Here is a 57,671-nt window from a genome sequence, read left to right as displayed (position 1 = left end):
CGGATTGAGATAGGCCGCCGAGGGCAGACCAAAGCCGACGATATTCAGCAGCAATATGCCGAGAATGGCGCAACCACGAATGAAATCCAGCGCGAGATAGCGTTGCATCGAGTGCCCTGACGGTGAGAGGAACACGGGCGACAACGACGCCGCCCGCGCTGCTTAGCTGTGGCGTACCGCGCGCAGAAACTCCTGACGCGTGTTCTGGCTCGATTTGAACAATCCGCCGAGTGAAGTGGTGGTGGTCGCGCTGGTCGCATCTTTGACGCCGCGCGCTTTCACGCAGTAGTGCACCGCATCGATCGACACCGCCACGTTATTGGTGCCCAGCAGGGTTTGCAGCGCCACCAGCACCTGCTGGGTTAAACGCTCCTGCACCTGCGGACGCTGGGCGAAGAACTGTACGATACGGTTAATCTTCGACAGGCCAATCACCTTGTCTTTAGGGATATAGGCCACGGTGGCTTTGCCGTCGATGATCACGAAGTGGTGTTCACAGGTGCTGGTCAGGGTGATATCACGCACGGTGACCATTTCGTCCACCTTCATCTTGTTTTCGATGACGGTGATTTTCGGGAAGTTGGCGTAATCCAGACCTGAAAATATTTCGTCGACATACATCTTGGCGATGCGGTGCGGCGTCTCCATCAGGCTGTCGTCTTCCAGGTCCAGATTCAGCAGCTGCATAATCTGGGTCATGTGGCCGGCGATCTCGCGCTTGCGTGACGCGTCGTCCATGTCGCGCACCGGGGCGCGTAATGGCGTTTCCAGGCCACGCGCCAGCAGTGCTTCGTGAACCAGGGCGGCTTCCTGACTTAAGGTGCTCATCGTACTCTTCTCCGGCAGGTGATGCGCCCGCAGGTCTGCGCCTGCGGGGGAAATTCTGAGCGCGTATTGTGAAACACAACGCGCGCTTAATCCAGCAATCAATCCGATTGGAAATGAAAGCGTTTCAGGTGGGCGATCGCCGCATCACCAGCGCCCCCGCCAGCAGCAAACCGCCTCCGGCCACCCACAGCGCCGGATCGAGCCGGTGCCATAGCAGGCTGGAAATCCAGGACAGCAGCGGCCCACCGAGCTGTCCGATGGCATAACCGGTCGTGAGCAGGCCGGCAAGATAGCGCGCGTGGTGCGGCGCCAGCTCCCGGCTGTACTGCAGCGACAGCTGCACCACGCAGAGAAAGCCGCCGCCAATCAGCAGCGCCGCCAGCAGCAGACCGTTAATGCCCGGCAGTACGATGGCGGCGATCACGCCCAGCGCCTGCGCCCACAGCACCAGCGCCAGCCGCCGATGGCTGCTACCCCAGTGGCGCGTCACGATCCCCAGCACGATGCCGATCACCGCCGCCCCGCCAAACACCGGCCAGACAAACTGCGCAAAAGCGCTATCAGGGAAGCGCGCCGCCGCCATTTGCGACAGGAAGGTGGCGGGCAGAATATAGCCAAAGCCGGCGAGGCTGTAGCTGAGGATCAGGCGCTTCAGATTACGCGTCAGTAGCAGCGGCTCGGCGGCCTGTTGCGGGCGATGCAGCTGTCCGCTGCGCGGCAGGAAGCGCGCAATCGCGGCAATCAGCAGCAGCGCCAGCACACCGTACGCCGCCCAGGCAAACGCCGCGCTCACGCCGCTGGCGTGCAGCAGTACCGCCAGCATACCGCTGATGAAGATGCCGGTGCCGGGACCAGCAAACACCGCTGCCGACAGACCCGGCCGGCCGTGATGCAGCAGTTGCTCATTGCTCCATGCTGCCACCAGCACCATTGCCCAGCCGCTGGCGACGCCGATCAGGAAACGCACCACCGCATGCAGCCACGGCCCGCTGATACAGGCGGACAGCAACGTCAGCGCGACGGCACCCCAGACGCCCAGCTGCAGCCGCCACTCCACGCGCCGCTGCGCGCGCATCGCGTCAAACGATCCGGCCAGATAACCGAGATAGTTCAGCGCCGCGACCAGGCTGGCGCTGGCGAGCGTGAGCTGACCGTCGTGAATCATCAGCGGCACCTGCGGGGTAAACGCAAATCGCCCAATCCCCATTGCAACCACTAAACTTAAAAATGCGCTAAGCGCGACTCGCCACGCCATTCTGACTCCGGATCGATTGGATTATCACTTGTCAGCAGCATGCATGACGTTTAGACTCACGAAAAGTGAATAATATTAACCAAGTTGTTTACGAGAAGAGAATATGGATTTAGTACAGCTCCGCATGTTCTGTTCCGTGGCCGAAACCGGCTCACTGGCGCGCGCCGCCGAAATGCTGCATCGCGTGCCATCTAATCTCACCACGCGACTGCGACAGCTGGAAGAAGAAATCGGCGTCGATCTGTTTATTCGTGAGAAGCAGCGCATTCGTTTGTCGCCGATGGGCCACAATTTCCTCAATTATGCGCAGCGCATTCTGGAGTTGAGCGACGAGGCGCTGAACATGGCGCGCGCCGGTGAACCCGGTGGTAACTTTGCCTTCGGTTCGATGGAGAGCACCGCCGCCACTCGCCTGCCGGGATTGCTGGCCGCCTATCATCAGCGCTTCCCCAACGTCGCGCTGTCGCTGGTGACCGGCACCTCAGGCGATATCATCGATAAAGTGCGCGCCGGCACGCTGGCGGCGGCCCTAGTGGACGGTCCGGCCAGTCATGACGATCTGAATGGCTGCATCGCCTTTCGTGAAGAGATGGTGCTGATCACCAGCCTCGAACACGCGCCGATTCACAGCGCCCGCGATACGCAGGGCGATACGCTATTTGCCTTTGGCAACAGCTGCTCGTACCGCACCCGGCTGGAGTCCTGGTATCGCGACAGCCAGAGCGCACCGCACAGCGTTATGGAGATTCAGTCTTATCACGCCATGGTCGCCTGCGTAGCCGGCGGCGGCGGCGTGGCGATGATTCCCGCCTCGGTGCTGGCGCAGATGCCGGCCCGCGCGCGCGTGCAGCAGCACAGCCTGCCGCCGACCTGGCGCGACACGGCCACCTGGCTGATGTGGCGCCGCGACGCCTTTACGCCCAACGTTGAGGCGCTGAAGTATCTGATTATTGAAATGTTTGATGACCGCCCGCTCAACGATGAACTGCTGCATCCGCTGCAGGCCGCTGAGTAAGCGTTATTTTTTATCCAATCACGACATCACAGGAAGAGGGATTGCATGAACATGATTAAAACCCGCGCGGCCGTGGCCTGGGCTGCTGGCGAACCGCTGAAGATTGAAGAAGTGGATCTGATGCCGCCACAGAAAGGGGAAGTGCTGGTGCGCATCGTTGCCACCGGCGTGTGCCATACCGATGCTTACACCCTGTCCGGTAAAGATCCGGAAGGCGTATTCCCGGCGATCCTCGGTCACGAAGGTGGCGGCGTGGTTGAAGCGGTGGGCGAAGGCGTTACCAGCGTGGCGGTCGGCGATCACGTGATCCCGCTGTACACGCCAGAGTGCGGCAAGTGTAAATTCTGTCTCTCCGGCAAAACCAACCTGTGTCAGGCAATCCGCACCACACAGGGCAAAGGGCTGATGCCCGACGGCACCACCCGCTTCTTTAAAGACGGCAAGCCGATCTTCCATTACATGGGCACCTCGACCTTCTCTGAGTACACCGTTGTACCGGAAATCTCCCTGGCGAAAATCAGCAAAGAAGCGCCGCTGGAAGAAGTGTGCCTGCTCGGCTGTGGCGTGACCACCGGCATGGGCGCGGTGATGAACACCGCCAAAGTGAAAGAAGGCGACACCGTGGCGATTTTCGGCCTCGGCGGTATTGGCCTGTCGGCAATCATTGGGGCGAAAATGGCCAAGGCCGGTCGCATCATCGGTATTGATATCAATACCAGCAAGTTTGACCTGGCGCGCAAACTGGGCGCAACCGACCTGGTTAATCCGAAAGATTTTGCTAAGCCAATTCAGGAGGTTATCGTTGAGATGACCGACGGCGGCGTGGACTTCTCGTTTGAGTGTATCGGTAACGTCAACGTGATGCGTTCCGCGCTGGAGTGCTGCCATAAAGGCTGGGGCGAATCAGTGATTATCGGCGTTGCCGGTGCCGGCGAAGAGATTTCTACCCGGCCGTTCCAGCTGGTTACCGGTCGCGTATGGCGCGGGTCGGCGTTTGGCGGCGTGAAAGGACGTACTCAGCTGCCGGGCATCGTGCAGGATTACCTCGACGGTAAGTTTGCGCTGAATGATTTCATCACCCACACCATGCCGCTGGAAGAGATCAACGAGGCATTTGAGCTGATGCATGAAGGCAAATCGATCCGTTCCGTGGTGCATTTTAATAAATAAGCAGGAGGCGACATGGCATCCACTCTGGAGCTGCTGGAAGAACACCGTATTTTTGGCGGCTGGCAGCAGCGCTGGCGTCATCAGTCCGCCGTGCTCAACTGCCCGATGACGTTCAGCATTTTTCTGCCACCGCCGCGCGACGACGCGCCACCGCCGGTGGTGTGGTTTCTCGCCGGGCTGACCTGCAACGATGAGAACTTCACCACCAAAGCCGGTGCGCAGCGCGTGGCGGCCGAACTCGGTCTGGTGCTGATTATGCCGGACACCAGCCCGCGCGGCGATGCAGTGGCCAATGACAGCGGGTACGATCTGGGCCAGGGTGCCGGGTTTTATCTCAATGCCACGCAGCAACCGTGGGCGGCACATTATCGCATGTTCGATTATCTCAGCGAGGAGCTGCCGGCACTGGTGGCGGATAACTTCAAGCTGAGCGATCGCCAGTCGGTAATGGGGCATTCGATGGGCGGCCACGGCGCGCTGGTGCTGGCGCTGCGCCTCGGCGGGCGCTTTGCGTCGGCGTCCGCGTTTGCACCAATCGTCAACCCGAGCGAAGTGCCGTGGGGACAGAAAGCCTTTGCCGCCTATCTGGGCGACGATCGCCAGACGTGGCGCGAGTGGGATAGCTGCCTGCTGATGCAGAACGCTGAACATCGCCTGCCGGTGCTGATCGATCAGGGCGATAGCGATCAGTTCCTCGCCGATCAGCTACGCCCGGAGCGGCTGGAAGCAGTGGCGCGCGAGCAGAACTTCCCGCTGGAGCTGCGTATCCAGCCGGGTTATGACCACAGCTACTTCTTTATCGCCAGCTTTGTGGAGGACCATCTGCGGTTCCACGCGCAGCATTTACTGGCGTAGTGCACTTCTCTGCCCCTCTGATGCTGAGGGGCAGAACGTGTCTGACGTCAGGCCAGTGATTCCGCCACCAGCCCGTCAATCATTACCTGAGGCATGCCCTGTGAGCAGTGCTCAATGCGGCCGCGCACGCCATACACTTGCGCCAGCGTCTCTGGCGTAATCACCTGCGACGGCACGCCGTCGGCCAGCAGTTGCCCCTGCTTCAGCATCAGCGCGTGATCGGCATGACGCAGCGCGATATTGATGTCATGCACCACCACCACCGTCACCATGTTGCGCAGCTGGGTTTCGCGCCGCACCAAATCCATCACGTGGAACTGATAATTCAAATCCAGCGCGCTGAGCGGTTCATCCAGCAGCAGTAGTTCCGGACGGCGAATCAGCGACTGCGCCAGCCCGACCAGCTGCTTCTGGCCGCCGGACAGCTGATCGAGGTAGCGCATCGCCAGATGGGCAATGCCCAGCTGCTCCAGCAGGTGCATGATTTCCGCTTCACTGGCGGCACTGTGTAATCCGCCGGAGGCACGCTGCGCCACGATGATCGACTCCAGCACGTGCAGATGCACACCGGCTGGCAGCGTCTGCGGCAGATAGACCACGCGCTGCGCGCGCCGGGCAAACGGCTGGCTCATCAGCTCTTCACCGTTGAGCCACAGCTCGCCCTGCCCTTTGCTCAGACCGGCCAGCGCGCGCAGCAGCGTCGATTTGCCGCAGCCGTTGGGCCCCAGCAGCACGGTGATTTTGCCGCGTGGCAGCTGCGTGACATTGAGATCGTCGATGACGTTCCGCTTCGGGTAACCGGCGTAAAAGTGGCTGACGCGTAAGCCCTGCTCCATCACACTGTCCCCCGATGCCGCAGAATAATGCTGAGAAAGAACGGCACGCCCACCAGCGAGGTGACGATGCCGACCGGAATGATAACGCCGGGAATGAGGTTTTTCGAGGCCACCGACGCCAGCGACAGCACCAGCGCGCCGGTCAGCGCACTGGCCGGCAGATAGTAGCGGTGATCTTCACCAAACATCATGCGCGCAATGTGCGGCGCGACCAGGCCGATAAAGCCGATCGGGCCGACGAATGCCACCGCCAGCGCCGAGAGAATGCTGATGCGCAACAGCGTCGCCAGCCGCAGACGCCGCACATCAATGCCGAAGCTCACCGCGCGATCTTCACCAAGGCGCAGCGCCGTGAGTTTCCAGCTGCTGAGCATCGAGAACGGCAGCAGGATGGCAAAGGCGGCGCTCAGCACGCCCAGTTTTTCCCATGAAGCACGCGCCAGACTGCCCATGGTCCAGAACACCAGGCCCTGCAGCGTATCTTCGCTGGCGATGAACTGCATCATCGAAACCAGGGCGTTAAAGGTGAACACCAGCGCGATGCCAAACAGCACCACGCCGGAAGTTGAGACTTTGCTCCAGCGCGTGATGCCATCCAGCATCAGCGCGGCAAACAAGGCGAAGACAAAGGCATTGGCGGAGATCAGCCACTGGTCCGGCACGCCGGGAATACCAATGCCGAGAATGATCGCCAGCGCGGCACCAAACGCCGCTGCCGACGAGACGCCGAGCGTAAACGGACTGGCCAGCGGGTTATTAAGGATGGTCTGCATTTCAGCACCGGCGAGGCCGAGTGAGAAGCCGACCACCACCGCCATCAGCGCATACGGCAGACGGATGTCCCAGACGATCACGCGCGTGCCGGCGTCCACCGCTGCGGGATGGAGCAGCGTTTGCCACAGCGTGTCGAGTGTCAGGCCGGCCGGGCCAAGGGTGAAATCGAGGATAACTGAAGCGAGGATCGCCAGCACCAGCACACCAATCAGCAACAGTCGCTGACGCAGAACCTGACGATAACGGGTCAGGGTATCGGCTTCGGTGCCATGTTCCGCCACCAGCGCGGAGTCCGTACTACGCATTGTTCTACCTGTTTCCTGTCGCCTTATAACGGCTGCCACAATAGAGCAGGTGATAATAATTATCAATGCTGTCTCTGTAACAAAGCCCGAATGGTTTGCGCCAGGTTTGCATAGCGTAATAAATCGCAAAAAAAAAACGCGGCCGGGGCCGCGTTGTCATGCATTACTGCCTGTTTGCCAGCGCAATAAATTGCGCCGCTACAGAGGGTTGCACCGGTTTGTAGCGGCGCGATTCATCGCGCAAAAACGCCTTCAGGCCGCGTTGTCAGGCATTACTGCTTAAAGGAAGGGAATTCCATCTCGCTGTATTTCACGAAGCGGGTGCCGCGCGTCAGCTTATAGCCCAGCCAGATCACCAGGAACAGCGGAATGCCGATATAGGTTGCGGCTACGCCGTACCAGTCGATGCGATCGGCGAGAAATGCCTGATAATTCTGCCCCAGCGTAATGATCAGACACAGCGCGAACGCAAACATCGGACCCAGCGGGAAGAAGCCGGAGCGGTAAGGCAGATCGGCCAGATTCAGCCCCTGTACCACATAGCCGCGGCGGAAGCGATAATGGCTGATAGCAATGCCGAGCCAGGCGATAAAGCCGGTCATCCCTGACGTATTCAGCAGCCACAGGTACACTTCCTGATTGCCAAATTTCGAGGTCAGGAAGCACAGCGCTGCCACCACCGTGGTCGCCAGCAGGGCATTGCGCGGTACGCCGCCTTTCGACAGTTTTGCAAAAATGCGCGGTGCCTTGCCTTCCTGCGCCAGGTTAAACAGCATACGCGTTGAGGCGTACATGCCGGAGTTACCCGCCGACAGCACCGCCGTCAGGATCACCGCGTTCATCACCGCCGCCGCGGACAGCAGACCGGCATTCTGGAACACCAGCGTGAACGGGCTGACGCTGATATCGGTGACATCGTTATGCAGCAGCTGCGGATCGGTATACGGCAGAATCAGGCTGATGATCAGGATCGCAAACACATAGAACAGCAGAATACGCCAGAACACCTGGCGCACCGCGCGCGGGATATTCTTCGCCGGGTCTTCTGATTCACCGGCGGCAATCCCGATCAGTTCGGTGCCCTGGAAGGAGAAGCCGACAATCATCGCCACGCCAATCATCGCCGCAAACCCGCCGGCAAACGGCGCATCTCCCACCGTCCAGTTGTGCCAGCCAGCATTTTCTGCGCCGCGCAGGATGCCGGTAATCATCAGCACACCGACCACAATAAAAATGATAACGGTGGCGACTTTGATCAGTGAGAACCAGTATTCCGCCTCGCCGAAGCCTTTGACCGAAATGTAGTTGAGCAGGAACATCAGACCGAGGAACAGCGCGCTCCAGATCCAGCCTGGCGTGTCCGGGAACCAGTAGTTCATCACCAGCTGTGAGGCGACGAGGTCAACGGCGATGGTCACCGCCCAGTTGTACCAGTAGTTCCAGCCCAGCGCGAAGCCAAAGCCCTCTTCGACATATTTGGCGCCGTAGGTGGCAAAGGAACCGGAGACCGGCATAAACGCCGCCAGTTCGCCGAGGCTGGTCATCAGGAAGTAGACCATCAGGCCGATTAGCGCGTAGGAGAGTAACGCACCGCCAGGACCCGCCTGAGAGATAGTGGCACCCGAGGCGACAAACAGGCCGGTGCCGATGGAACCGCCAATGGCGATCATGGTGAGATGGCGCGCTTTTAATTCACGGCGCAGCCCAGGCTGTTGTGTTGTTTTTGAGTCATTATGCATGTGTAAACGCTATGCTGGATAAAAATAAGGCGCGATTGTAGCAGCAAAGCCTGCACTGTATAGCATTCGCCTCGGGTTATTAGTTACCTTCATAATCGGCCGGGAATTATTAGCCACAACAGAGGGGAGACTGCGGCTATTCCCGGCAATAGGCGAGGAAGCGGCTCAGCGCTTTCGACAGATGTTTCTGCCGGTGATGGATGCGATACAGGGTGCGCGTCAGGCGCGGCAGGGGCACCGGCACTTCCTTCAGCGTGCCCGCCTCCAGCAGATCGGCAATCACCCGGCGCGATAAGCAGCTGATGCCCATGCCGTGGCGCACCGCGTGTTTAATTGCCTCCGAATTGCCTAACTCCATCCCCAGCTGAAACTGCGGCAGGTGCGACAGCAGCAGGTAATCGACAATCTCACGCGTACCGGAACCGCGCTCGCGCAGGATCCACGGCGCAGCGGCCAGCGTCACCAGCGTCGCCGGCTGCTGTAACAGCGGCGCATCCGGCGCGGCGAACACCACCAGTTCATCTTCCAGCCACGGTTCGCTGATGATATCCGGCTCATGGCACGGCCCTTCAATCAGGCCGATATCGACGCGAAAATCAGCCACCGCATTGATGGCGTCCTGGCTGTTGCCAACGCTCAGCTCCAGCGGCAGCGTGGGAAAATCACGGCGATACGCGGCAATCATCCCCGGCAGCAGATAGTTGCCGATGGTGCTACTGGCAAACAGGCGAATCGCTCCGTTGTCCTCTTTAAACAGCTGTTCGATCTCAATCGCCTGCTCCAGCAGCCCGACCGCGCGCGGATAGAGCAGCCGGCCGTGCTCGTTGAGCACCAGCCGTTTACCAACGCGGTCAAACAGCTGTACGCCGAGCTGACTTTCCAGATCGGCCAGGGCCGCGCTGACCGCCGACTGCGACAGCGCCAGCACCTGTGAGGCCTGCGTGGTGGAGCCGCTTTTCAGCACCTCGGTAAACACTTCAATCTGACGCAGCGTAATGTGCATGCGTGCTCCTTACATGGCGTACCGCTTCACCAGATAGATCACCACCGCCAGCCAGATCAGCAGCATCAGAATCAGGCCGCTCCAGCTGACGATCTTTTTGCCGCGCGCCCGCTGCACCTCGGCGCGTTCGGCGCTGCTGATGCGCACGTCGCGCGGCAGCAGACGCAGCAGGATCATCACGCCGAGCGGGATGATAATCGCGTCATCCAGCAGGCCAATAATCGGGATGAAGTCCGGAATCAGATCGATGGGGCTGAGCGCATAAGCGACGATGCCAAACGCCAGCAGCTTAAACCACCACGGCGTACGCGGATCGCGACAGGCAAACCACAGCGTCAGCACGTCCCGTTTGATGAGCTTCGCCCAGCGGCGCAAGCGCATGAACATTGTTGCCCTTCCTTATCACTTATTCCGGTTGATTATAAATATATTATCAATTTCACTTTTAAGCCAGCCCGGCGCACGCTAAAGCCTCACTGAGGAGAAGCGTATTATGGCTGAACTAAGCGTCAACAAAACCCCTTTTCATGTTCATCGCTGGCTGCCGGGACTGCTGCTGACCGCCGCCATCGCCGCAGGTGCCGCGTGGCTGGCCAGTCAGCCGTGGCTGGCGGGCGCGGGATTCGGCGCGCTGACGCTGGCCATCATTATCGGCATCGTGCTGGGTAATAGCCTGTATCCCCGCGTTGCGACCCCGTGCGACAGTGGGGTGCTGCTGGCCAAACAGCGACTGCTGCGACTCGGCATCATTCTTTACGGCTTCCGCATCACCGTGCAGCAGATCGCCGATGTCGGCGTCAGCGGCGTGCTGATTGATGTGCTGGTGCTGAGCTCAACCTTTCTGATCACCTGCCTGATCGGCATTCGTGTTCTGAAAATGGATCGCGAAACCGTGTGGCTGATTGGTGCCGGCAGCAGCATTTGCGGTGCGGCAGCGGTGCTGGCAAGTGAACCGGTGATCAAAGCCGCACCGTCGAAAGTGGCGGTCGCGGTGGCCACCGTGGTGCTGTTTGGCACCGTCGGCATTGTGCTGTACCCGTTTCTCTGGACGCTGCTGCCGCAGGTCAGCGCACAGCACTTTGGCGTCTTTACCGGCTCGACGCTGCACGAAGTGGCGCAGGTGGTGGCGGCTGGCCATGCGATGGGCGCGGAAACGGAGAACACGGCAGTCATCGCCAAGATGCTGCGGGTGATGATGCTGGCACCGTTTCTGCTGATCCTCGGCAGCTGGCTGCAGCGCCAGCGCAGCCACCAGCGTCAGGCACAGCAGCCGATCCGCTTTCCGTGGTTTGCCCTGTTGTTTATTGTGGTGGCGCTGTTTAACTCGCTGCATCTGCTGCCACCGCCGGTGGTAGCGGGACTGAATCAGCTGGCGAATCTGCTGCTGGCGATGGCGATGGCGGCGCTGGGCTTAACCACCCGTTTCGGCGCGCTGAAGCAGGCGGGCGTCAAACCGCTGCTGCTTGGTCTGCTGATGTTTATCTGGCTGATTCTCGGCGGCGGCGCACTGAATGTGCTGGTGCAACATTTCATGGCGTAAGCGCATCCGCTATCATGGGCGTTTTGCATCAGCAATCGCCCATTCAGGAGAGCGGCATGAAATATATCGGCGCACACGTAAGCGCATCCGGCGGCGTAGACCAGGCAGTGATCCGGGCCCATGAAATTGAAGCCACAGCCTTTGCGCTGTTCACTAAAAATCAGCGCCAGTGGAAAGCCGCGCCGCTCTCTGCGCAGGTGATCGACGCTTTTAAAACCGCCTGCGATCAGTACAACTTTAGCGCCGCGCAAATCCTGCCGCACGACAGTTATCTGATTAACCTCGGCCACCCGGTGATGGACGCGCTGGAGAAATCGCGCGAGGCGTTTATCGATGAGATGCAGCGCGCCGAGCAGCTTGGTCTGACGCTGCTCAACTTCCATCCCGGCAGCCACCTGCAGCAGATTGATGAAGATGCCTGCCTGAAGCGCATCGCCGAGTCGATCAACATTGCGCTGGATAAAACCCACAACGTGGTAGCAGTGATTGAGAATACCGCCGGCCAGGGCAGCAACCTCGGTTTCCGCTTTGAACACCTCGCGGCGATTATTGACCACGTCGAGGATAAATCGCGCGTCGGCGTATGCATCGACACCTGCCACGCCTTCGCTGGCGGATATGATTTACGCAGCGAAGCTGCCTGTGAAGCCACCTTTGCCGAGTTTGAGCGCGTGGTAGGCTTCCAGTATCTGCGCGGTATGCACCTCAATGATGCCAAAAGCACGCTCGGCAGCCGCGTGGATCGCCACCACAGCCTCGGCGAGGGCAACATTGGCAAGACCGCGTTTAGCTGGCTGATGAAGGATGCGCGTTTTGACGGTATCCCGATGATTCTCGAAACCATCAATCCGGATATCTGGAAGGATGAAATTGCCTGGCTGAAGGCCGAGCAGCAGGCGTAACGGGTTTCACCGGGGCCTGTCGCCAATTAAAAAGGGAGCCGCGGCTCCCTTTGTTGTTCCTGGCTGCCGTTACGCGGCTTTGGCCAGTTCCTCTTCCGGACGTTTCAGAATCGCATAGCCCAGACCCGCAATCAGCGTACCAATCACAATCGCCAGCAGGTAACCCAGCACCGGGGTAATGGCGCCTGGAATCAGCAGGACGAACAGCCCGCCGTGCGGCGCCATCAGTTTGGCACCCATCGCCATGGAGATCGCACCGGTCACTGCGCCACCCACGATACAGCATGGCAGCACGCGCATCGGATCTCGCGCCGCAAACGGAATGGCACCTTCGGAGATAAAGCACAGGCCGAGTACCAGCGCGGCTTTACCGCCTTCCTGCTGACCTTTATTGAACTTACGACGCGCTACCAGCGTTGCCAGCCCCATCGCCAGCGGTGGCACCATACCGGCCGCCATGATCGCGGCCATCGGCGCGTAGGTTTGCGAACTCAGCAGACCAACACCAAACGCGTAAGCCACTTTGTTCACCGGACCGCCCATGTCGGTACACATCATGCCGCCCAGAATCGCGCCCAGCAGGACCGCGTTAGCAGTTCCCATGTTCGCCAGCCAGCTGGTCAGGCCGCTCATGATGCCAGCAACCGGTTTGCCTACCACGTAAATCATCAGCAGGCCGGTAATCAGACTGGCCACCAGCGGAATGATCAGAATCGGCTTCAGCGCCTCCATACTTTGCGGCAGCTTCACTTTGCTGCTCAGTAGTTTCGCGGCGTAACCGGCGATGAAACCGGCGATGATGCCGCCAAGGAAACCGGCGTTGATGCTGGTGGCGATCATGCCGCCAATCAGACCTGGCGTCAGGCCCGGACGGTCAGCAATCGAGAAGGCGATAAAGCCCGCCAGCACCGGCACCATCAGCGCAAAGGCGCTGCCGCCACCGATCTGCATCAGCGCCGCGGCTAAGGTGCCCTGCTCTTTAAACGCGGTAATCCCAAAGGCGAATGACAGCGCAATGCTCAGACCGCCGGCGACCACCATCGGCAGCATATAAGATACGCCGGTCAGCAGATGCCGATAGGCACCGGCTTTCTCTTTGCTGTCGCTCTGGCTGGCTGCCGCCTGGTTGCCGGAAGGCTGCCAGACTTTGGCTTCCGCCTGCGCTTTATCCAGCTCCTGTGCGGTTTTCTTCAGCGCCAGACTGGTGGAGGTGCGGTACATTGGCTTGCCGGCAAATTTCGCCAGGTCAACGTCGATATCCGCCGCAACGATCACCAGATCGGCCGCAGCTACTTCTTCCGGGGTGATCGGGTTGCCGGCGCCGACTGAGCCGCGGGTTTCCACTTTTACCCACCAGCCGCGCTTGCTGGCTTCCGCTTCAATCGCCTCGGCTGCCATGAAGGTATGCGCCACGCCGGTCGGACAGGCAGTGACGGCCACAATACGTTTCTGCCCGGAGCTCTGCGCCGGTGCACTTGCCGCCGGGGTTGCCGCAGCCGGCTGCCACGGTTGCGCCGCATCTTTAGCCAGCGCCAGCGCCGCCTGCGGATCGCGTAGCGCCTGCTGCACGTCCACGAGGGCAACGGACTTGCCGGCGAGCTGCGCGTTGTCGGTAACCTGCTGGCCAATCACCAGCACCAGTTCGGCGTCCGCGGCGCTGTCGACCAGCGTCAGTCCCGCCTGCCCTGCCGCCGCCTGCAGACGTTCCGAGGCTAAATGGCCTGATGCCAGGCCGAGTGACGAATCTTTTATCAGCAGCGTTTTCATTATCGCTCTCCTGCTGTTAGTTAACGGGTTGTAAGTCGACGCGCGCCATCATCGCGGCCAACTGGGTACGATCGGTCACGCCGACGTTGCTCTGGCTGACGGCCATGGCCGCCACCGCCGTCGCCAGACGCAGCGTGTGTTCACTGGATTCCCGCATCAGCAGGCCATAAATCAGGCCGCCAACCATCGAATCTCCGGCGCCTACGGTGCTGACCACTTCACACGCAGGCGGTTTGGCGATCCATTCGCCAGAGGCATTGACCCACAGCGCGCCTTCCGCACCGAGGGAGATCACCACGTGGGCAATGCCCTGCTCGCGCAGCTGGTGCGCGGCGTCAATCACATCCTGCAGCGTCGGCAGCTTGCGGCCGGCCCAGATCTCCAGCTCGCGGCGATTGGGTTTTACCAGCCACGGAGCCGCTTTCAGACCGGCCACCAGCGCTTCACGGCTGCTGTCAAAAATGATGCATGGGCAGTGGGTGCGCAGATCGCTCATCCATTTGGTGAACGCGTCCGGCGCAACGCCCGCTGGCAGGCTGCCGCTGACGCACACCATATCGAACTGGCCCAGCCAGGTCAGCGAGTCGGCGGTGAAGCGGTCCCAGTCCTGTGGCGTGACGTCAAAGCCCGAGAAGTTAAGGTCGGTGACGTCGCCGTCTTTTTCCGTCAGCTTAACGTTAATGCGGGTACGGCCCTGCACCACCTGAAAACGGTTAGCGATGCCGAGTTCGCTGAACAGCTGCTGAAAGCCGTCCTGATTCTCTTTGCCGAGGAAGCCGCCGACGGTAACGTCGATGCCGAGATCTTTCAGCACTTTGGCGACATTGATGCCTTTACCCGCAGCGTGCAGCCCGGTGGTTTTGACCAGGTTAACTTCGCCACGCTCGATCTCCGGCGTGTAGCCGACCAGATCGTACGCCGGGTTCAGGGTGATAGTGGCAACGCGACGACTCATGCTGCCCCCTCGCCCAGACCGCTATTAATGGCTTCTTCGATAGCGTGCAGTGCCTGCTGCGCATCGTCACCGCTGGCGGTGAAACGCAGACGATGGCCTTTCTTCACGCCCAGCGCGACTACCTTCATCAGGCTGCGCCCGTTAGCCGGCTTACCGCTGCCGTCGAGATTGGTCACGGTGATATCGCTGTTGAACTGCTTGATCACGCTCACCAGCGCGGTGCCCGGACGCGCATGCAGACCGTGCTCGTTGCGGATGGTGAATTCCGCGGTTAAGACGTCCGCGGCTTCATCAACTTCGCTGGTCAGCAGCGCGAGAATGCCCGCCGCGTCCGCCTTCAGCAGGCGTTCAGCCTGCTTGTTCAGCAGCAGATTGCTGAGATAGCCCAGCACCTCAAGCGGGCGCTGATCGGTGGCGGCGACCGTCAGCAGCAGCGCTACCGGTTCGCCCTGATGCGTCAGCGGCGTCGCGCTGCGGCTCACTGCCACCGCGCTGTTGAGGTTGCCGTGCGTGCTGTCGCTCAGCCAGATGCCCTGACCGAGGCTGAGCGGCGCGTGCGAGACAACGTCCGCGACAAAGCTGGCGTCAACGGCACCGGCCGCCTGCAGACGACCAGCGTTCAGCGCCTGCAGCGTCATCAGATCGCTGGCTGCCACGTCAGTGGCGATCAGCGACGTATCGAACTGGAATTCAGCGGCCTGCTTTTCACCCATCAGCAGCGCGCGCAGCTCTTCAGCAGAGGCAGATTTCAGCTGCTCCGCGATGCTGTCATCGCTTAATACGTGGGTCAGCTGGCGCAGCAGCGCGAGGTGCTCGTCAGATTTAGCGGCAATACCGATGGCGACGTACGCCGTCTGGCCATCGCCCCAGTCCACGCCCTGCGGGAACTGATAAACCTGCACGCCGGTTTTCAGCACCAGATCGCGGGTATCGGTGGTGCCGTGCGGAATGGCGATGCCGTTGCCGAGAAAGGTGGTGGTTTGCTGTTCGCGCGCCAGCATGCCGTCGACGTAGCCTTCGGCCACATTTCCGGCTGCGGTAAGCGCAGCGGCAACCTGACGAATGGCCTGTTCTTTATCGGACGCGCTGGCGCCGGTGTGAATGGCCTGAACTTCGAGCTGGAACATATTTCTCCTCGCTTGCTGAAAGTGAATCGTTTCAGCCTGATGGCGAAAAAATACGCTGTGCGACACGGACTTAGCCGGGAGGACAACGCTGAAACGTTTCAGGGAATATGGTACAGCAACCGGTTACAGGCAAGAAAATGCGCAATCGGCGTAGCAGATTTTTGATGCTCCGCACACTTCGCGGCGGATTTAGGATTTTTCACAGCGGGCGCGCTGACGCGTTGCTGTAACGCGGCGCCTGTGACGAGCGTGCTGTTCAGCTCGCGTCAGCTGAAACTCAGGGCGCGGTATCCGCTTCCAGCTGCAGCAGGTAGATCATGGCGTCGGCGCGGCTGTTGCCGCACATCTCCGCCTGTGGCTGTAAACCGGCACACACCGCCGGACGCAGCGGCGAGCCAAAGATTTTGCAGCGCTGCTGTTCGTCAAGCTGAACGCAGCGGGTATTGGCCGGTTTGCCGTCAGGCATACCGGGAATGGGGGAAGAGATGGAGGGGGCTGTGCAGCAGGCACCGCACTGGTCTCGACATAACATCATGCGCTCCTGCAAAGATTAGCGGCCGACAATAGCAGTCTGCACCGCGGAATTCTATGCGCGACCAACAATTTTCACCGGCCTCACTTGCCTGTTTTTCACCGCGCGAGTAAGTTGGCGCGCATCTACCTGGTTATAGCGAGTCAAGCATTATGCCAAAGGCAAACGAAATCAAAAAAGGAATGGCCGTCACCTGGAACGGTAAACTGTTGCTGGTGAAGGATATCGATGTCCAGAGCCCAAGCGCGCGCGGCGCCGCCACGCTGTACAAGATGCGTTTCACCGATGTGCGCACCGGCCTGAAAGTTGAAGAGCGCTTCAAGGGTGACGACATTATTGATGCCATCCAGCTCAGCCGCCGCGCGGTGACCTTCTCATACATCGACGGCGACGAATACGTGTTTATGGATGACGAAGATTACACGCCGTACAGCTTCAAAAAAGATCAGATCGAAGAAGAGCTGCTGTTTATTCCGGAAGGCGGCATTCCCGGTATCCAGGTGCTTACCATGGATGGTCAGGTGCTGGCGCTGGAACTGCCGCAGACGGTAGACATGGAGATCGTTGATACTTCTCCCGGCATCAAAGGGGCATCCGCCAGTGCGCGCACCAAACCGGCGGGCATGAGCACCGGGCTGTCGATTCAGGTGCCGGAGTACCTGAGCAATGGCGATCGCATCCGTATCCATATTGCCGAGCGTCGTTATATGGGACGCGCCGATTAAGCGCACGATTTTCTCCGGGGGCGGTTGATTGTTATAGTATAACAACAGCCTGCGCGCCGGATGCGGTTGTCCGGCGCGGCTATTTTAACGGAGTAAATCATGACGCGCGTGAACCTGATTACCGGTTTTCTCGGTAGCGGTAAAACCACCACCCTGTTACATCTGCTGGCGCACAAACCGGCCAATGAGAAGTGGGCCATTCTGGTCAACGAGTTTGGCGAGATCGGCATTGACGGCGCCCTGCTCGCCGACCGCGGCGCCACGCTGAAAGAGATCCCCGGCGGCTGCATGTGCTGTGTTAACGGCCTGCCGCTGCAGGTCGGGCTGAATATGCTGCTGAAGCAGACTCAGCCGGACCGCCTGATTATCGAACCCACCGGCCTCGGCCATCCCAAACAGTTACTGAATATGCTGCGCGCGGCGGTCTATCAGCCGTGGATTCGCGTGGACGCCACGCTGACGCTGCTCGATCCGCGTCAGTTATCCGATACGCGCGTCACGGAGAATGAAAACTTTCGCGACCAGCTGATCGCCGCAGACATCATCATCGCCAACAAAAGCGACAAGTGGGATGCGGAAGATCGCCAGCGGCTGGCGAGCTGGCAGCAGCAGCATCTGGGCGACCGTCAACTGGTGGAAGCCAGCTGGGGCAACATTGATCCGGCGTTGCTGAGTCAGCCGGCATTGGCGGATCGTGCGGTACCCGATGCCGCGCATCATTATCATTCGTCACGCCCGCAGGGGCTGGCGGCGCTGAAACTGGAAGGCGAAGCGCGCTGGCGTCGTGCGTTAAATGAAGGTCAGGGCTATGCTTCCTGTGGCTGGATTTTCGATGGTGACACGGTGTTCGATACCATTCCGGCTTTAGAGTGGGCGCGGCTTGCGCCGGTGGATCGCGTGAAAGGCGTGCTGCGTACCGCTGACGGTCTGGTCAGCATTAACCGTCAGGGCGAAGACCTGTTCATCGAAACGCGCCCGGTCACGCCGCCGGATAGCCGTATCGAATTGATCCACCATCAGGCCACCGACTGGAACGCCTTGCAGACTGCCCTGTTGAAGATTCGTTTAAATTAGCTGCGGTAGGTTTGCCCGTTATTTTTTTCTTTTTGAGTTACTTTTATGCGCACTACTCGTTTGATCACCATCCTGCTGCTGAATGCGCTGGGTGTGATGCTATTTATGTCGTGGTATCTGCCGCCGGAGCACGGGTTCTGGTTCGCTCTCGACAAAGGCATCTTTTTTGGCTTTAACGACCAGATGGTCGACAATCACGGCTTTGCGCTGCTGGTGGCGATCACCAATTTCCGCGGTTTTGATGCGGTGTCGCTGCTGGCGATGGGCCTGCTCTATCTGTGGTTCTGGCGCCGCGAAACGCCGCAGGGCCGACGTCGTATGCTGGTGATTGGTATCACCATGCTGCTGACGGCGGTGATTCTTAACCAGCTGGGCCACCTGCTGCCGGTTAAGCATGCCAGCCCGACGCTGTTCTTTGATAACGTGCATCGCGTCAGTGAACTGACCGGCATTCCGGCAAAAGATGCGTCCCGAGACAGCTTCCCCGGCGACCACGGCATGATGCTGATTATCTTCGCCTGCTTTATGTGGCGCTATTTCGGCTTCCGCGCCTTCCTGATGGGCCTGCTGATTGTGGTGCTCTTTTCCCTGCCGCGCGTAATGGCAGGCGCACACTGGTTTACCGATATCGCGGTTGGTTCGCTGTCGGTGGTGCTGGTGGGCCTGAGCTGGTGGTTATTAACACCGGCCAGCGACAAACTGGTGAACTGGCTCTATCGTTCGCTGCCCGGAAAATATAAACCCCAGGCGTAATAGTTTAGCGCGGGCGATTATTCACTGTTTTTAAGATCGCCTGCGCTCATTTAATCCTGCAATAAATTATTAGCAAACTAAGCGTTTTCTGATAAAAGAAAAACCTATGCGTCAAATCGTCTGACAATGGCGTTATTCCTGGCCTGTCCAGTCAGAACCCTCTTAAAATCTCCCTTAGCGCCAGAATTAGCCGCTGTTCCTGCCGTTAATTGACGCTTAAATCGCTACCAGTTGTTGATAAAGTAACCGTTGTGTTACAGATTGATTTCACATCAAAAAAACCTATAAAAATTTATATAAAAGCACTCGCCACGCGGTCTGTAATCGGTTAACCTCGACTCCGATTACTACCGTGCAGCATAAAATTCGGTACCTTAAGCAACAAAAATGTGTGCATTAACACATTTTAGTAATTAAGGAATTGTCTTAGAAGGTCGCACTTATTAATCTCAACCCGTTTTGTCACCTGGCTGGCGACATTCTGTCGTAAGGACATCGAAGGAAAACACGTACAATGGTCAAGTCTCAACCAATTCTGAGATACCTCAGGCGGATTATTCCCGCAGTAGCATTAGCAACCCTCTTATCGGCATGTAGCAGTACCCATAACGGTCAGAACGCGAATAACGAGAATCATGAAGTTAACAACCAGAATGGTTTTTTACTTCAGGCGTCTCAGGACGAATTTGAACAAATGGTGCAGAACGTGGACGTTAAGTCCCGCATCATGGAGCAGTACAGTGACTGGAAAGGTGTGCGTTATCGCTTAGGCGGCGACACCAAACGCGGCATTGACTGTTCTGCTTTTGTTCAGCGCACCTTTCGCGAACAGTTTGGTTTAGAGCTGCCGCGTTCCACCTCGGAACAGCAGGACAGCGGTAAAGAGATTTCACGCAGTAAACTGCGTCCGGGTGATTTAGTGCTGTTCCGCGCCGGCTCCACCGGTCGCCATGTCGGCATCTATCTCGGCAACGACAATTTTGTACACGCGTCTACCAGCAGCGGCGTGATGATTTCCAGCCTTAACGACAGTTACTGGAAAAACCGCTACCGCGAAGCGCGTCGGGTACTGGCAAAAAATCCCAGTTAACCCCCTCCCTTCCTGATGTTCTCAGCCAGAGAATCTGAAAACGCTGCCCCGGCAGCGTTTTTTTTTCGTCTGCGGTTGCTTAAGCCAAATCCGTGGCGGAAAAAGTAATTGTGAATCAAAAATATAACGAGACTTTTCGCGCAACCTCGTTATATTCTCATTGCCTTGAACCAGCACAGTTGTATGCGTTTTTATAATAAAAAGGGCAAGATCAGGGGAACCAACTCCATGCCACTGTCGGGGACGTTAAATCGTCATGCCAGCTACTCGCGGCGCATCGCCTGGAGTAGCGTAATTATTGGGGTCGCGTTTTTTATCCTGTTTGTCACCGTCCTGCTCACGCTGACCTGGCAAAAACGCGTCCAGCAACACCAGCAGCTGCTGGCTCACAGCCGTGACGATCTGCAACAGGTGATGTCAACCCTGGTCGAGAGCCTTTATCCACTGCAGCAATACACTCAACTCAGCTGCAACAGCGTCAACCGTGAGCTGACCTCTCGCGCCGCCTTTGCCGGCAACATTCGCGCGATATTACTGGTACGCGACGGCAACGCTTACTGCTCCTCGGCTACCGGCGCATTTCTGCTGGCCGCCAGCGCCATTTCACCCGATTCAGAGCTGGAGCGCGACCGTGACGTCCGCCTGCTGCCCGGCACACCGCTGCAGCCCGCCAAACCAGCGCTGGCGCTGTGGCTGAAAAGTCCGGGAGCGAGCGAAACCGGCATCCTCGCCACCATGAACCTCAGCATGACGCCTTACCAGCTGCTGGCCTCTTACCATCCCGAAATCACGCGCATGGCGCTGGTGGCAGGCGACAGCGCGCTGCTCAGCGGCACCAGCCAGGTGGTGCGCAGCCGCGATTTGCCGCCCGCCCTCACCGACCTGACGCTTGATGACGGCAGCATGCGCTTTGTGCTTTACGGCAGCACGCTGGCCTCACGCGATTACACGCTGGCGTTGCTGACCGGCCTGCTGCTGGCGCTGCTGGTTGCCGCAATCAGCTGGCTGCTGCTGTCGCTGCATCAGCGACCGGGACGTGAAATCCTGCTCGGCATCCGGCGCGGTCAGTTTCACGTTGAGTATCAGCCGCTGGTGACGGCACACAACGGCAAACCCTATGGCGTTGAAGCGCTGCTGCGCTGGACTCACCCGGTTGAAGGCATGATCCCACCCGATGTATTTATCAGCCACGCCGAAGCGCAAAACCTGATTATTCCTCTGACCCAACATCTGTTCAGCCTGGTAGCGCGCGACGCGCGTTTTCTCTGTCAGCAACTGCCGCGCGGCACCCGTCTCAGTCTGAATATGTCACCGCAGCATCTGGCATCGGCCAGTTTTCGCCGCGACGTGCAGGCGTGGATCGCCAGTATGCCCGACGATCATTTTAACTATGTATTTGAAATCACTGAGCGCACCATGGTGCGGGAGAAGAACGCCGGCGAAATCTTCGCCTGGCTGCATGAACACAATTTCAAGATTGCCATCGATGATTTCGGCACTGGCCATAGCGCGCTGATCTACCTGGAAAAATATCCGTTCGATTACCTGAAAATCGATCGCGGCTTTGTGCAGAGTATCGGCACCGAAACCGTAACCTCGCCGGTGCTTGACACCGTGTTGCTGCTGGCAAAGAAACTCAACCTGAAAACCGTGGCGGAAGGGGTGGAAACCGGCGACCAGGCGGCCTGGCTGGTTAACCGGGGCGTCACGCATCTGCAGGGGTATCTGTTTAGCCGCCCGCTGCGCCCGGAAAAGCTGATCAGCTACTACCAGAACCAGGCCAGTTTGGGTTAACGTCACGTACCGCGCATGAAACTGCTACCATACAGTGCGGATTACCACAGGAGAGCGCCCCACTTATGCTGCTTCGTCTTGCCACAGCACTACTGATGTGCAGCGCCATTGCGCCGGTGCACGCGGTCACTATCCATGAAAGCTATGCCTTTGCGAAGCTGGGCGAACCGAAATACGCGGTGAACTTCAGCCATTATGATTACGCCAATCCGGCGGCGCCAAAAGGTGGCAAGATCACCCTCGCCGTGGTGGGCACTTACGACAACTTCAACCGCTATGCGTCGCGCGGCAATCCCGGTATCGGCACTGACACGCTGTACGACGGCCTGTTTACCACCTCAGACGATGAGCCCGGCAGCTACTATCCGCTGATCGCCGAATCAGCACGCTATCCCAGCGATTATCACTGGATGGAGGTGTCAATCAATCCGCACGCGCAGTTTCAGGACGGTACGCCGATCACCGCGCAGGATGTCGCCTTCACCTTCGGCAAATTCATGACCGAAGGCGTGCCGCAGTTTCGCGTGGCGTTTCGTGGCGTGCAGGTGAAAGCGCTGAACCGGCTGACGGTGCGCATTGAGATGCCCAAACCAGATAAAGACCTGGTGCTGAGCTGGATCACGCTGCCGGTGCTGCCGGAAAAATTCTGGCAGAACAAAAAATTCAATGAGCCGCTTGGCTATCCGCCGCTCGCCAGCGGGCCTTACCGCGTCACTTCGTACAAATCCGGCCAGTTCATCCAATATAGCCGGGTGAAGAACTACTGGGCGGCCAATCTGCCGGTGAACCGCGGTCGCTTTAATTTTGATACCCTGCGCTACGACTACTATCTTGATGACAACGTGGCTTTTGAAGCGTTTAAGGCCGGTGCCTATGACCTGCGCGAGGAGAGTTCGGCGAAGAAATGGGCCACACAATATCGTGGGCGCAACTTCACCAGCCACGCCATTGTGAAAGCCACCACGCCGAATGACGTCGCCACCGACACGCGCTGGCTGGCGTTCAATAACGAGAAAGCATTGTTCGCCGACCGCCGCGTGCGCGAGGCGCTGACGCTGGCGTTTGATTTTGAGTGGATGAACAAAGCGCTGTTCTACGGCGCTTACAAGCGGACCGACAGCTACTTCCAGAACACCGCTTACGCCGCCAAAGGCTATCCTGACGCCGATCAGCTGGTCCTGCTCGCGCCCTACAAGGCGCAGCTGCCTGCCGAGGTATTCAACAACGCCTACGCGCCGCCGCACTCTGACGGCAGCGGCTTTGACCGCAACAATCTGCTTCGGGCGATGGCGCTGCTGAAGCAGGCCGGCTGGCAGATCAAAAATCAGCAGTTAGTAAACGTGAAAACCGGCCAGCCGTTTCAGTTTGAACTGTTGCTGCGCAGCGGTTCTCAGAACGACTGGGCGCTGCCGTTCCAGCACAGCCTGGCACGGCTTGGCATTACGATGACGCTGCGTCAGGTGGACAGTTCGCAATATCTGCGCCGGCTGCGCGAAGGCGATTACGACATGATTCCGTCGCTTTATCAGGCGATGCCGTGGCCCTCCACCAGCCTGCAATATGTCTGGCAGTCGGATTACATCAGCTCCTCATGGAACACCGCGCGGGTAAAAGATCCGCTGGTCGACCATTTCGTGCAGCAGATCGTGGCGCATCAGGGCGATGAAAAAGCGCTGCTGCCGCTCGGTCAGGCGCTGGATCGCCTGCTGCTGTGGAACGCCTACATGATTCCGATGTGGTACAACGCCGAACAGCGGCTGGCCTGGTGGGACAAGTTTTCCCATCCGCAGATTAAACCGGCGTTTGCCACCGGGCTGGAAAACTGGTGGTACGATGTGAACAAAGCCGGTCGTTTACCGGCCGATCGACGCTGAGGAGAGCGGTTTGGGTGCTTATTTCCTGCGCAGGCTGTTGCTGATTATTCCCACGCTGTGGGCCATCATCACCCTGAATTTCTTTATCGTACAGATTGCGCCGGGCGGTCCGGTCGATCAGGCGCTGGCCAACATCCAGTTTGGTCATAGCACCGGTCTGCCTGGCAGCGGCGGCAGTGACAGCGGCGCGCGCGGTGCGCTGGTGCGCGACAATCCCGGCGACAGCCAGTATCGCGGCGCGCGCGGGCTGGATCCGGAAGTGGTGGCAGAAATAACTCATCGCTACGGCTTCGATAAGCCACTGCTGCAGCGCTATGGCGAAATGCTGTGGAATTACCTGCGTTTTGACTTTGGCGACAGCCTGTTTCGTAACGCCTCGGTGCTGCAGCTGATTAAAGAGAGCCTGCCGGTGTCGATCAGCCTCGGGTTGTGGAGCACGCTGATCATCTATCTGGTGTCGATTCCGCTGGGCATCAAAAAAGCGGTGCGCAACGGCAGTGCGTTTGATATCTGGAGCAGCATCTTTATTATCATCGGCTACTCTATTCCGGCGTTTTTGTTTGCCATCATGCTGATTGTGCTGTTTGCCGGCGGCAGCTATCTCGACTGGTTTCCGCTCCGCGGCCTCACTTCGCCGCAGTTTGACACGCTGCCGTGGTACAGCAAAATCAGCGATTACCTGTGGCATATCACCCTGCCGGTGCTGGCTACGGTAATTGGCGGCTTTGCCACCCTGACCATGCTGACGAAAAATTCGTTCCTTGATGAGGTGCGCAAACAGTACGTCGTCACGGCGCGCGCCAAGGGTCTGGATGAGAAGCGCATCCTGTACGGCCACGTGTTTCGCAACGCCATGCTGCTGGTGATCGCCGGGTTTCCCGCCAACTTTATCAGTATGTTTTTCACCAGCTCGGTGCTGATTGAGGTGATGTTCTCACTTAACGGCATGGGGCTGCTCGGCTATGATGCCACCATTCAGCGCGACTATCCGGTGATGTTCGGCACGCTGTATATCTTTACGCTGATTGGCCTACTGATGAATATTCTCAGCGATCTGACCTATACGCTGGTCGATCCACGCATTGATTTTGAGGGCCGCTGATGCGTTTATCTCCCGTTAACCAGCAGCGCTGGCAGCGCTTTCGTCACAACCGGCGCGGCTACTGGTCGCTGTGGCTGTTTCTGCTCATCTTTATGCTGTCGCTGGGCGCGGAATTATTAGCCAATGACAAACCGCTGCTGGTGCATTACCAGCAGCGCTGGTACGCACCGCTGCTGTTTAACTACAGCGAGAGTGATTTTGGCGGCCAGTTTGCCACGGCGGCGGATTATCAGGATCCGTGGCTGAAACAACGTATTGACCAGCAGGGCTGGGCGCTATGGGCTCCTATCCGCTTCAGCGACAGCACCATTCATTTCGCCACCGACGTGCCCTTCCCGTCACCACCGTCCGCGCAAAACTGGCTGGGTACCGATGCTAACGGTGGCGATGTACTGGCGCGTCTGCTGTACGGCACGCGCATCTCGCTGCTGTTCGGTTTGCTGTTAACGCTGTTCTCCAGCGTGATTGGCATTGTGGTGGGTGCCCTGCAGGGCTACTTTGGCGGCCGCGTTGACCTCATCGGCCAGCGATTGATTGAAGTGTGGTCCGGCATGCCGACGCTGTTCATGCTGATTCTGCTCTCCAGCGTGATTCAGCCCAATTTCTGGTGGCTATTACTGCTGACGGTGATTTTCGGCTGGATGAGCCTGGTGAGCGTCGTGCGCGCTGAGTTCCTGCGCACGCGTAACTTTGACTATATCCGCGCCGCACGCGCGCTGGGCGTGAGCGATAGCCGCATCATGCTGCGCCACATGTTGCCCAACGCCATGGTTGCCACGCTCACCTTTCTGCCGTTTATCCTGTGCGGTTCGATCACCACGTTGACCTCACTGGATTTTCTCGGTTTCGGCCTGCCGGTGGGCTCGCCGTCGCTGGGCGAACTGCTGCTGCAGGGAAAAAATAATTTACAGGCACCGTGGCTTGGCCTTTCCGGCTTCTTCGCCCTCGCCCTGCTGCTGTCACTGCTGATTTTTATCGGCGAAGCGGTACGCGATGCCTTTGATCCGAGCCGGGGGCGCTAAATGAGTTTGTTAACGGTGAATCATCTGGCGGTGGCGTTCGGGCCGCGCCGCGTGGTGGAAGATATCTCGCTGCGCATTGACGCCGGCGAAACGCTGGCGCTGGTGGGCGAATCGGGATCGGGCAAGAGCGTGACGGCGCTGTCGATTATGCGTCTGCTGCCGCAGCCGCCGGTGAGTTATCCGCAGGGCGAGATCCTGTTTGACGGGCGCGATGTGTTACAGGCCAGCGAACGTGAGATGCGCGGGCTGCGCGGCAACCAGATGGCGATGATTTTTCAGGAGCCGATGGTATCACTCAATCCGCTGCACAGCGTGGAAAAGCAGCTGTATGAAGTGCTGTCGCTGCACCGTGGCATGCGGCGTGAAGCGGCGCGCGCTGAAATTCTCAGCTGCCTCGATCGCGTGGGCATTCGCCAGGCCGCGACGCGCCTGCAGGATTTTCCGCACCAGCTGTCCGGCGGCGAGCGCCAGCGCGTGATGATCGCCATGGCCTTGCTGACGCAGCCCAAACTGCTGATTGCCGATGAGCCCACCACGGCGCTGGATGTCACGGTACAGGCACAGATTTTACAGCTGCTGCGCGAACTGCAGCGCGAACTGAACATGGGCATGCTGTTCATTACCCATAACCTGAACATTGTGCGTCAGCTGGCCCACAGCGTGACGGTGATGCGCAACGGGCGCGAGGTGGAACACAACCGCTGTGACGCACTGTTTCGCCAGCCACAGCAGCCTTATACCCGTGAGCTGCTGGCCGCCGAGCCGGACGGCGCACCGGTGCCGCTGATCGACGCGCCGCCGCTGTTGCAGGTAACTAATTTGCAGGTGGGTTTCCCGATTCGCCGTGGACTGCTGAAGCGCACCGTGGCGGAAAAAACCGCGCTACACAATCTCAGTTTTACCCTGCGGCGCGGCGAAAGCCTCGGGTTAGTCGGCGAATCCGGGTCAGGCAAAAGCACCACCGGCCTGGCGCTGCTGCGCCTGATTGCTGCGCGCGGCGAGATCTGGTTCGACGGCCAGCCGCTGCATCAGCTGAGCGCGAAGCAGCTACTGCCGCTGCGCCAGCGCATTCAGGTGGTGTTTCAGGATCCCAACTCTTCACTCAATCCGCGCATGACGGTACAGCAGGTGATTGCCGAAGGGCTGGCGGTGCACCAGCCGCAGCTTAGTGCTGCCGAACAGGAAGCCAGAGTCATTGCGGTGATGGAAGAGGTTGGTCTGGAGGCAGCGAGCCGCAGCCACTACCCGGCGGAATTCTCTGGCGGTCAGCGCCAGCGCATCGCCATTGCCCGCGCGCTGATCCTGCAGCCGCAGCTGATTGTGCTGGATGAACCCACCTCGTCGCTGGACCGCTCGGTGCAAAAGCAGATCCTCACCCTGCTGCGCCGTTTACAGCAGCAGCATCAGCTGGCGTATCTGTTTATCAGTCACGATTTGCAGGTGGTGCGCGCGCTGTGTCATCAGCTGGTAGTGTTGCGCCAGGGTGAAGTGGTGGAACAGGGTGAATGCGAAGCGCTGTTCAACGCGCCCGCAGCAGAGTATACGCGTCAGCTGCTGGCCTCCGCGCAGGGCGAGATCGGGCCTCAGTGACCGTCAAAGGTTTCGGCGATCGCCACGCCCTGATTTTTCAGACAGCAGTTAGTGGCGCTCTCGTCACCGCGCTGAATCAGCAAACACGGCTGCCCTTCACATTCGGCAATTTTGCACTCGACCTGAATCTGCGCCAGCGTTTCCTGTAGCTGCTGCAGGATCTCCAGCGCCGGATGGCCATCATGGCTCAGCAGGCGCAGCGCGACCAGATCCCCGTCATGCGCGCCGTTCGCTGCTTCCTGGCGTTCAATGGCGCCGGCATGTTCCAGCGACCAGCGGTAAAGTTGTGGTAAACGATGCACAACCGAGAGTTGCAGCATAGTGTTTCGGTTCCCAGAGACAGTAACGTTATTCACAACGGACGGCTTCATCGCGGTGAATCCCCACCTGGCAAGCTCAGCATACGGACGTCAAGGATAGCCTTCTCGTTTTAAGCACAAAGCGTGACGCAACTTTATTATTTGCGAGCTTTCTCGCATTTATGCCTATGTTTACCGCGTTACGCGGCGCTTAACAATCATTTTAGACGCAATGTCGTTACTTTTTTATCAATTAATTTTCACAATATGGAAACATTAAGCAGAGCGAGAGTGCGGAGAGGGGCAAATCAGGAGGTGAAATAACAGCGGGCTTAGCATAGACCCGCCGCCATCACGCGGTGTGGCGCGGACGGGCGGCGTAGCTGAACAGCACGATTGATACAGTAGCGCACAGCGCGATAGTGGCGACCATCGGCCAGGCGCTGTTGACGCTGACCAGCGACAGTAGCGCGCCAACCAGCGCACCGACGCCGAAGCGCAGCGTACCGGCCAGCGAGGATGCGGTGCCGGCCATATGGGGAAATTCGTCGAGGATCACCGCCATCGCATTGGAGGAGACGGTCGATACGCAGCCAATGAACATTGCCACGCCAAACACCAGCGGCAGGAAACCGAGGTTGAGCGCGCTGACAATCAGCAGCCAGATGCCCATGGCAAACTGAATCAGCAGACCGAGGCGGAACATCGCCAGCGGTCCGAAACGGCGCACCGCGCGGCTGTTAATCAGCGTCATGACAAACAGAAACACCACGTTGAGGCCAAAGTAGTAGCCGAAATTCTGCGGCGACACATGGTTCACTTCAATGTAAACAAACGGCCCGGCGTTAAGAAAGGTAAACAGCCCGGCAAACGAGAAGCCGCTTGCCAGCATATAGCTGAAGGCGCGTTTGTGCCGCACCAGCGCGACAAAATTGCTCAGCGTGGTGCGCAGGTGAAAACGCTGCCGCTGCTCGGGCTTAAGCGTTTCGCGGATCTGCGTTACCACCAGCACGGTGGTAATCAGTGCGGCCAATGCCAGCGTCCAGAAGATGGCGTGCCAGTTCCACAGCAGCAGCAGCCAGCCGCCGATAATCGGGGCCAGCAGCGGCGCAATGGTGGTGATCAGCATGACAAACGACATCATGCGCGAGAAATCTTCTTTCGAATAACTGTCGCGCATCAGGGCGTTAATTACCACGCTGGCCGCGGCGGCGGAGAGCCCGTGCAGGAAACGCATCAGAATCAGCTGGTCAATGGATTGCGACAGCGCACAGGCTGCCGCCGCGCAGGCAAAAATCAGCGTGCCAAGCACAATCACCGGTTTACGTCCGTAGCTGTCCGCCAGCGGGCCATACACCAGCTGACCAATGGCGAAGCCGAGGATGTAGAGATTCAGCGTCATCTGTACGCTGCCGGCCGACACCGCGAATTCACGGGCGATTTGCGGCATTGCCGGCAGATACATATCAATGGAGAGCGGCATCAGCATCGCCAGCAATCCCAGAATCACCACTAATCCCACCGGTGAATTTTTTTCCTTACGCACCACTGTCTCCCGCTATTTGCGCTGTTTCAGTTCGTCCGGCAGGCCGATGCTGTTGATTTCCGCCTCGGTCAGTTCACGGTATTCGCCTTCACCGAGCTCCTCATCCAGCACAATCTCACCGATGCTTTCACGATGCAGCGCCGTGACGTGGTTGCCCATCGCCGCAAACATACGTTTCACCTGGTGATAGCGCCCTTCACTGAGGGTAAGGCGCGCGGCTTTCTCATCGAGGATTTCCAGCTGCGCCGGTTTGGTCAGATCTTTCTCGTTGTGCAGCTGAATGCCGGCAGCAAATTTTTCGATCAGCCCCGCATCAAGCGGCTGCTCCAGTTCCACCAGGTAGGTTTTCTCCAGGTGATGGCGCGGAGAAGTAATGCGATGCGACCACTGACCATCATCGGTCAGCAGCACCAGCCCGGTGGTATCAATATCCAGCCGCCCTGCCGCGTGCAGTTTGAACGCCGCCGGCTCCTCAATGAAATAGAGAATGGTGGGATGATCCGGATCGTCGGTGGAGCAGACATAGCCCTGCGGTTTATTCAGCATGAAATAGCGCGGGCCCTGCTGCACCGTCAGCGGATTGCCGTCGTACTCTACGGCATCGTCCGGCAGGACTTTATAGGCGGTGTCGCGCACCACTTCGCCATTGATGGTGATCTTTCTGCCACGTATTTCACGGCCGGCGATGGCACGGCTAACTTCCAGTTGCTGAGATATGAATTTGTCGAGTCGCATGAATTCGCTTTTTTGCCTGTTACTGCGGAGGGGAACTGAAACGGCATTTGCCCGGTAAATCATTTACAGCGTAGCGCGGCGGCCACGGCATAATTGAGAGCAGGGTTAACCGTTGAAAAAGTGTGGGCAGTATAGCCTGAACCTTCGCCTGCTAATAGTGCCGATCCTGCGTTTCAGCCACTTTCATGGCATAATGCGCGTCCGTTCCAGAAAAAGCCGGTTCCCATGTCGTTTACCCTGCGCCCCTATCAGCAAGAAGCCGTTGATGCCACCGTTGCCCATTTTCGCCGCCACGCCACGCCAGCGGTGATTGTGCTGCCGACCGGCGCCGGCAAAAGCCTGGTGATCGCCGAACTGGCGCGGCTGGCACGCGGTCGCGTGCTGGTGCTGGCTCACGTCAAAGAACTGGTGGAGCAGAACCACAGTAAATATCAGGCGTATGGCCTGCAGGCGGACATCTTCGCCGCGGGCCTGCAGCGCAAGCAGAGCGACGGTAAAGTGGTATTCGGCAGCGTGCAATCGGTGGCGCGCAATCTGGCCAGTTTTGACAGCGCCTTTTCGCTGGTGATTGTCGATGAGTGCCATCGCATCAGCGACAACGAGGAGAGCCAGTATCAGCAGCTGTTCGCCCATCTGCGCCAGCACAATCCGCAGCTGCGTCTGCTGGGGCTGACCGCCACGCCATTCCGCCTGGGCAAAGGCTGGATTTACCAGTACCACTATCACGGCATGGTGCGAGGCGATGATAATGCGCTGTTCCGCGACTGCATCTACGAATTGCCGCTGCGCTATATGATCAAACATGGGTTTCTGGTGCCACCCGAGCGGCTGGATATGCCGGTGGTGCAGTACGATTTCAGTCGGCTGATCCCGCAGAATAATGGCCTGTTCAGTGAGGCCGATCTTAACCGCGAACTGAAACAGCAGCAGCGCGTCACGCCGCAGATCATGCGACAGATCATCGAGTTCGCTGAGACGCGCCGCGGCGTGATGGTGTTTGCCGCGACCGTTGAACACGCGCGGGAAATCCTCAGCCTGCTGCCGGAAAACAGTGCGCTGGTATCGGCAGAAACCCCGGTGAAAGAGCGTGACCGGCTGATTCAGCAGTTCAAAGCGCAGCAGCTTAAGTTTCTGGTTAACGTGGCGGTGCTGACCACCGGCTTCGACGCGCCGCACGTCGATTTGATCGCCATTCTTCGCCCGACCGAATCGGTCAGCCTGTATCAGCAAATTGTCGGTCGCGGGTTGCGGCTGGCACCGGGCAAAACCGACTGCCTGATCCTTGATTACGCCGGAAACCCGCACGATCTCTTTACGCCCGAAGTCGGCGCACCGAAAGGCGCCAGCGATAACCAGCCGGTGCAGGTGTTTTGTCCGGCCTGCGGCTTTGCCAACACCTTCTGGGGCAAGGCGACCGAAGATGGCCACGTCATTGAGCACTTTGGCCGCCGCTGTCAGGGCGTGCTCGACGATGACGAGGGCCATCGCGCGCAGTGCGACTACCGTTTCCGCTTTAAAAGCTGCCCGGACTGCGGTGCAGAAAATGATATCGCCGCGCGCCGCTGCCAGCAGTGCGACAAGGTGCTGGTCGACCCCGATGATATGCTGAAAGCGGCGCTGAAGCTGAAAGACGCGCGCGTACTGCGCTGTAGTGGTATGACGCTGGCGCACGGACGCGATGATAAAGGCGAGTGGCTGCAAGCCACCTATTACGATGAGGATGGCACCGACGTCAGCGAGCGTTTTCGCCTGCGCACCCCGGCGCAGCGCACTGCCTTTGAGCAGCTGTTTATGCGGCCACATCAGCGTGCGCCCGGCGTGGAGCTCGGCTGGCAGACCGCCGCCGATGTGGTGGCGCTGCAGCCGCTGCTGCGCCATCCCGATTTTGTGGTGGCGCGCGCCAAAGGCCACTTCTGGCAGGTGCGGGAAAAAATGTTCGATTATCAGGGACGCTATCGCCGCGCCAACGAGCTGCGCTAAGCGGCGGAATCATTTGCCCCGCTGTGGCAATCCGGCTATAATGCCGCCCGCTTTTGCATCCGTAAAAGCGTATTGAATAACCGTCCTGTTGCTGGGTCGCCTGTAGCAGGAACTATAGAAGAGATCTTAAGATGTTCACTATTAATGCAGAAGTACGTAAAGAGCAGGGTAAGGGTGCGAGCCGCCGCCTGCGCGCAGCGAACAAATTCCCGGCCATCATCTATGGCGGTAAAGACGCTGCGGTTTCTATCGAACTGGACCACGACTCTGTGATGAACATGCAGGCTAAGCCTGAGTTCTACAGCGACGTGCTGACTCTGGTTGTTGACGGTAAAGAAACCAAAGTTAAAGTTCAGGCTGTTCAGCGTCACCCGTTCAAGCCAAAACTGCACCACATCGACTTCGTTCGCGCTTAATCGCTAACGGGTTGACGAAAAAACGCCGCATCTGCGGCGTTTTTTTATGGCGCAAATCCGGCGATCACTGACCGCCGGTACGACGCTGCAGCTGATCGCGCAGATTCGGCGGCGTGCCTTTGATGGTCAGCGTATCGGTGGCCGGATCCCAGAAAATGCGCTCGCCCAGCAGCATGGCATCAAAGTTAAGCGTTAATCCCCCGCCGCTACCGGCAAACTTCGTCAGCTGACGCAGGGTGCTGCGGTCAGCCGGGAAATGCTCTTCCAGCTCATAACCCTGCTCCTGGGTAAACGCCTGAAAGGTTTTTTCGCCCAGCGGCGGCAGTTCGCTGGAGAGATCTTCCAGCGCAATCTCCTCGCCCGCCTGCAGCTGCTCATTGCAATAGCTGTAGACCTGCTGGCGATAGTTCTGGCGCTCATTTTTATCCAGGCTGGACTCGGCACAGTAATCATCTACCGCCTGCAGCAGCCCGCGGTTCTGTGCTTTGGTATCCAGACCGACGCTGGCGCCGAGGAAATCCATGAAGAAATCGGCCACTTTGCGCCCCACGCGTCCGCGCAGGAAGGTCAGGTAGCGCGTGGATTCCGGATTGGTTTCCCACTCGGTTAGATCGATACGCGCCACGATATCGGCATGGTTGATGTCCAGATAGTGCGTGCTGCTAATGTCAAGCTGCTCGTTAACGCGCATGCTCGACTGGCTGTTCAGCACCGCCACCAGCAGATACTCCACCGCCAGATAGCGATAGTGCAGAAACAGCACCACGCCGCCTTCAGCGAACGGGTATTTGCTGAGCTCGTCGCGCAGGCGGCCGGTAGCCGCACGGCTGAACGCCAGGAAGTCATCCTGCCCTTTGCGGCAGTTGCGCAGCGCTTCCGCCAGCTCGCTGTCTTCATTAAACAGGCCGTAAGCCTTGCTTTTGGCGCTATAGACGCGGTGTAACTCTTCCGCCATCTCTTCCACCGCCTGCGTGGCAGGTAACAGGGTATCGCGCAGCACCAGTTCCAGCTGGTTTTCATCACGTTTGACTAACTGATGCAGGGCAATCTGGTCGATATCCAGACTCATGGTAGACTATCCTTTTGGCTCAGGCGCGTATTCAAACACCGCCCGCAGCCGCTTTCAACTGCGCGCACAAACTGATCGTTCTACTTGCGATAAAATTGCGGAAAAAAGTGCGTTGTTACGGTAATATACCGCGTTTTCACACTTGATTAGTCGACGATATGCCACAATCATCCCGTTACAGCGACGCGCGCGTCGAACAGCTTCTCGCGCAGCTGGCGCAGGTTCTTGAAAAAGACAAAGCGCCAACCGATCTTTCCCTGATGGTGTTGGGGAACATGGTGACCAATTTGATCAACACCGACATCGCACCGGCCCAGCGCCGCAGCCTCGCCCGCTCGTTTGCGGAAGCGCTGCAGTCTTCCGTGCGCGATGACAACGCCCACTAAATTGCAGATTTGACCTCATAAATATGGTAACCAACCGGCAGCGCTACCGTGAAAAAGTCTCCCAGATGATCAGCTGGGGGCACTGGTTTGCCCTGTTTAATATTCTGTTTGCGCTTATTTTAGGCAGCCGCTACCTGTTGGTCGCCGACTGGCCCTCTTCCCTCGCCGGCCGTATTTATGCGTTTACCAGCTGGATTGGCCATTTCAGCTTTATCGTGTTTGCCGCTTATCTGCTGATCATCTTCCCTCTGACGTTTGTCGCCATGTCGCAGCGGTTGCTGCGCGTGCTCTCCGCCGTGGTCGCCACAGCCGGGCTGACGCTGATTATGGTCGACAGCGCGGTGTTCAACCGTTTCCATCTGCACCTCAATCCGGTGGTGTGGGAACTGGTGGTCAACCCCGATCAAAGCGAGATGGCGCGCGACTGGCAGCTGATGTTTATCAGCGTACCGCTGATTTTCCTGGTTGAGATGCTGTTTGCCACCTGGAGCTGGCAAAAGCTGCGCAGCCTGAACCGGCGTTCTTTTGGCAAGCCGCTGGCCGCGCTGTTTATCAGCGCCTTCTTTGCCAGTCATCTGCTGTATATCTGGGCGGATGCCAACTTCTACCGACCGATTACCATGCAGCGTGCCAACCTGCCGCTCTCCTATCCGATGACCGCACGGCGCTTTCTGGAGCGACACGGTCTGCTGGATGCGCAGGAGTATCAGCGCCGTCTGGTGCAACAGGGCGATCCGGAAGCGCTGTCGGTGCAGTATCCGCTCAGCGATATTACGTTCCGCGATGGCGGGACGCGCCACAACCTGCTGATTCTGACGGTGGACGGCCTGAACAATGCCACGGTGGATAAAGCGCTGCCATCGCTCAATCAGTTCGCCAGTGAAAATGTGCGCTTTACCCAGCATTACAGCGCCGGACTGCAGCCGGAAAAAGGCCTGTTCGGCCTGTTCTACGGTATCTCCTCCAGCTACATGGACGGCGTGCTGGCGGCGCGCATGCCCTCTGCCCTGCTCGGCGCGCTGAACAGCCAGGGTTATCAGTTCGGCCTGTTCTCTTCCGATGGCTTTAGCCAGCCGCTGTACCGTCAGGCGCTGCTGGCGGATTACAGCCTGCCGCAGGCCGACAGCCAGCCCAACAGTACCACGGTGACACAGTGGCAAAACTGGCTCAATGGTCAGAAAGGCGGCGCGCCCTGGTTCTCATGGATCGCGCTCAACGGCGTGACGGTAACCGGCGACAGCACCAAAGCGCGCCAGCGCAGCTATATGCGCCAGGCGACGGTGCTGCATACGCTGCAGCAGAATGATGCGCTGAAGAATACCGTGGTGGTGATCACGGCGCAGCGCGCCATCACCTTCGACAACAGCGATAATCCGGGCAACCGCGCCACGCTGCAGGTGCCGCTGGTGGTGCACTGGCCGAATACCCCGGCACAGAGCATCGATCGCCTGACCGATCAGCAGGATGTGATGACCACGCTGATGCAGCGCCTGCTGCACGTGCGCACCAATCCGGTTAACTATTCACAGGGTGAAGATCTGTTTGCCGCGCAGCGCAGCCATAACTGGGTCGCCAGCAGTGAAGATGGCAAACTGGTGGTGACCACGCCAACGGTGACGCTGGTGCTCAGCAACAACGGTAATTACAGCGCGTACGATGCCCAGGGCAAAGAGCTGAAAGATCATAAACCTCAGCTGGCGCTGCTGTTGCAGGTGCTGACGGAAGAGAAACGGTTCACGGCAAACTGATTAATTATGAGGCAGTTAAGCTGCCGGCATATTGCAATCGCCAACGGAACCAGTACTATAACCCTCCACGTTCGGCACGTAGCGCAGCCTGGTAGCGCACTGTCATGGGGTGTCAGGGGTCGGAGGTTCAAATCCTCTCGTGCCGACCAAAATCCCAAAGAAAAGCAGCCTTTTACGGCTGCTTTTTTTATTGGCTGAACTTTGCGAGAGTAAAACCCGGCGCGCCCCGAGCGCGATGGTTTTCAGCGCGCGGATTGCCACGCGTCTACGGGTTAAACGTCAGCGGAATTTCCGTCTCGCAGGATTGCACCAGAATCAGCGGGCATTTCTTCACCTTACACGCCTGCGAATAAGCCAGCTCGCACACTTCGCAGATATCGCGCACTTCCGACTCATATTCATACTCCATGAAGTAGCGAAACGTACCGCTGCGCGTGTCGCTGCGCCAGAAGCGTTGCGGTTCCAGGATTTCATCCAGCTGCCTGAAGGTCAGGGCTGAGGGGTTGTGAAAACCCACTCTTACACGATATTTAGTCATGCCCTGATAATTATCGAGATTTGGCCGCGTTGCCAGCCGGAAACAATTCTCGCTGGGATAGGGAAAATCTTTGCTAACGCTGGCACATCGGGCGCCGCAACCCGATCCGTAACGGTTGCGGCGCAGAGGAAAGGCTTTGACCGTCAGCGCTGGATTTTCAATTCATCATCCCAGCGGTCTGGCGCCGCGTTTGCGGGATCGTGATCCTGCAGCAAAAACTCGCCGTTTTGCTGGGCGATCTGCTCACCGGTATCCGTAATCGCGTTTTGAATAAACACCTTTGCCTGCGCGCCATTCACAAAAGTGAGCTGATGGAAGGCGGTTTTGTTGCCCCAGTCTTTTGACGGCGCTGAAATATAGCGGATGGTGTAACTCTGGTCCTCAACGCTGCCCTGCATCACGTAGAGGCCATAATGATTTTCACCCTGCGACAGGATTTTATACACCCCGTTGCTGTAGTAATAAATCACCGCATCCGGGAACGGCTTTTCATCATAGAGTTTGCGGTAGTGCAATTTATGCACAAAGTTGGGTTTGCCGGGCACCATTTCAATATTGCCCTGCGCATTCTGGAAGCTGAGATCCGCTGCCTGTGCAGCGCCTACGCTCATGCAACCCAGTAACATTATGCCAGCCAGTTTTTGCATCGTTCGCTCCTTAGCCTCTTCGTCAGCCACCAGCATGTTACGCCCACGCTTTACCCCGGTTAAACGAAGCGGCTATCGATGTGTGATGGGCTTCATAATACAGCCACCACAGGAAGGATAGAGATGGAAAATGACCGCGTCATTACCGCGCCAGACGCGGCTATTCGTCACCACTGCAACTGGCCCTGACCTTATTGTTCAGGGTGCAAAATCCTGCAGCATAATCTCGCATCACACTTCATTCATGCTGCGAAACAGGTACTTAACTGAAGTCAGCAAAGCCGACCGGGATCACGTTTTTACTGATTTGTGACAGCAATTCATTAAAGTGAAACAAAAATGTCACAGATTTCCCCTACCCTAAAGCTCCCGTTTATTTGATGGAATCTCGTTATGGTCATCAAAGCAAAAAACCTGCAGGATGCGGAAGAACTCCTGCACTCAGGCATCAGCAAAGTGGAGCTGGCGTATGATATTGGCAGCGATGATTTCTTCCGCCTGGCGAGCCACTGGTGCGACCGTGGTGCACGCATTACCAAAGGCCACCACCATTTTGTGGTGCAGATGAAGAGCTTCGCTATCCCGCCAAATCGCTAACCCGCAGCAGCCTTTTCGGCTTGCTCTGCCCGCGGCTGACTGGTAAAACACGCTTTTCCATCAGCCGTTACTCGTTATGTTCTCAGCCGAAACATCCCTGCCGCTGCCCGCTTGTGGTTTTATCACCGCCGCTGGCCACACCGCTGAATCGCTGTCGCTGGCGTGGTGCCGCTTTGATCGGCAACAGTGGCACGCCGCTTTACCTGCGCAGTGGCAACTGCCGCTGCCGTCTGCACTACAGCAGGCAGCCAGCAAACGCAAAATTGAATATCTCGCCAGCCGCTGGCTGGTGCGGCAACAGCTGGCGCAGCTGGGAATCACTGATTTTGTGCTGCACAACGCGCCGGATCGCTCACCGTGCTGGCCGGCAGGCATCCGTGCTTCGCTGTCGCACAGCCATGACTGCGTGGTGCTGGCCGCGACGCGCGAGGCATTATATGTGGGCATTGATGTTGAGCAGGTGATGGCAGAGGAAACCGCGCAGGACACGGCGGAACTGCTGATGAACGCGCAGGAGCGCGCGCTGCTTGAGGGCCAGCCGCTGCCCTTTGCGCAGGCGGCAACGCTGCTGTTTTCGCTGAAAGAGAGTCTTTATAAGGCGCTATGGCCGCGGCTGCATCAGCCCATGGCATTTCATCAGGCTGCGCTGATTGAGCTCGACCTGCCGCAGCAGCGCGCCAGGCTGCAGCTGTGTCAGGATTTCAGCGCGGAATTTACCCGTAGCACCGTGCTGGACGCACGCTTCTGGCTGCAGCCGGCGCGTGTGGTCACACTGCTCACTCACCCGGCCTGCGAGCAATAAAAAACCGGCGCGGAATGAGCCCGGGCCGGTGACAACACAAGACGACAGAAGTGTTCCAGGGAGGCAGAGACGAGGATCTCTGCTGCGACCCACTGTATCCCGCTGACAACGTCCTGCCCAATAAGGGTTTTTGCTAAGCTTTGCCGCCAGCCGTCAATCGCCGGTATCGGTGCGTTTGACGGCATCCAGCGTGGCCATTTCGCGCTCGCGGCCGGTCAGCTCGCTTAACTGCCCATCGCGCATTTCCAGCAGCCGATCGGCATGAATAAAGTAGTGATCGTCATGGCTGATGGCGAACACGGTTTTGCCGGATGCCTGGAGCCACGGCAGCAGCTCGCGGTAGAAGATACGGCGGAAGTGCGGGTCCTGATCGGCCGCCCACTCATCGAGCAGCAGGATATCGCGCTCCTCTGCCGCCGCCAGCAGCAGAGCAAGGCGCTTGCTCTGCCCTTTCGACAGCTGCAGGTTGAGTACCCGGTTGCCTTCCAGCTTCAGCTTGTCCTGCATTTTCAGCCGTTCCAGCCACTGCTGCACCAGCGCCGGATTAGCCGGCTCACCACCGCGACGAATCAAACGGTCAAACAGGTGCACGTCAGTGAACACCGCCGAGAAGTGCTGGCGATAAGCATCAAGGTTATGCCAGTCCACCTCTTTACCGTCCAGCAGCAGGCGGCCTGAATGCGGCTGATACAGGCCGGTCAGCAGCATCGCCAGCGTGGATTTACCGCTGCCGTTACCGCCAATCAGAAACACCAGTTCTCCGCGGCGCAGCGTCAGGTTGATCGGCCCGACGGCAAAACCGTGCTCGCCATAATGGAAACAGACGTCGCGCAGCTCCAGCGTCTGCCAGTCGCTCACCGTCGGCAGCGCGTTGAAACCGGCGCTATAGGGTGCCAGATCGAAGGTATTAATTTTCCGCAACGCCACCTGTGCGCTGAGCAGCGTCGGCAGCGCGCCTACTGCCGCCAGCAGCGGCGTGCGCAGGAACAGCAGCGTCAGCGAATAGGTCGCGGCGACAGCGGTATTGGCCCAGCCCAGACCGTTGGCCATGAAGAACACAATACCAATCGCGCCGAGCATCATAATGTTCGACCAGTTCACCGCGCTGAGATGGAAGGTATCGGCGCGCACAATGTGACGACGATAGTCCGTGGCATTTTCCTGATAGACGGTGTCGTAAATCAGCCGGGCGCGCTCGCGGTTAAGCTGCAGCTCCTTGCGCCCTTCAATGATGGTCTGAAAATCGCGGTACAGCTCGTCCTCGATGTCGCGCAGCTTCGCCATGTGCTGATAGACGCGCGACACCAGCAGCCAGCCGCCGATCAGCGTCACCACCAGCCATAGCGTGGTGATCAACAGCATTTGCGGTGACAGCCATGCCAGATAGATCGCGGAACCCAGCGTAATAATGATGCCCTGAATCAGCTCCGGCAGGCGCACAAACGCGATAGTGATGGCACGCACGTCGCTGGTCAGGCCGGCCAGCAGCTGAGCGTTACCAATCTGCTCAATGCGTTCAACCCGGGTATCCAGAATACGCTTGATAAACTCACCGCGCAGCCGCCAGACAAAATGGTGGCCGAGCTGAGTCAGCGCCAGCTGCGATGCCAGCGTCACCGCCATCAGCAGAAACAGCTGGGCGAGAAAGCCCGGCAGCACGGTGAGCGAGGTATTAACTGCCACGATCAGTTCATTATTGATGTAGGCGATCAGCCCGATACCCAGCGCGGCGCTGAGCAGCGTCAGCACAATCACGCCAATAAACGGCCAGCGGTACTGGCGAAAAACAACCTGAAGCAATGCCATTAAAAATTATCCAGAGGTCAACCAGGCAGCCTGCAGTTTAATGGCGCTTCGGGTGAAGGCAAGAATAATTCTCATCCGTTTTACGGTTACTGGGCGCGGCGGAATGTCAGGTTGTAACGGAACGCGCCAGCCTGCGGATGGATGCCCGCTTTTAGCGGCAAAATGCCATGATAGCGCAGGCGCGACGGACCGCCCCACACCACGATATCGCCGTGCTCCAGCAGCACGCGCTGCGTCGCATCGCCGCGCTCAAAACCGCCAAACTGAAAAACGGCCGGCAGGCCAAGCGATACCGAGACAATCGGCTGGCGTAAGTCCTTCTCATCTTTATCCTGATGCAGCGTCAGTTTGGCACCGGGCTCATAGCGGTTAATCGGGCAGGCGTCCGGGTTGAAACCGGCAAAGCCGGCCTCCTGCGCGGTCTGCTGCGCCAGCGTGCGGAACAGCGCGGGCATCGGCGGCCATTTACGGCCGCTGCTGACATCCTGTTCGGTGTACTGGTAACCGCGCGAATCGGTCGACCAGCCGAAATCGCCGCAGTTGGTCATGGCGACTGACATGCGATGTCCACCCGGCGTGATGCGATGGGCAAACGGGTTAAGGGCCGCGACGTCATGAATTGCCGCCAGCAGCGCATCGGCCTGCTCGCGCGCCCGGCGACGCAGAATCACCGCGCCCTCGGCCAGCGGCTCCTGCCATGGCGCGTCTTCACTAAATAGATCCAGCACAGTTACCTCCTGTCAGGTCAGGGCTGATCGATAAGAAACGATTTGAACTGTGGCGACATCCAGTGGCTGAAGCCGTCGCCCTGCTTCGTAATCAGATACACCGCCAGATGCTGTTTCAGCGCCAGCGCTTTGGCACGCTCAGTGCCGAGCACCATCAGCCCGGTGTCCCAGCCGTCGGCTTCCAGCGCAGTGGTGGCAATCACCGTGGCTGAGACCAGCCGGTGATCGATGGGCCGGCCGCTGGCCGGGTCGATCACGTGCGAGATGCGTTTGCCATCCAGTTCATAATAGTTGCGATAGCTGCCGGAGGTGCTGATTCCGTGCCCCTGCAGATCGACGCGTGCCTCCACCGCGTTCTCGCGATCGGTCGGTTTCTGGATGGCTACCCGCCACGGCTGCTGGCTGGCATTCAGGCCGCGACTCAGCACTGCCCCGCCCACCGACACCAGATAATTAGTGATGCCCTGCTGCTCCATCAGCCGCGCCAGATGATCGGTGGCGTAGCCTTCGCCCATGGTGGAGAGATCGACATACAGGCCAGGCAGATCCTTCTGCAGCCACTGGCCGTTCACCGTTTCAATCACGCGCAGGTGCTGCAGGCCGGTCTGCGCTTTGGCGGCGGCGATGGCGGCATCCGATGGCGTATGCGCCGGCTGCTGCGCCGGGCCAAAGCCCCACAGATTCACCAGCGGTCCGACGGTAATGTCCATCGCGCCGCCGGTCAGCTGGCCGATGCGCAGCGCGCGGGTGACGATATCGGCCATATCGGCACTGACCGGCTGGGGATCCTGCCCCTGATACTGATTGAAGCGCGACAGCACCGAGTCCTTTTTCCAGGTGGAGAGTTCGCCATCGTCGCGATCGAGCTGCTGCTGAATCGCCTGCTGCAGCGCGGCTTTACGCTGAGAATCCACGCCCGCCAGACTCACGCGCCACACCGTTCCCATGGTTTTGCCTTCCAGCACCAGCGCCTGCTGCGCCGGTTTTTGCTCGCACCCGCTCAGCAGCAGTGCTACCATGCCTGTCAGCAGAATGTTCTGAAAATTCATCAATTCCTCGTCTGTAACTCATTACTACAGCCTATTACAAAGCATAACTCGCTTGTAAAACCGTCTAAAGCTGCTTGAAGTTGATCGCTGGCTGGCACAGCATACTGCGTTCCTGCACGAGAATCCTTACAGGAGCGACAGATGATTTATATGATTCTTGCTATTACCGCCGGGTTATTTGCTTACGGAAGCTTCCGTTGCTGGCAGCACTATCGCCACCGCCTGATTCAGCACTATCCGTCGCGCCGACGTTAAGGCATTGCACCAGCGTCGTGCATCCTGCACCGCTTCAGCGCTGGCGCAGTGTAACAAAGCGGCCACGGGGCGCGTGGCGCTGAGAGCGGTAGCATGGCATGAATTGTGCAGCGTTGATGCTGGGTTGAACATCAGCGAGGTGCAAGATGAGTAAGGCAACAGAACAACAGGATAAATGGCAGCGCTGGCTGAGCTTTTCCGCCTTTACGCTGGCGGGCGTGGCGCTGGAAGGCAGCCTGCCGCCTGCCACCACATCCCCGCAGCAGGCGGCAAAGGCCAGACGCTGGCGCAACGCGCCGTAAATTACAGACCCAGCTCGCTCAGGCCCGGATGATCGTCCGGGCGTCTGCCAGCCGGCCAGTGAAACAGCCGCGCTTCAGCGCTGATCGGCAAATCGTTGATGCAGGCGAAGCGCTGAATCATCAGACCATCGGCACCAAAGTGCCAGTTTTCATTGCCGTAGCTGCGGAACCAGTTGCCGCTGTCATCGCGCCACTCATAGGCAAAACGCACCGCCAGCTTATCGTGGTGCCACGCCCACAACTCTTTAATCAACCGATAATCCAACTCGCGGGCCCATTTACGCTGCAAAAAGGTCACGACGTCCGCGCGGCCGTTAACGAATTCGCTGCGATTGCGCCAGCGGGTATCTTCACTGTAAACCTGCGACACGCGCTGCGGATCGCAGCTGTTCCAGGCATCTTCCGCCATACGCACTTTTTCTAAGGCACTTTGATGATCGAACGGGGGGATGAGCATTTTTTATCTCCTGATGATGTAGACAGGTCTGTCTACTTGATTCATCCTGCCGTATGTAGACAATTCTGTCTACCCCCGAAAACAGGAATTTTTTCTTATGCTCGCACCCCTGCTGTTTGATGCCAGCGCCAGCGCGCGCGATCGCATCCTGCTCAGCGCGCAACAGCTGTTTTATGCGCAAGGCATCCGTGCTACCGGCATCGATAAAGTGATTGCCGCGGCTGGCGTGACCAAAGTGACCTTCTACCGCCACTTTCCGGCCAAAAATGACTTAATTCTGGCGTTTCTGCAGCAGCGCCATCAGCGCTGGATGAGCGGCTTTCGCAGCGCGCTGGCGCAGCAGCCTGCCATCAACGTGGCGCTGCCGGCTGCGTTACTGAGCTGGTTTCAGGAGGAGGATTTCCGCGGCTGTGCGTTTATTAATAGCGCGGCAGAACTGGCTGATACCCTGCCGGAAGCGAGCGCCCTGATTCGCCAGCACAAGCGGGAGATGGCGGCCGCCATTGCCGAAAGACTCAGCGCGGCGCAGCAGGAAAAAACCGGGCAGATCGTGTTGCTGGTGGATGGTGCAATCGTGCAGGTTCAGATGGGGGAAGCGGCGCAGCAGGTGACGGCAACGCTGCAGGCGGCGCTGAACGCGCTGCTGGAGAGCAGAGCGTGACCCGCAGGCCACGCTCTCCGGCTTAGAACTGGTAAACCAGGCCCAGCGCTACGATGTCGTCGGTGTTGATACCGGCCGCATCGGTGAAGTTGTTGTCGTCCAGCAGGTTGATCTGGTAATCAACATAGGTCGACATGTTTTTGTTGAAGTAATAGGTCGCACCCACGTCGACATATTTTTTCAGGTTCTGGCTACCGTAACCTTCGATATCGCTGCCGCGTGAGGAGACGAAGGCCAGCGACGGACGCAGACCGAAGTCAAACTGATACTGTGCCACCAGTTCCCAGTTGTCCGCTTTGTTGGCATAGCCGTACGCAGCGGAATCCACCGCACCGAAGCGGGTTGCGTTGTAAGAACGGGTGTACATCGCCGCCAGATACACGTTGTTAGCGTCATATTTCAGACCGCCGGTGTAGGCTTCGGCTTTATCACCGCGACCGAGAATGCCTGGCGCGTTGCCGTTCTGATTGTTGGTACGGTCAGACTGGAACATCGCCGCACCCAGACCGAAGCCGGAGCCAAGATCGTAGGTGGTGCTCAGGCCCCAGCCGTCGCCGTTCTCACCCAGGACATCACGACCGGAAGAGGATTCGGTTGGGTTGTCGTTTTTGCCCTGATACTGCACGGCAAAGTTCCAGCCATCCACCAGACCGAAGAAGTTGCTGTTGCGGTAAGTCGCCAGGCCGTTGCTGCGCTGGAACATGAAGTTGTCCGCGCCGTAGGTGTCACCACCAAACTCTGGCAGCACATCAGTCCAGGCGCCGATGTCATACAGTACGCCGTAGTTACGGCCGTAGTCGAACGAGCCCGCATCACCGAATTTCAGGCCGGCGAAGCCGACACGGGTGTAGCTGTTAGCGGTACCCTGCGATTCTGCGGTGTTCAGCGCAGCCTGGTACTCCCACTGACCGTAGCCGGTCAGCTGGTCGGTCACCTGAGTTTCACCTTTAAAACCAAAACGCAGGTAAGACTGGTCACCGTCCTGGCCATCGTTGTCCGAGAAATAGTGCAGGCCGTCTACTTTGCCGTAGAGGTCTAATTTGTTGCCATCTTTGTTATAAATTTCAGCTGCGCTTGCTGAGCCTGCCACCAGCAATGCAGGAATCATCAGGGAGAGAACGCGACGTTTCATTTTATTACCCTCTGTAATGTGCCTTTTATATGTGCCACTGCTAACTGAATGCTTAAAAATTCAGCCGGCAAGCCATTGTTATTTTATGGAGAGCAATAATCTATCACGAAAATGATACTAAATTTCCGAAAGTGTTTCATTGTATTAAATAGTTATTTCTAAGTGTAAATTTCGCGGAACTAATAATCAGCACACATCGGCAAAAAATATCGCACTAATTGATAAACAGAATTTTATTCATTTAAATACATAGGGATAAGATGAGATAAGCTGCCGCACTGAATGATAAAACTTAACGCCACTCAGCGCATACAATTACTCCCGCTATCATCATTTATTTCATTATTACCTTCATTCACCCCGAATGAGAGATTTACCCTAATTCCCGCCGGACATGATTGTCCGGCATTTTTTTGCCTGCCATTTTTCTTCCGCTGTGTAATTTTATGTAAACCTGTTTACTGAGGTTAAATTAACCGCCACTCAGGACGCCATTATTTGTTCGTTTTCGCACTTATTGTTCATTACTTAGCCATGATTGCGCAATGTTAATTTCCGGGCGTAATAAAGTTGCACGGAAATATAGCCGATGCGTTTGCCTGGCCGTTTGCGGAATATTCTTTACCATTATTCAGTGAGTTAGCGTTGCCGCAGTAATCGATTTTCACCCCAACTTAAGCCAAATTTTCACTGAATCTGTCGGCTTACTAAGAGCCAGAGAGCTTATGGAGCCCAGGAAATGTCTGGAAAAGCGCAGCGCCTGGCAAAAGATCGGTAATATGCTCTTTTCTGGCGACCATTTTTGCCCTGCTCTTCGCCTTCATTGAGCGGTGCCGCGCCAGCTTTAATGCTAAACTTCGTCGCTCGAACGACTTATGACAACGACACCTTTATGACAGCACTGGACGCCGCACAGCCCAACAAATTGCATCAGCGTGTCAATCTGGGAACACGCCTCGTTTTTCTCATCGCCGGTTTAAGCATGTCTGCCTGGGCGCCGCTGGTGCCGTTTGCCAGCCAGCGTCTCCAGCTGACGGGCGCGTCGCTGGGCGGCCTGCTGCTGTGTCTTGGCATTGGTTCACTGGCAGCAATGCCGGTGACCGGTGCGCTGGTGGCACGCTTTGGCTGCCGCCGCGTTATGCTGTGCTCCACGCTGGTGATACTGGCAGTACTGCCGCTGCTGGCAACGCTGGATGTGATGTGGTTGATGGCCGCCACGCTGATGGTGTTCGGTGCCGGGCTCGGCATGCTGGATGTGGCCATGAATGTACAGGCGGTTGAGGTTGAGAAAGCGGCGGCCAAGCCGATGATGTCCGGTTTCCACGGTTTCTTCAGCCTTGGCGGTATTCTCGGCGCCGGCGCGGTCAGCCTGTTACTTGGTGCGGGTCTGACACCGCTGCAGGCAGTCGGCGTTATCATGCTGCTGATGGTGCTGCTGTTGCTGTGCAGCCTGCCGACGCTGATGACAGAGCGCCTGCATCAGCCCGATCAACCCTGGCTGGTGATCCCGCGCGGCTGGGTCGCCTTCCTCGGTTGCCTGTGCTTTATTCTGTTCCTTGCGGAAGGCGCGGTACTCGACTGGAGCGCCCTGCTGCTGCTGCAAAGCCCGGGCATGAGCGTGGCGCACGCCGGTCTGGGTTACGCCATCTTCTCCATCGCCATGACCATAGGTCGTCTGACGGGCGATAAAGTGATTCAGCGCTTTGGCCGCTATCCGGTGATGCTGACCGGTGCGCTGGCAGCGGCAGCCGGCATGACGCTGGCGGTGCTGCTGCCGTGGCCGCAGGCGGCGCTGCTGGCCTTTTTGCTGGTGGGCTTTGGCCTGGCCAATACCGTGCCGATGCTGTTTAATGCCGCCGGTAATCAACAGGATATGCCGGCCAATCTGGCGATTTCCGCCATGACAACGCTCGGCTATGCGGGTATTCTTTCAGGCCCGGCTTTAATCGGCTTTATTTCCCAGTGGCTCAGCCTGAGCGGCGCGTTTTTACTTATCGCCCTGCTGCTGCTGGCGGTTGCCGCCAGCGCCCGGCTGGTCGCGCGTTAATTGCAGGATCCTGAGACACCTATGCTGCCTTATAAATTTCCGCTGACCTCCGGCAACGTAACGCGCTTTTTCGTGGTGTTTAACCTGGTGCTGTTTCTCGCGCTCGGCGCCATGGTGCACAACAGTGTGAATGCGTGGATCATGGAAAAGCGCTACGCCATGACCGACCTGGCGCGCGCGATGCAAAAACGCATTGATGCTTACCGCTTTGCCACCTGGCAAATCTATGAAAATCTCGCCACCAGCGCCGCGGGCTCGACGCCGAACAGCAGCCTGCAGGAGACGCGCCTGCGCCCGGACGTTTACTATCTGGAGAAAACCCGCCGCAAGACCGAAGCGCTGATTTTCGGCTCGCACGACAGCAGCACGCTGGATATGACGCTGCGCATGTCCAATTATCTCGATACGCTGTGGGGCGCTGAAAATCCGGCGTGGTCGATGTACTTCCTCAATGGTCAGGACAACAGCCTGATCATGATCTCGACCCTGCCGCTCAAGGATATGGCGACGCGCTATAAAGAGAGCGCGATCAATACGCTGGTGGACAGCCGCCGCGCCGAAATGCTGCAGCAGGCCAATGCGCTCGACGAACGCGAAAGCTTCTCGCCGCTGCGCCACTTTGCCTGGCAGAACGATCACTACTTCACGCTGCGCACCACGTTTAACCAGCCAGGTCATTTAGCCACGGTGGTGGCGTTCGATCTGCCAGTTAACGATTTGATTCCACGCAGTATGCCGCTGGAGAACTTCCAGCTGCGCCAGGATGCCAGCCAGCCCGGCAGCGCCACCAGCGATGACGCCAGCAGCGAAAGCACCGCGGTGACGCTGGTTAACCCGAATCTGGAGATTGCCGCCACGCTGCCCAGCACCTCGCTCCAGCTGGTGTACCGGGTGCCGCTCGCCAGCCTGGCGATGGATACCCTGCACAACCTGATGTGGCCGCTGCTGATCAACCTGTTGCTGTTCCTGCTGTCTATTGCCGGCATTACGCTGCTGCGCCAGCAGTCGCTGCGACCAAATGAGAACCAGAGCGCTGAGCTTGATTCGCTGCGTATGCTGAATGAGGAGATCGTCGCCAGCCTGCCGGTCGGGCTGCTGGTGTATGACTTTGGTACCAATCGCACCCTGCTGAGCAACAAAATCGCTGAGCATCTGCTGCCGCATCTCAATCTGCAGAAGATCATCAATATGTCCGATCAGCATCAGGGCGTGCTGCAGGCTACCATCAATAACGAAGTGTATGAGATTCGCCACGCGCGCAGCATGCTGTCGCCGCACACCCAGCTGTTTATGATGCGCGATCAGGATCGCGAGCTGCTGGTGAATAAGAAGTTGCAAAAAGCGCAGCAGGTGCTGGATCGCAACCATCAGATGCGCCAGCAGCTGATGCAGAATCTTGGCCATGCGCTTAATCGTCCGCTGCAGAGCATGGTGACGCAGCTGGTGCAACTCAGCCAGCGCGATGACGACGAGAGCGTGCTGGATCTGCTGGATGAGAGCCAGGGTCTGGCGCGGCTGGTGGACGATATCGTCCTGCTCAACCGGCTGGAAGCCCACGACTGGTCGCCGGATGCGGGCGTGTTTAACCTGCAGGACCTGCTGGATGAGATTGCGCTGGAGAGCCTGCCGCTGCTGCGCCGCAAAGGGCTGACGCTGGTGGTCAACAATCAGCTGGCCAACGACGAGATGCGCTTTGGCGATCGCCGCGCGCTGCGTAAAGTCCTGACCACGCTGATGCACTACGCGCTCACCACCACGCAGTGGGGCAAGATTTCCCTTGATATCAAAGCCAGCGACAGCAAAGCCAACAGCGTGCTGTTCCAGCTGGTGGATACCGGCTCAGGCCTGACCGGCGACGAGCTGGCCAACGTCGATTTCCCTTACCTCGGCGAAACCACGCAGGATCGTTACGGTCAGGCGTCCGGCATGGCATTTTTCCTGTGTAAGCAGCTGTGCAAACAGATGGGCGGCCAGCTGGAGATTATCGCCAAACCGGATATCGGCACGCGCTACAACATTCAGCTGCCGCTGGCGCTGGAGCAGCAGAGCGAGCAGGAAGAGAAACTGCTGGAAGGCGTGACGGCGCTGGTGGATATCGCGGTCGAAGACGTACACAAAATTGTCTGCCGCCACCTCGAGAACTGGGGGGCAAATTGCCTGACCTCGGATGAACGCTTGTCCGGGCAGGAGCATGATGTGCTGGTGACGGACGATCCGGCGCGCCTGCACGGCTGGGCACTGTTGCTGGCGGGCGACGAAATGGGGCATCACGCCCTCAACGACCAGCAATTCCGGGTCAATTTCAATCTCAGCAATGCGCTGCTTGATGCGCTGCTGGCCCTGATTGAGAAGCAACTGGCTCATGATTCGATAGAGGAGAGCGACGACGATGAGGCTGCCACGCCGCTGCTGAGCGGCGGCTATTTCCAGCTGTTTATGGAGACAGTACCGCCAGATGTGAAGAGACTGTATACTGAGTCGGCGGAGAAGGACTATCCCTCGCTTGCTCAGACAGCGCATCGCCTGAAAGGCGTGTTTGCCATGCTCAATTTACTGCCGGGTAAACAGCTTTGTGAAGAGTTAGAACAGCACATTAAACTGTGCGACGATTTAACCATTAAAAATACCACCAGTGAAATTGACGCGTACGTCAACCAACTGCTGCAGCAAGGTAACCAATAAGATGAATAACCTGAATGTAATTATTGCCGATGACCATCCAATCGTTCTGTTCGGTATCCGTAAATCTCTGGAACAGATCGAATGGGTGAATGTGGTAGGTGAGTTTGAAGACTCAACAGCACTGATCAATAGCTTGTCCAAACTGGATGCCAACGTCCTGATTACCGATCTGTCGATGCCGGGCGAAAAATACGGCGACGGCATCACGCTGATCAAGTACATCAAGCGTCACTATCCGGATCTCTCCATTATTGTTCTGACCATGAACAATAACCCGGCGATCCTGAGCGCGGTACTGGATCTGGATATCGAAGGCATCGTGCTGAAACAGGGTGCACCAACTGACCTACCAAAAGCGCTGGCAGCCCTGCAGAAAGGCAAAAAGTACACGCCGGAAAGCGTGGCCAAACTGCTGGAAAAAATCAGCGCCGGCGGCTACGGCGACAAACGTCTGTCACCGAAAGAGAGCGAAGTGCTGCGCCTGTTCGCCGAAGGTTTCCTCGTCACCGAGATCGCCAAGAAGCTGAACCGCAGTATCAAAACCATCAGTAGCCAGAAGAAATCAGCAATGATGAAGCTGGGCGTGGATAACGATATCGCGCTGCTGAACTACCTCTCTTCCGTCAGCGCCACTCAGGTCGACAAAGAGTAATCCCTGCGGCGGTGCTTCGGCACCGCCTCTCCTCTGCCCTGCTTATCCTTCCCGGCTTTTGCGAACACGTTCGGCATACAGCGCCAGCGTGGTTTTCAGCACATCCAGCGTCACCGGTTTTGACAGGCAATTATCCATGCCGGCATCCATACAGCGCTGTTTCTCTTCCGCCAGTGCGTTAGCGGTCACTCCAATCACCGGGAAAGCATGCCCCAGCTGGCGCAGACGCTGCGTCAGCCGGTAGCCGTCCATGTTTGGCATGTTGACGTCGCTCAGCACGATATCGATATGGTTACGGCTGAGCACGTTGAGCGCATCCACGCCGTCCTGCGCCGTTTTGGTCTGATAGCCCAGCGTGCCGAGCTGTTCAGACAGCAGCATCCGGTTAATCGGATGGTCATCAACGATCAGCACCATGATGTCTTCATAGCTGGAGGCCTGCTGCGGCACCGGCAGCTCCAGCGTGGTCGCCGTTTCGCTGTCGATGGCAATGCGGTAAATCCGGCCCAGCAGCAGCGGCAGATCGTGCAGCGTCGCGCTACTGTGCACCCACTGTCCCGGCGTCGTTTCCTGCGGCATATCGATGTGTTCACCGCAGATACGGATGCGCGCACGTACCGTCTGCGCTGGCGCGTCGTGGTGATCGCAGATCATCACATCGTCCGCCCCAGCCCGCCCCTGATAGTGCGCAACCTGGATGCCCTGCTGCTGGAGCAGACGCAGCAGGAAGGCCGCCAGATAGTCGTTGCGCAGATCGAGCCAGATGGCTTTTTCCTGCAGACCATCCAGCAGCGGCGGCGCGGGTTGCTGTCCGGCGTAGATCGGAATACGCACCACGAACTGGCTGCCCATGCCCGGTTCAGAGTCGACTTCGATGTCGCCATCCATCATGTTGATGAGCTTTTCACAGATCGCCAGTCCCAGCCCGGTACCCTGGAAATTACGCTGCACGCCGGAGCCGACCTGGAAGAACGGGTCGAACAGGCGCGTGATCTCTTTTGCCGGGATTCCCACGCCAGTGTCGCGCACGCGAAACGCCAGATACCCCTCTTTGACATAGGCGTGCAGGATAATGCAGCCGGTGTGGGTGAACTTGATGGCGTTGTTCAGCAGGTTGGAGATCACCTGCTGCAGGCGCAGCGGATCGCCATCCAGCGCCAGCGGCACATCGTTCTCGATGAACACATACAGCGTCAGGCGCTTGCGCACCACCAGCGACAGATAGTTGCTGGCAATATGGTTGACCACCTCACGCGGCGAGAAGGGACGCGGCTCAATCTTCAGCTGCTCGGACTCGATCTTCGAGAAGTCGAGAATATCGCTGATGATTTTCAGCAACAGGCTGGATGAGTTGTTCATCGCCGTGACCAGCGAATCCACGCCCTTCGGCAGCGATTTGGTCTGCAGCAGATCGAGGTTACCGATAATGCCGTACAGCGGCGTCCGCAGTTCATGACTGACGGTAGCAAGGAACATCGATTTGGACTGGCTGGCCTGCTCGGCGGCGTGCGCCATCTCCTGCAGCGACTGCTCCATGCGCACGCGCGCCGAGACGTCGACCAGCACGCAAATCGCCACGTTCTCGTTGCGGTAGCGCGAATGCACAAAGCTGATTTGCAGGTTAGTGTTACTGCCGGTCAGCATATCGACAAAATTAACCTGCTGGCCGCCGATGATTTCATTCAGCCGCAGGCGATCTTCCTGCGTCAGCAGCGTCAGATAGTTATGCGCCAGTTCATTACTGAGGATGTTGGTGCCATCGCTGGTACGCAAAATACAGATGCCGACCGGCGCTGACGCGACAATCTTGCGGTTGAACTGCTCGTGCTCCTCCAGCCGGTGGGCGTTGTCTTCCGCCGGCAGGAACATGCGGCGTTCGAACACCCATGCCAGGGTAAACAGAATCAGCGCGCTGAGAATATTGAGCAGCAGCGCGTTGATCAGCATCAGCTTGAGCTGATCCATCAGCACATCGGTCGACAGCGACCACACCACATTGAGGCTGGACGGCGGCAGCGGCTTTTTCAGCACCAGCTGACGATAGCCGTCAAGATAACCAAACCAGGTGCTGTTATCCGGCAGATCGTCCAGCGAATAACCGGGTCCGCCGCGTCGTGAGCTGATCAGCGGACGATAGTTTTCATCGGTGATGGTGGCCACCAGCGGCAGCCCGCCGGGCTGAATAAATTCATCCAGGCGAATGTTCTGTTCCACGCCGAGCAGCGCCTGCAGTTTGTTGGCGACGTAAACCGGCACCACCATGTAGAAGTTGCCGATGCCTGGCTGGCTGCTGTTGGTAATCCAGTACATCGGATTACGTCGCTCTTCCTCGTTGCCGCTGCGGTAGTGCAGCACGTTTTCGCGCAGCGCCTTCAGGCTGCGTTCGCGATCGACCGGATTATTGTTACCGATGGTGAAATCTGCCAGGCACTGATTTTCGCCGCCAATAAAGAACACCCGATTGAGTTCATAGGCTGAGGCAAAATTGCTTTTCCAGTAGTTAATGAAATAGCTAAGGGAATCGAGCGAGTTACGCCAGGTGTTGCTCATTGACGTGCAGTCACCGTCGGTAAACAGCGGCGTAAACTGCGGCAGCGTGCTTTTGCCGCCCGGCATGCCGTTGAGCATATCCAGCCCGTTGACGCTGCTGCTCAGGCGATTCTCAGTGATGTACTTCAGCTCGCGCATCACATCCGCTGAGTGGCGCACATACCATTCGGCCTGACCATAATTGGTGGCAAACTCCTGGCGCACCGCGTTCTCTTTTTCGTGCAGCACATTGATGATGTAGAAAGTGGTCAACAATGCACCCAGCGACCAGAGCAGCAGTGCCAGCGCACGAAACAGGTAGCGCGAGATGCGAAGCGTGGTGCGAAAGGAGACGAGATATTTCAAAAGAGACTCACTGGCGGCAAGGGTTATCGGGACGTTGAAAAGTTCTCATACACTAGCTTTATCAGGGCGAAAAAGCCAGTTGGCACGCGACTTTGGGAGTGAAAGTCAGACAAAAAAACGGCAGGTCGGTTGCCCTGACCTGCCGCTTGTGACAGACAACAAACGGTTACTCTTCGTCGTCTGTTTCCGGTGCGTCGTCGTCGCTGTCGACTTCCGGCGCGATATCGTCTTCGCCTTCTGCCACGCTGCCGTCGATGGCGTCGAGTTCTTCCTCTTCCACCGGTTCAGCGACGCGCTGCAGGCCGACCACGTTTTCATCTTCCGCGGTACGAATCAGGATCACGCCCTGCGTATTACGGCCCACCACGCTGACTTCCGACACGCGGGTACGCACCAGCGTACCGGCATCGGTGATCATCATGATCTGATCGCTATCTACCACCTGTACCGCGCCAACCACTGGCCCGTTACGCTCGGTGACTTTAATCGAGATCACGCCCTGCGTGGCGCGCGATTTGGTCGGATACTCGCTGTTAGCAGTACGCTTGCCGTAGCCGTTCTGCGTTACGGTGAGAATCGCGCCCTCTTCACGTGGCACAATCAGCGACACCACTTTGTCGCCTTCTGCCAGCCTGATGCCGCGTACGCCCGAAGCCGAACGGCCCATGGCGCGCACCGCGCTCTCCGCGAAGCGCACCACTTTACCGGCGGCAGAGAACAGCATCGCTTCGTCGTTACCGTTGGTCAGCGCCACGCCAATCAGCTCATCGTCTTCACGCAGGTTGATGGCAATGATGCCGGCACTGCGCGGACGGCTGAACTCCTGCAGCGCAGTTTTCTTCACGGTACCGTCTGCGGTCGCCATGAAGATGTTGAAGCCTTCGGTGTATTCGCGCACTGGCAGAATCGCGGTGATACGCTCGTTGGCTTCCAGCGGCAGCAGGTTGACGATTGGACGACCGCGCGCGCCACGGCTGGCTTCCGGCAGTTGATAGACCTTCATCCAGTAGAGGCGGCCACGGCTGGAGAAGCACAGAATGGTGTCGTGGGTGTTGGCCACCAGCAGACGATCAATAAAGTCTTCTTCTTTAATGCGCGCCGCCGATTTACCCTTACCACCGCGACGCTGGGCTTCATAGTCTGACAGCGGCTGGTATTTGACGTAGCCCTGATGCGACAGGGTGACCACCACATCTTCCTGGTTGATCAGGTCTTCGATGTTGATGTCAGCGCTATTAGCGGTGATTTCCGTTCGGCGCGCATCACCAAACTGATCGCGCATCGCCACCAGCTCTTCACGGATCACTTCCATCAGGCGCTCGGCGCTCTGCAGGATGTGAATCAGTTCGGCGATCTGGTCCAGCAGCTCTTTGTACTCGTCGAGCAGTTTTTCATGCTCAAGGCCAGTCAGTTTCTGCAGACGCAGATCGAGAATCGCCTGTGCCTGCTGCTCGGTCAGGTAGTAGCGACCGTCGCGAATACCAAACTCCGCTTCCAGCCACTCCGGACGCGCGGCGTCGTCACCGGCTCGTTCCAGCATGGCGGCGACGTTGCCGAGATCCCACGACTGCGCCAGCAGGCCGCTTTTCGCTTCGGCTGGCGTCGGAGCCCGACGAATCAGCTCGATAATCGGATCGATGTTGGCCAGCGCAATCGCCAGACCTTCAAGGATGTGCGCACGATCGCGCGCTTTACGCAGTTCGAAGATGGTACGACGCGTCACCACTTCACGGCGGTGGCGAACGAAGGCTTCGATGATCTCCTTCAGCGTCATAATCTTCGGCTGGCCCTGATGCAGGGCCACCATGTTGATGCCGAAAGAGACCTGCAGCTGCGTCAGCGAGTAGAGGTTGTTGAGCACCACTTCGCCGACCGCATCGCGTTTCACTTCAATGACGATACGCATGCCGTCTTTGTCAGATTCGTCACGCAGGCCGCTGATGCCCTCAACGCGCTTCTCTTTCACCAGCTCGGCAATTTTCTCGATCAGGCGCGCTTTGTTCACCTGATACGGGATTTCATTGACGATGATGGTTTCACGACCGGTTTTGGCGTCGGTTTCGATCTCGCCGCGCGCGCGGATGTAAATTTTACCGCGCCCGGTGCGGTAGGCTTCTTCAATGCCACGACGACCGTTGATAAAGGCAGCGGTCGGGAAATCCGGCCCGGTAATGTGCTCCATCAGCCCTTCGACGCTGATGTTTTCATCTTCGATAAACGCCAGACAGCCGTTGATCACTTCCGTCAGGTTGTGAGGCGGAATGTTGGTCGCCATGCCGACGGCAATACCGGAGGAGCCGTTGATCAGCAGGTTAGGAATTTTGGTCGGCAGGACTTCTGGGATCTGCTCGGTGCCGTCATAGTTCGGCACAAAGTCGACCGTCTCTTTTTCCAGGTCAGCCAGCAGTTCAGAGGAGATCTTCGCCATGCGCACTTCGGTATAACGCATCGCTGCGGCGGAGTCGCCGTCGACCGAACCGAAGTTACCCTGACCGTCGACCAGCATGTAGCGCAGGGAGAACGGCTGGGCCATGCGCACGATACTTTCGTACACAGCGGAGTCACCGTGTGGGTGATATTTACCGATAACGTCACCGACCACACGGGCAGATTTTTTATAGGGTTTGTTCCAGTCGTTACCCAGTTCGCTCATGGCAAAAAGCACACGGCGATGCACCGGCTTCAGGCCATCACGTACATCGGGTAAGGCTCGGCCAACGATGACCGACATGGCGTAATCGAGGTAGGAGTTTTTCAACTCTTCTTCGATATTGACCGGTGTAATTTCTCTCGCAAGGTCGCTCATGGAGCCGCTATCCCTCTACATAATCCCGGATTTTAAAGGTGCGAAAGTATATCACATCGCTTGCGTGCGGTGAACGTAAAGCAGGGTTTTGTGGCGCTTTTCCTTTGCGCTGAGAGATGCCTCGCAGGGTTTATGCGTTTATACTGGTAGCATATTTTGTCAGGAGTCATGATTCAATGAATGAACAACCGCAGGAAAGCCGCCAGAACGTCGACCACGCCGAAATTGCTAAGTTTGAGGCGGTTGCATCACGCTGGTGGGATTTAGAGGGTGAATTTAAGCCGTTGCACCGCATTAATCCCCTGCGTCTTGGCTGGATTGCCCAGCACAGCCATGGGCTGTTCGGTAAGAAAGTGCTGGATGTCGGCTGCGGCGGCGGCATTCTCGCCGAGAGCATGGCGCGTGAAGGGGCGGAGGTCACCGGTCTGGATATGGGCGCCGAGCCGCTGGAGATCGCGCGTCTGCACGCGCTGGAGAGCGGCGTGAGCGTCAATTACGTGCAGCAGACGGTTGAAGCCCATGCGGCCAGCCACGCCGGTCAGTACGACGTGGTGACCTGTATGGAGATGCTGGAACACGTGCCGGATCCGCGTTCCGTGGTGCTGGCCTGCGCGCAGCTGGTGAAACCGGGCGGCGAGGTGTTTTTCTCCACCATCAACCGTAACCCTAAAGCCTGGCTGCTGGCAGTGTTTGGTGCTGAATACGTGCTGCGCATGGTGCCGCGCGGTACCCATGACGTGAAAAAATTTATTCGTCCCGCCGAGTTGCTGAACTGGGTGGACGAGACCGCCCTGCGTGAACGCAATATGACTGGCCTGCACTACAATCCGCTGACCAACCAGTTCCGCCTTGGCCGTGGGGTGGACGTCAATTATATGGTGCATACCCACCGTCAGGCGTAAACGACCTGTTTCGCCTGCCCGCCCGTGGGCAGCGCTGTTGTAGCGGCGCGATGTATTACGCGAAAAATCGCGCCGCTATGGAATCTACGACCAGCAATTTACCCAACTGAACGGCATAACGCTCTACAAACTGCCAGTCCTCCTTTCACTTCCGACCGCACCCGGTTTATCACGCGCTGGCCCTATCCAGATCAATTTCCTTTTAGACGCTGCGATGCGCTTTTTGTAAGGTGAAAAGGTCATAAAAAATTCATAAGCAAACGCAGATAAGTTCGCTGCTGACGGAGCGGCGCGGGCTTTTTTCGCCTGGGAAATTTCCCGAATCGCAGCGGTTGAGCAATAAACACGCGCTCGATCAAAAATTGAAAAAAAACCTGTTATCCGTTGACACCAGGTGCAAGCCTTGTGGCGTGGGGATCCAGGATTTTCCCCACCCCCCAGGGCGTAAAATTTTGTGAAAATCAACTCTTGTGATGATCCGATTGCTGACTAGAATACTCACCATATTGTTGTTCAAACTTTCCGCACCCCCTATATATAGTGTTTATCCACAGGCTTACTCACAATGAGCCGCCTGTGAATAGACGGGGGATAATTTTGTATTTCATGGACAGGTAAACACGCGACATGAACCAAAGTCTGCTCGTTACGAAACGCGATGGCCGCCAGGAGCGCATCGACCTCGATAAGATTCACCGGGTGCTGGACTGGGCAGCTGAAGGGCTGAACAATGTCTCCGTCTCGCAGGTTGAGTTGCGTTCGCACATCCAGTTTTACGATGGCATCAAAACCTCGGACATTCACGAGACCATCATCAAAGCGGCTGCCGATTTGATCTCCCGTGACGCGCCTGATTACCAGTACCTGGCCGCGCGTCTGGCGATCTTCCACCTGCGTAAAAAAGCGT

General features: G+C 58.1%; 52 protein-coding genes and 1 tRNA gene (2 of these 53 only partly in view). 28 read left to right on the top strand and 25 right to left on the bottom strand.

Going from position 1 to position 57,671, the window contains the following annotated elements:
• From yeiB to AC6I7J_RS06800, 3 genes are all read right to left on the bottom strand, one after another.
• Positions 1–108: the 5' portion of a DUF418 domain-containing protein YeiB gene (gene yeiB, locus AC6I7J_RS06810; protein WP_136547342.1), read on the bottom strand. The gene continues 1,053 nt to the left of window position 1, outside the view; only the first 108 of its 1,161 coding nucleotides appear in the window; the start codon lies at positions 106–108; the stop codon falls past the left edge of the window.
• Between the two features lie 54 nt (positions 109–162).
• Complete coding sequence (gene folE / locus AC6I7J_RS06805; RefSeq protein ID WP_021509279.1) at positions 163–828, bottom strand: GTP cyclohydrolase I FolE; 666 nt, start codon at positions 826–828, stop codon at positions 163–165.
• 124 nt (positions 829–952) lie between these two features.
• Positions 953–2,083 carry a YbfB/YjiJ family MFS transporter gene (locus AC6I7J_RS06800; protein ID WP_059009177.1) on the bottom strand — a complete coding sequence of 377 codons (1,131 nt, stop codon included), beginning with the start codon at positions 2,081–2,083 and terminating at the stop codon, positions 953–955.
• Between the two features lie 103 nt (positions 2,084–2,186).
• Between AC6I7J_RS06800 and ptrR the strand changes: the two genes are divergently transcribed.
• Genes ptrR through fghA form a run of 3 tightly spaced genes read left to right on the top strand, consistent with a single transcriptional unit; the run spans position 2,187 to position 5,123 of the window.
• Complete coding sequence (gene ptrR, locus AC6I7J_RS06795) at positions 2,187–3,098, top strand: putrescine utilization regulator PtrR (protein ID WP_498007028.1); 912 nt, start codon at positions 2,187–2,189, stop codon at positions 3,096–3,098.
• A 45-nt stretch (positions 3,099–3,143) separates the two neighbouring features.
• Complete coding sequence (locus tag AC6I7J_RS06790) at positions 3,144–4,268, top strand: S-(hydroxymethyl)glutathione dehydrogenase/class III alcohol dehydrogenase (protein WP_021509276.1); 1,125 nt, start codon at positions 3,144–3,146, stop codon at positions 4,266–4,268.
• 12 nt (positions 4,269–4,280) lie between these two features.
• Positions 4,281–5,123 carry an S-formylglutathione hydrolase gene (gene fghA, locus AC6I7J_RS06785; RefSeq protein WP_274526767.1) on the top strand — a complete coding sequence of 281 codons (843 nt, stop codon included), beginning with the start codon at positions 4,281–4,283 and terminating at the stop codon, positions 5,121–5,123.
• A 47-nt stretch (positions 5,124–5,170) separates the two neighbouring features.
• Here fghA and AC6I7J_RS06780 read toward each other — a convergent pair whose 3' ends face one another.
• From AC6I7J_RS06780 to AC6I7J_RS06760, 5 genes are all read right to left on the bottom strand, one after another.
• Complete coding sequence (locus AC6I7J_RS06780) at positions 5,171–5,959, bottom strand: ABC transporter ATP-binding protein (RefSeq protein WP_238561794.1); 789 nt, start codon at positions 5,957–5,959, stop codon at positions 5,171–5,173.
• Positions 5,959–7,038, bottom strand: coding sequence for a FecCD family ABC transporter permease (locus AC6I7J_RS06775; protein WP_132465083.1), 1,080 nt, complete (start codon positions 7,036–7,038; stop codon positions 5,959–5,961). Before AC6I7J_RS06775 ends, AC6I7J_RS06780 begins: the two co-directional genes overlap by 1 nt.
• 272 nt (positions 7,039–7,310) lie before the next feature.
• On the bottom strand, positions 7,311–8,777 hold the full coding sequence (locus AC6I7J_RS06770; protein WP_211725213.1) for an amino acid permease: 1,467 nt from the start codon (positions 8,775–8,777) through the stop codon (positions 7,311–7,313).
• 136 nt (positions 8,778–8,913) lie between these two features.
• The gene (gene yieE, locus AC6I7J_RS06765) at positions 8,914–9,780 is read right to left on the bottom strand and encodes a DNA-binding transcriptional regulator YeiE (protein WP_498007027.1); all 867 of its coding nucleotides are present in this window, start codon (positions 9,778–9,780) and stop codon (positions 8,914–8,916) included.
• A 9-nt stretch (positions 9,781–9,789) separates the two neighbouring features.
• Positions 9,790–10,167: a YkvA family protein gene (locus tag AC6I7J_RS06760; RefSeq protein ID WP_058757253.1), complete on the bottom strand. Its 378-nt coding sequence runs from the start codon at positions 10,165–10,167 to the stop codon at positions 9,790–9,792.
• Positions 10,168–10,273: 106 nt separating this feature from the next.
• Here AC6I7J_RS06760 and AC6I7J_RS06755 point away from each other — a divergent pair, with 106 nt between their 5' ends.
• Both AC6I7J_RS06755 and nfo read left to right on the top strand, forming a co-directional pair.
• Positions 10,274–11,320, top strand: a complete 1,047-nt coding sequence (locus AC6I7J_RS06755; RefSeq protein WP_125309752.1) for a YeiH family putative sulfate export transporter — start codon at positions 10,274–10,276, stop codon at positions 11,318–11,320.
• A gap of 56 nt (positions 11,321–11,376) precedes the next feature.
• Positions 11,377–12,222: a deoxyribonuclease IV gene (gene nfo, locus AC6I7J_RS06750; RefSeq protein WP_058775787.1), complete on the top strand. Its 846-nt coding sequence runs from the start codon at positions 11,377–11,379 to the stop codon at positions 12,220–12,222.
• Between the two features lie 69 nt (positions 12,223–12,291).
• On the opposite strand, the gene fruA is transcribed toward nfo, so the two are convergent.
• From fruA to AC6I7J_RS06730, 4 genes are all read right to left on the bottom strand, one after another.
• Complete coding sequence (gene fruA / locus AC6I7J_RS06745; protein ID WP_058769933.1) at positions 12,292–13,989, bottom strand: PTS fructose transporter subunit IIBC; 1,698 nt, start codon at positions 13,987–13,989, stop codon at positions 12,292–12,294.
• A gap of 16 nt (positions 13,990–14,005) precedes the next feature.
• On the bottom strand, positions 14,006–14,944 hold the full coding sequence (gene fruK, locus AC6I7J_RS06740) for a 1-phosphofructokinase (protein ID WP_021509266.1): 939 nt from the start codon (positions 14,942–14,944) through the stop codon (positions 14,006–14,008).
• Positions 14,941–16,071, bottom strand: a complete 1,131-nt coding sequence (gene fruB, locus AC6I7J_RS06735; protein ID WP_058769932.1) for a fused PTS fructose transporter subunit IIA/HPr protein — start codon at positions 16,069–16,071, stop codon at positions 14,941–14,943. Before fruB ends, fruK begins: the two co-directional genes overlap by 4 nt.
• 277 nt (positions 16,072–16,348) lie before the next feature.
• On the bottom strand, positions 16,349–16,603 hold the full coding sequence (locus AC6I7J_RS06730; RefSeq protein ID WP_058757250.1) for a YkgJ family cysteine cluster protein: 255 nt from the start codon (positions 16,601–16,603) through the stop codon (positions 16,349–16,351).
• Between the two features lie 152 nt (positions 16,604–16,755).
• Between AC6I7J_RS06730 and yeiP the strand changes: the two genes are divergently transcribed.
• From yeiP to yejF, 9 genes are all read left to right on the top strand, one after another.
• Entirely contained in the window at positions 16,756–17,328 is a 573-nt protein-coding gene (gene yeiP, locus AC6I7J_RS06725) for an elongation factor P-like protein YeiP (protein ID WP_031280049.1), read from the top strand.
• Between the two features lie 99 nt (positions 17,329–17,427).
• Complete coding sequence (locus tag AC6I7J_RS06720; protein ID WP_498007026.1) at positions 17,428–18,402, top strand: CobW family GTP-binding protein; 975 nt, start codon at positions 17,428–17,430, stop codon at positions 18,400–18,402.
• Positions 18,403–18,447: 45 nt separating this feature from the next.
• Complete coding sequence (locus AC6I7J_RS06715) at positions 18,448–19,155, top strand: phosphatase PAP2 family protein (protein WP_498007025.1); 708 nt, start codon at positions 18,448–18,450, stop codon at positions 19,153–19,155.
• A 514-nt stretch (positions 19,156–19,669) separates the two neighbouring features.
• A complete protein-coding gene (gene mepS, locus AC6I7J_RS06710; RefSeq protein WP_031280047.1) occupies positions 19,670–20,245 on the top strand; it encodes a bifunctional murein DD-endopeptidase/murein LD-carboxypeptidase in 576 nt (191 codons plus the stop codon).
• Positions 20,246–20,473: 228 nt separating this feature from the next.
• Positions 20,474–22,039 (top strand): cyclic di-3',5'-guanosine monophosphate phosphodiesterase PdeN, encoded by a 1,566-nt coding sequence (gene pdeN, locus AC6I7J_RS06705; protein WP_498007024.1) that lies wholly within the window; start codon positions 20,474–20,476, stop codon positions 22,037–22,039.
• Between the two features lie 65 nt (positions 22,040–22,104).
• On the top strand, positions 22,105–23,913 hold the full coding sequence (locus tag AC6I7J_RS06700; RefSeq protein WP_498007023.1) for an extracellular solute-binding protein: 1,809 nt from the start codon (positions 22,105–22,107) through the stop codon (positions 23,911–23,913).
• A gap of 10 nt (positions 23,914–23,923) precedes the next feature.
• Positions 23,924–25,015 carry a microcin C ABC transporter permease YejB gene (locus AC6I7J_RS06695; protein ID WP_498007022.1) on the top strand — a complete coding sequence of 364 codons (1,092 nt, stop codon included), beginning with the start codon at positions 23,924–23,926 and terminating at the stop codon, positions 25,013–25,015.
• Positions 25,015–26,037 carry an ABC transporter permease gene (locus AC6I7J_RS06690; RefSeq protein WP_264240047.1) on the top strand — a complete coding sequence of 341 codons (1,023 nt, stop codon included), beginning with the start codon at positions 25,015–25,017 and terminating at the stop codon, positions 26,035–26,037. Before AC6I7J_RS06695 ends, AC6I7J_RS06690 begins: the two co-directional genes overlap by 1 nt.
• Positions 26,038–27,627, top strand: coding sequence for a microcin C ABC transporter ATP-binding protein YejF (gene yejF, locus AC6I7J_RS06685; RefSeq protein WP_498007021.1), 1,590 nt, complete (start codon positions 26,038–26,040; stop codon positions 27,625–27,627).
• On the opposite strand, the gene AC6I7J_RS06680 is transcribed toward yejF, so the two are convergent.
• The 3 genes from AC6I7J_RS06680 to rsuA all read right to left on the bottom strand — a co-directional run bounded on the left by AC6I7J_RS06680 (position 27,621) and on the right by rsuA (position 30,207).
• A complete protein-coding gene (locus AC6I7J_RS06680; RefSeq protein WP_021509254.1) occupies positions 27,621–27,947 on the bottom strand; it encodes a YejG family protein in 327 nt (108 codons plus the stop codon). The genes yejF and AC6I7J_RS06680 overlap by 7 nt on opposite strands.
• A gap of 331 nt (positions 27,948–28,278) precedes the next feature.
• Positions 28,279–29,472 (bottom strand): Bcr/CflA family multidrug efflux MFS transporter, encoded by a 1,194-nt coding sequence (locus tag AC6I7J_RS06675; RefSeq protein ID WP_021509253.1) that lies wholly within the window; start codon positions 29,470–29,472, stop codon positions 28,279–28,281.
• Between the two features lie 12 nt (positions 29,473–29,484).
• Positions 29,485–30,207, bottom strand: coding sequence for a 16S rRNA pseudouridine(516) synthase RsuA (gene rsuA, locus AC6I7J_RS06670; protein WP_021509252.1), 723 nt, complete (start codon positions 30,205–30,207; stop codon positions 29,485–29,487).
• Between the two features lie 225 nt (positions 30,208–30,432).
• Here rsuA and radD point away from each other — a divergent pair, with 225 nt between their 5' ends.
• Both radD and rplY read left to right on the top strand, forming a co-directional pair.
• Positions 30,433–32,187 carry a DNA repair helicase RadD gene (radD, locus tag AC6I7J_RS06665; RefSeq protein WP_494260169.1) on the top strand — a complete coding sequence of 585 codons (1,755 nt, stop codon included), beginning with the start codon at positions 30,433–30,435 and terminating at the stop codon, positions 32,185–32,187.
• Positions 32,188–32,318: 131 nt separating this feature from the next.
• A complete protein-coding gene (gene rplY / locus AC6I7J_RS06660; RefSeq protein WP_058775794.1) occupies positions 32,319–32,603 on the top strand; it encodes a 50S ribosomal protein L25 in 285 nt (94 codons plus the stop codon).
• A gap of 64 nt (positions 32,604–32,667) precedes the next feature.
• On the opposite strand, the gene yejK is transcribed toward rplY, so the two are convergent.
• Entirely contained in the window at positions 32,668–33,672 is a 1,005-nt protein-coding gene (gene yejK / locus AC6I7J_RS06655) for a nucleoid-associated protein YejK (RefSeq protein ID WP_021509250.1), read from the bottom strand.
• A gap of 158 nt (positions 33,673–33,830) precedes the next feature.
• On the opposite strand from yejK, the gene AC6I7J_RS06650 reads away from it, so the two are divergent.
• The 3 genes from AC6I7J_RS06650 to AC6I7J_RS06640 all read left to right on the top strand — a co-directional run bounded on the left by AC6I7J_RS06650 (position 33,831) and on the right by AC6I7J_RS06640 (position 35,955).
• Positions 33,831–34,058: a YejL family protein gene (locus AC6I7J_RS06650; RefSeq protein ID WP_021509249.1), complete on the top strand. Its 228-nt coding sequence runs from the start codon at positions 33,831–33,833 to the stop codon at positions 34,056–34,058.
• A 23-nt stretch (positions 34,059–34,081) separates the two neighbouring features.
• The gene (yejM, locus tag AC6I7J_RS06645; RefSeq protein ID WP_498007020.1) at positions 34,082–35,806 is read left to right on the top strand and encodes an LPS biosynthesis-modulating metalloenzyme YejM; all 1,725 of its coding nucleotides are present in this window, start codon (positions 34,082–34,084) and stop codon (positions 35,804–35,806) included.
• A 72-nt stretch (positions 35,807–35,878) separates the two neighbouring features.
• Positions 35,879–35,955: transfer RNA gene (locus tag AC6I7J_RS06640), tRNA-Pro, on the top strand.
• A gap of 116 nt (positions 35,956–36,071) precedes the next feature.
• Here AC6I7J_RS06640 and AC6I7J_RS06635 read toward each other — a convergent pair.
• Together AC6I7J_RS06635 and AC6I7J_RS06630 are read right to left on the bottom strand one after the other, a co-directional pair.
• On the bottom strand, positions 36,072–36,344 hold the full coding sequence (locus AC6I7J_RS06635) for a hypothetical protein (protein ID WP_498007019.1): 273 nt from the start codon (positions 36,342–36,344) through the stop codon (positions 36,072–36,074).
• Between the two features lie 143 nt (positions 36,345–36,487).
• A complete protein-coding gene (locus AC6I7J_RS06630; RefSeq protein WP_498007018.1) occupies positions 36,488–36,991 on the bottom strand; it encodes a hypothetical protein in 504 nt (167 codons plus the stop codon).
• Positions 36,992–37,384: 393 nt separating this feature from the next.
• Between AC6I7J_RS06630 and AC6I7J_RS06625 the strand changes: the two genes are divergently transcribed.
• On the top strand, positions 37,385–37,588 hold the full coding sequence (locus tag AC6I7J_RS06625; protein ID WP_010618078.1) for a hypothetical protein: 204 nt from the start codon (positions 37,385–37,387) through the stop codon (positions 37,586–37,588).
• Between the two features lie 76 nt (positions 37,589–37,664).
• Positions 37,665–38,390 carry a 4'-phosphopantetheinyl transferase family protein gene (locus AC6I7J_RS06620; RefSeq protein WP_211726739.1) on the top strand — a complete coding sequence of 242 codons (726 nt, stop codon included), beginning with the start codon at positions 37,665–37,667 and terminating at the stop codon, positions 38,388–38,390.
• Between the two features lie 153 nt (positions 38,391–38,543).
• Here AC6I7J_RS06620 and AC6I7J_RS06615 read toward each other — a convergent pair whose 3' ends face one another.
• From AC6I7J_RS06615 to apbE, 3 genes are all read right to left on the bottom strand, one after another.
• On the bottom strand, positions 38,544–40,196 hold the full coding sequence (locus AC6I7J_RS06615; RefSeq protein WP_498007017.1) for a multidrug ABC transporter permease/ATP-binding protein: 1,653 nt from the start codon (positions 40,194–40,196) through the stop codon (positions 38,544–38,546).
• 86 nt (positions 40,197–40,282) lie between these two features.
• Positions 40,283–40,924, bottom strand: coding sequence for a DNA oxidative demethylase AlkB (gene alkB, locus AC6I7J_RS06610; protein ID WP_498007016.1), 642 nt, complete (start codon positions 40,922–40,924; stop codon positions 40,283–40,285).
• A 17-nt stretch (positions 40,925–40,941) separates the two neighbouring features.
• Complete coding sequence (gene apbE / locus AC6I7J_RS06605) at positions 40,942–41,973, bottom strand: FAD:protein FMN transferase ApbE (protein ID WP_058775798.1); 1,032 nt, start codon at positions 41,971–41,973, stop codon at positions 40,942–40,944.
• Between the two features lie 401 nt (positions 41,974–42,374).
• Here apbE and AC6I7J_RS06600 point away from each other — a divergent pair, with 401 nt between their 5' ends.
• Complete coding sequence (locus AC6I7J_RS06600; RefSeq protein ID WP_164861051.1) at positions 42,375–42,530, top strand: hypothetical protein; 156 nt, start codon at positions 42,375–42,377, stop codon at positions 42,528–42,530.
• A 1-nt stretch (position 42,531) separates the two neighbouring features.
• Here the strand turns inward: AC6I7J_RS06600 and AC6I7J_RS06595 are convergent, their stop codons facing one another.
• The gene (locus AC6I7J_RS06595; RefSeq protein WP_058758444.1) at positions 42,532–42,987 is read right to left on the bottom strand and encodes a nuclear transport factor 2 family protein; all 456 of its coding nucleotides are present in this window, start codon (positions 42,985–42,987) and stop codon (positions 42,532–42,534) included.
• A gap of 97 nt (positions 42,988–43,084) precedes the next feature.
• Here AC6I7J_RS06595 and AC6I7J_RS06590 point away from each other — a divergent pair, with 97 nt between their 5' ends.
• Positions 43,085–43,648, top strand: a complete 564-nt coding sequence (locus AC6I7J_RS06590; RefSeq protein ID WP_058758443.1) for a TetR/AcrR family transcriptional regulator — start codon at positions 43,085–43,087, stop codon at positions 43,646–43,648.
• Positions 43,649–43,670: 22 nt separating this feature from the next.
• Here AC6I7J_RS06590 and ompC read toward each other — a convergent pair whose 3' ends face one another.
• Positions 43,671–44,780 carry a porin OmpC gene (gene ompC, locus AC6I7J_RS06585; RefSeq protein ID WP_031280043.1) on the bottom strand — a complete coding sequence of 370 codons (1,110 nt, stop codon included), beginning with the start codon at positions 44,778–44,780 and terminating at the stop codon, positions 43,671–43,673.
• An 892-nt stretch (positions 44,781–45,672) separates the two neighbouring features.
• Here ompC and AC6I7J_RS06580 point away from each other — a divergent pair.
• The 3 genes from AC6I7J_RS06580 to rcsB are packed head-to-tail and all read left to right on the top strand — an operon-like array spanning position 45,673 to position 50,161.
• On the top strand, positions 45,673–46,827 hold the full coding sequence (locus AC6I7J_RS06580) for an MFS transporter (protein WP_021509236.1): 1,155 nt from the start codon (positions 45,673–45,675) through the stop codon (positions 46,825–46,827).
• Between the two features lie 24 nt (positions 46,828–46,851).
• Positions 46,852–49,509: a phosphotransferase RcsD gene (gene rcsD / locus AC6I7J_RS06575; RefSeq protein ID WP_498007215.1), complete on the top strand. Its 2,658-nt coding sequence runs from the start codon at positions 46,852–46,854 to the stop codon at positions 49,507–49,509.
• A 1-nt stretch (position 49,510) separates the two neighbouring features.
• Positions 49,511–50,161: a response regulator transcription factor RcsB gene (gene rcsB / locus AC6I7J_RS06570; RefSeq protein ID WP_013509853.1), complete on the top strand. Its 651-nt coding sequence runs from the start codon at positions 49,511–49,513 to the stop codon at positions 50,159–50,161.
• A gap of 42 nt (positions 50,162–50,203) precedes the next feature.
• Here the strand turns inward: rcsB and rcsC are convergent, their stop codons facing one another.
• Positions 50,204–53,056 (bottom strand): two-component system sensor histidine kinase RcsC, encoded by a 2,853-nt coding sequence (gene rcsC, locus AC6I7J_RS06565; protein WP_021509234.1) that lies wholly within the window; start codon positions 53,054–53,056, stop codon positions 50,204–50,206.
• 166 nt (positions 53,057–53,222) lie between these two features.
• Positions 53,223–55,862 carry a DNA topoisomerase (ATP-hydrolyzing) subunit A gene (gene gyrA / locus AC6I7J_RS06560; protein WP_021509233.1) on the bottom strand — a complete coding sequence of 880 codons (2,640 nt, stop codon included), beginning with the start codon at positions 55,860–55,862 and terminating at the stop codon, positions 53,223–53,225.
• 176 nt (positions 55,863–56,038) lie between these two features.
• On the opposite strand from gyrA, the gene ubiG reads away from it, so the two are divergent.
• Positions 56,039–56,764, top strand: a complete 726-nt coding sequence (ubiG, locus tag AC6I7J_RS06555; protein WP_021509232.1) for a bifunctional 2-polyprenyl-6-hydroxyphenol methylase/3-demethylubiquinol 3-O-methyltransferase UbiG — start codon at positions 56,039–56,041, stop codon at positions 56,762–56,764.
• A gap of 627 nt (positions 56,765–57,391) precedes the next feature.
• Positions 57,392–57,671, top strand: the start of a protein-coding gene (gene nrdA / locus AC6I7J_RS06550; RefSeq protein ID WP_021509231.1) for a class 1a ribonucleoside-diphosphate reductase subunit alpha. Its footprint extends 2,006 nt past the window's final position; the window shows 280 of its 2,286 coding nt (coding positions 1–280); the start codon lies at positions 57,392–57,394; the stop codon falls past the right edge of the window.

The sequence above is a fragment of the Type-C symbiont of Plautia stali genome (assembly GCF_059730935.1).
The sequence above is the reverse complement of the archived record's forward strand: the minus strand, read 5'-3'. Positions and strand labels throughout refer to the sequence as shown.

Coding starts and splice junctions, on each gene's coding strand:
- AC6I7J_RS06790 (WP_021509276.1), top strand. CDS start 3,144: ATGAACATGATTAAAACCCGCGCGGCCGTGGCCTGGGCTGCTGGCGAA.
- AC6I7J_RS06775 (WP_132465083.1), bottom strand. CDS start 7,038: ATGCGTAGTACGGACTCCGCGCTGGTGGCGGAACATGGCACCGAAGCC.
- fruB (WP_058769932.1), bottom strand. CDS start 16,071: ATGTTCCAGCTCGAAGTTCAGGCCATTCACACCGGCGCCAGCGCGTCC.
- AC6I7J_RS06590 (WP_058758443.1), top strand. CDS start 43,085: ATGCTCGCACCCCTGCTGTTTGATGCCAGCGCCAGCGCGCGCGATCGC.
- yejF (WP_498007021.1), top strand. CDS start 26,038: ATGAGTTTGTTAACGGTGAATCATCTGGCGGTGGCGTTCGGGCCGCGC.
- gyrA (WP_021509233.1), bottom strand. CDS start 55,862: ATGAGCGACCTTGCGAGAGAAATTACACCGGTCAATATCGAAGAAGAG.
- pdeN (WP_498007024.1), top strand. CDS start 20,474: ATGCCACTGTCGGGGACGTTAAATCGTCATGCCAGCTACTCGCGGCGC.
- AC6I7J_RS06755 (WP_125309752.1), top strand. CDS start 10,274: ATGGCTGAACTAAGCGTCAACAAAACCCCTTTTCATGTTCATCGCTGG.
- folE (WP_021509279.1), bottom strand. CDS start 828: ATGAGCACCTTAAGTCAGGAAGCCGCCCTGGTTCACGAAGCACTGCTG.
- AC6I7J_RS06715 (WP_498007025.1), top strand. CDS start 18,448: ATGCGCACTACTCGTTTGATCACCATCCTGCTGCTGAATGCGCTGGGT.
- AC6I7J_RS06680 (WP_021509254.1), bottom strand. CDS start 27,947: ATGCTGCAACTCTCGGTTGTGCATCGTTTACCACAACTTTACCGCTGG.
- AC6I7J_RS06630 (WP_498007018.1), bottom strand. CDS start 36,991: ATGCAAAAACTGGCTGGCATAATGTTACTGGGTTGCATGAGCGTAGGC.
- AC6I7J_RS06720 (WP_498007026.1), top strand. CDS start 17,428: ATGACGCGCGTGAACCTGATTACCGGTTTTCTCGGTAGCGGTAAAACC.
- AC6I7J_RS06690 (WP_264240047.1), top strand. CDS start 25,015: ATGCGTTTATCTCCCGTTAACCAGCAGCGCTGGCAGCGCTTTCGTCAC.
- rcsB (WP_013509853.1), top strand. CDS start 49,511: ATGAATAACCTGAATGTAATTATTGCCGATGACCATCCAATCGTTCTG.
- radD (WP_494260169.1), top strand. CDS start 30,433: ATGTCGTTTACCCTGCGCCCCTATCAGCAAGAAGCCGTTGATGCCACC.
- AC6I7J_RS06780 (WP_238561794.1), bottom strand. CDS start 5,959: ATGGAGCAGGGCTTACGCGTCAGCCACTTTTACGCCGGTTACCCGAAG.
- rplY (WP_058775794.1), top strand. CDS start 32,319: ATGTTCACTATTAATGCAGAAGTACGTAAAGAGCAGGGTAAGGGTGCG.
- ompC (WP_031280043.1), bottom strand. CDS start 44,780: ATGAAACGTCGCGTTCTCTCCCTGATGATTCCTGCATTGCTGGTGGCA.
- AC6I7J_RS06580 (WP_021509236.1), top strand. CDS start 45,673: ATGACAGCACTGGACGCCGCACAGCCCAACAAATTGCATCAGCGTGTC.
- AC6I7J_RS06770 (WP_211725213.1), bottom strand. CDS start 8,777: ATGCATAATGACTCAAAAACAACACAACAGCCTGGGCTGCGCCGTGAA.
- apbE (WP_058775798.1), bottom strand. CDS start 41,973: ATGAATTTTCAGAACATTCTGCTGACAGGCATGGTAGCACTGCTGCTG.
- AC6I7J_RS06615 (WP_498007017.1), bottom strand. CDS start 40,196: ATGGCATTGCTTCAGGTTGTTTTTCGCCAGTACCGCTGGCCGTTTATT.
- AC6I7J_RS06635 (WP_498007019.1), bottom strand. CDS start 36,344: ATGACTAAATATCGTGTAAGAGTGGGTTTTCACAACCCCTCAGCCCTG.
- rsuA (WP_021509252.1), bottom strand. CDS start 30,207: ATGCGACTCGACAAATTCATATCTCAGCAACTGGAAGTTAGCCGTGCC.
- AC6I7J_RS06800 (WP_059009177.1), bottom strand. CDS start 2,083: ATGGCGTGGCGAGTCGCGCTTAGCGCATTTTTAAGTTTAGTGGTTGCA.
- fruK (WP_021509266.1), bottom strand. CDS start 14,944: ATGAGTCGTCGCGTTGCCACTATCACCCTGAACCCGGCGTACGATCTG.
- AC6I7J_RS06625 (WP_010618078.1), top strand. CDS start 37,385: ATGGTCATCAAAGCAAAAAACCTGCAGGATGCGGAAGAACTCCTGCAC.
- AC6I7J_RS06595 (WP_058758444.1), bottom strand. CDS start 42,987: ATGCTCATCCCCCCGTTCGATCATCAAAGTGCCTTAGAAAAAGTGCGT.
- ubiG (WP_021509232.1), top strand. CDS start 56,039: ATGAATGAACAACCGCAGGAAAGCCGCCAGAACGTCGACCACGCCGAA.
- fruA (WP_058769933.1), bottom strand. CDS start 13,989: ATGAAAACGCTGCTGATAAAAGATTCGTCACTCGGCCTGGCATCAGGC.
- mepS (WP_031280047.1), top strand. CDS start 19,670: ATGGTCAAGTCTCAACCAATTCTGAGATACCTCAGGCGGATTATTCCC.
- AC6I7J_RS06730 (WP_058757250.1), bottom strand. CDS start 16,603: ATGTTATGTCGAGACCAGTGCGGTGCCTGCTGCACAGCCCCCTCCATC.
- fghA (WP_274526767.1), top strand. CDS start 4,281: ATGGCATCCACTCTGGAGCTGCTGGAAGAACACCGTATTTTTGGCGGC.
- AC6I7J_RS06620 (WP_211726739.1), top strand. CDS start 37,665: ATGTTCTCAGCCGAAACATCCCTGCCGCTGCCCGCTTGTGGTTTTATC.
- yeiP (WP_031280049.1), top strand. CDS start 16,756: ATGCCAAAGGCAAACGAAATCAAAAAAGGAATGGCCGTCACCTGGAAC.
- yejK (WP_021509250.1), bottom strand. CDS start 33,672: ATGAGTCTGGATATCGACCAGATTGCCCTGCATCAGTTAGTCAAACGT.
- AC6I7J_RS06760 (WP_058757253.1), bottom strand. CDS start 10,167: ATGTTCATGCGCTTGCGCCGCTGGGCGAAGCTCATCAAACGGGACGTG.
- nfo (WP_058775787.1), top strand. CDS start 11,377: ATGAAATATATCGGCGCACACGTAAGCGCATCCGGCGGCGTAGACCAG.
- AC6I7J_RS06600 (WP_164861051.1), top strand. CDS start 42,375: ATGAGTAAGGCAACAGAACAACAGGATAAATGGCAGCGCTGGCTGAGC.
- AC6I7J_RS06650 (WP_021509249.1), top strand. CDS start 33,831: ATGCCACAATCATCCCGTTACAGCGACGCGCGCGTCGAACAGCTTCTC.
- yieE (WP_498007027.1), bottom strand. CDS start 9,780: ATGCACATTACGCTGCGTCAGATTGAAGTGTTTACCGAGGTGCTGAAA.
- AC6I7J_RS06700 (WP_498007023.1), top strand. CDS start 22,105: ATGCTGCTTCGTCTTGCCACAGCACTACTGATGTGCAGCGCCATTGCG.
- ptrR (WP_498007028.1), top strand. CDS start 2,187: ATGGATTTAGTACAGCTCCGCATGTTCTGTTCCGTGGCCGAAACCGGC.
- yejM (WP_498007020.1), top strand. CDS start 34,082: ATGGTAACCAACCGGCAGCGCTACCGTGAAAAAGTCTCCCAGATGATC.